The organism is Nocardioides luteus, assembly GCF_000960475.2.
GTDB lineage: Bacteria > Actinomycetota > Actinomycetes > Propionibacteriales > Nocardioidaceae > Nocardioides > Nocardioides luteus_A.
In genome coordinates this window covers 1-55912 of the sequence record NZ_JZDQ02000020.1, presented here as the reverse complement: position 1 = coordinate 55912, position 55912 = coordinate 1, and the positions used below count along the sequence as shown (strand labels likewise).

The window sequence follows — 55912 nt, the reverse complement described above, 5'->3', positions numbered from 1 at the left end:
TCTTCAACGTCGCCGACATGTGCATCAACGTGGCCGCGGTGCTGATCGTGATCCTCTCGTTCAGGGGGATCGGGCTCGACGGATCGGTCGACGGCAGGTCCAAGGGCAAGCCGCAGAACAACGCCGAGGGCGAGGCCAGGTGAACTTCGGCCACGCCGACCAGCGCACGCTGCTCGTTCCCGACGGCCTGGAGGGGGAGCGGGTCGATGCCGCGATGGCGCGGCTCTTCGGCCTCTCCCGCACCCGCGCGGCGGAGCTGATCGCCGAGGGTCTGGTGACCGTCGACGGCTCGGTGGTGGCCAAGAGCGACCGGGTCAGCGCCGGGTCGATGCTCGACGCCACCATCCCGTCGCAGGCCGACCCCCTCGAGATCAAGCCCGAGATCGTCGAGGGCATCAAGATCATCTACGACGACGACGCCTTCGTGGTGATCGACAAGCCGGTCGGCGTGGCCGTGCACCCCTCGCCCGGCTGGCAGGGGCAGACGGTCGTCGGCCACCTCGCCGCGGCCGGCTTCCGGATCTCCACCTCGGGGGCCAAGGAGCGCGAGGGCATCGTCCAGCGTCTCGACGTCGGCACCTCCGGAGTGATGGTGATCGCCAAGTCCGAGCACGCCTACTCCGTCCTCAAGAACGCGTTCCGGCAGCGTACGGTCGACAAGACCTACCACGCCCTGGTCCAGGGACACCCGGACCCGCTCGAGGGCACGATCGACGCGCCGATCGGGCGCAACCCGAAGTACGACTACAAGTTCGCCGTCCGTGCCGACGGGCGTCACTCGGTGACCCACTACGAGACGCTCGAGGCGCATCGGTTCGCCTCGCTGCTCCAGATCCACCTCGAGACCGGGCGCACCCACCAGATCCGCGTCCACATGTCGGCCCTGAAGCACCCGTGCGTCGGCGACCTCACCTACGGCGCCGACCCCGCCCTGGCGCGTCGCGTCGGGATCGAGCGGCAGTGGCTGCACGCGGTGAAGCTCGGTTTCGAACACCCGGAGACCGGTGAGTACGTCACCTTCGAGTCGACCTACCCCGACGACCTCCAGCACGCGCTCGCCTGGATCCGTGAACAGCACTGAATCCGTGACTCCCACCGAGGCGGTGCTCCGCCCCGCGCAGCGGGAGGACATCGACGACATCGTCCGCACCTACATCGAGGCTCGGGCCGCCGCGCCGATGCCGGCGCCGATCTACCCCGAGTCGGACATCCGGGAGTGGCTCGCGGTCAAGGTGCTCGCGCCCCAGAAGGGGTCGCAGGTCTGGGTCGCGGAGGTCGCCGGAGCCGTCTCGGCCTTCGCCGCCTTCACCCCGACCTGGCTCGACGACCTCTTCGTCGATCCCCGCGCACAGGGCACCGGCCTCGGCACCATGCTGCTCGACCTGGTGAAGTCGCTGGCCCCCGACGGCTTCGGCCTGTGGGTCTTCGAGATGAACACACCCGCGCGAGCCTTCTACGCCCGCCACGGGCTGCGTGAGGTCGAGCACACCGACGGCTCCGCCAACCAGGAGAAGACCCCCGACGTACGGATGGCCTGGCCCTAGCCGAGACGACCGGAGCGAGGTCGAGCGGCGAGCTTGCTCGTCCGCTCGCACCGAGCGAGGGAGTGACCGCGCGAAGCGCGGAGGGTTCACTTCTGTCGGCCGAGATGGCAGCTCATGCGGCCGAATCGTCCCTGGTGGCGACCGAGTCGGTGCCGATCCGAGGTGTACGCCGCAGCCATGGGTCGGCGAGGATCATGCCGACCGGTGGACCGACGAGCACGAAGATGCTGCGGAATGCGTCGGGAGGATCGGCCATCTCGACGCCGGGCATCAGTCCGAGAAGAACCGCCGCGAGCATGAGAAGGCTGAAGCCGAGGAGCCGATCCGAGGGGTCGTTGGCGCGTACGACCTGCCACAGAGCTCCGATGGCGATCAAGGCCAGCGCCGCAAGTGATGTGGACTGCGACTCCGAGAGCCACTGCGGGTCGGCTAGATGGAGCCCGAACGTGACCACGATGACCACGACCAGGACCCAGCGGACCCGAGTCGTGTCCGGCTTCGATGTGGAGTCAGAGGGCTGCGGCACGGCGAGAGTGTGGCATGCGGAGGACCGGCGCGGAGGCAGAACGGCCGAGACGTCACCAGCGTCGGCGGAGATGGCACGTCGGTGCCTACTCGGCCGACGTACCTGACGCCTCGGCCTGCAGGTGGGACATCTCGGAGGCGATGAGGGCGATCTCGGCGGGGCCGACGCGGCAGCAGCCGCCGATGTACGTCGCGCCGGCCCGGGCCCAGGAGAGGGCCTCGCCGGGGCGGAAGTGAGGGGTGCCGGTCCAGGCGCCGTCGGCGTAGGTCTCGCCGGTGTTGGGGTAGACGACGGCGGGCTCGCCGGTGGCGACGGCCAGCTGGATGGCGGCGGGGACGTCGGCCGGGTCGCAGCAGTTGACGCCGACGGCGACCACGGAGCGGATGCCGGCGGCCAGCGCCAGGGCGTCGGCCAGTGGCTGGCCGGCGCGGGTGCGGGTGCCGGCGCAGGAGTAGGAGAACCAGACCGGGAGACCGATGTCGTCGAGGAGGTCGACGAGCACCTCGGCCTCCTCGATGTCCGGGATGGTCTCGACAGCGATGAGGTCGGGGTCCTCGGTCTCCAGCAGCGCCAGCCGGGGCGCGTGGAAGTCACGCAGCACGGACGCGGGGACGCCGTAGCGGCCGCGGTACTCCGACCCGTCGGCCAGGTAGGCGCCGTAGGGTCCGATCGAGGCGGCGACCAGGCGTCCGGGGGCCTCCTCGGCCACCTCGCGAGCGACGCGGACGCTGCGGCGCAGCAGCTCGGTGGCGTACGTCTGGGTCATCCCGGCCTCCACGAAACCGGGGACGCTGGCCTGGTAGCTGGCGGTGGTGGCGACGTCGGCGCCGGCGGCGTAGTAGGCGCGGTGGACAGCCGCTATCTCCGCCGGGGACTCGTCGAGGAGCCGGGCCGTCCACAGGGCGCCGGAGACATCGTGACCGCGTGCTTCGAGCGCGTTGGACAGGCCGCCGTCGAGGATCGTCACCATGACCAGACGATATCCCGGCTCCGTGCGGCCTGGGTCCCCATCTTGTCGGTGGCGAAAGGTAGGCTGAAGCCCTTCCCCCAGGTTGTCCGTGCGCACGTCGAACGGGCCCCTGCGCCCACCGTTCCACGTTCGACCTCGAGGAGGGCTTCACGCCAATGGCGGCCGGCTCCAAGGACTCCTTCGTCCACCTGCACGTCCACACCGAATACTCGATGCTGGACGGTGCCTCGCTTCTCGACGGTCTGTTCAAGCGGACCAGCGAGCTCGAGATGCCGGCGATCGCGATGACCGACCACGGCAACATGCACGGTGCCTACGACTTCTGGAAGAAGGCGAAGGCCCACGACGTCAAGCCGATCATCGGCATCGAGGCCTACATCACGCCCAACACCCCGCGCTCGGAGCGCAAGCGGGTGCGGTGGGGCAAGGGCGATGCGGCGCAGGAGGGCGGCGACGACGTCTCGGGTGGTGGCGCCTACACCCACATGACGATGTGGGCCGAGAACACCGAGGGCATGCACAACCTCTTCCGGCTCTCCTCGCGCTCCAGCCTCGAGGGCTACTACTTCAAGCCCCGGATGGACAAGGAGATCCTCGCCGAGCACTCCAAGGGGATCATCGTCTCCACCGGCTGTCCTTCGGGCGCGATCCAGACCCGGCTGCGCCTGGGCCAGTGGGAGGAAGCGCTCAAGGAGGCCGGAGAGCTGCAGGACATCTTCGGGAAGGACAACGTCTTCCTGGAGCTGATGGACCACGGCATCTCCATCGAGAAGCGGGTCCGTGACGACCTGCTCAAGCTGGGCAAGACGATGGGCATCCGCCCGGTCGCCACCAACGACTCCCACTACAACAACCCCGAGGACGCGGCCGCCCACGAGGCGCTGCTGTGCGTCCAGTCCGGCAGCCGGATGACCGAGCCGCCCTACTCCAAGGGCGGCAAGCGGTTCGCGTTCGAGGGCAGCGGCTACTACATCAAGTCCGCCGCCGAGATGCGCGAGCTGTGGGGGAGTCAGGGCCTGATCGAGGCCTGTGACAACACCCTGCTGATCGCCGAGCGCTGCGACGTCGAGTTCACCGAGTCGACCGGTGGCTACATGGCCCGCGCCGACATCCCCGAGGGCGAGACCGAGGAGTCCTGGCTGCGCAAGGAGACCTGGCGCGGCATCGAGCTCCGCTACCCGGGTGAGAAGCTGACCCAGGAGGTCAAGGACCGCGTCGAGTTCGAGATCGACGTCATCTTGCAGAAGGGCTACCCGGGCTACTTCCTCGTGGTCGCCGACTTCATCCAGTGGTCGAAGAACAACGGCATCCGGATCGGCCCGGGCCGTGGTTCGGGTGCGGGCTCGATCGTGGCGTACGCGCTGAAGATCACCGATCTGGACCCGCTCGAGCACGGACTCTTCTTCGAGCGGTTCCTCAACCCCGAGCGTCCCTCGATGCCCGACTTCGACATCGACTTCGACGACCACCGTCGCGGCGAGACGATCAAGTACGTCACGGAGAAGTACGGCGCGGAGAAGGTCGCCCAGATCGCCACCTTCGGGCGGATCAAGGCCAAGCAGGCGATCAAGGACGCCGCCCGCATCCTCGACCACGGCTTCGCGATCGGCGACCGGATCACCAAGGCGCTGCCGCCCGACGTGATGGGCAAGGGCGTGCCGCTCAAGGAGCTCTTCAACCCCGACCACAAGCGCTACGGCGAGGGCGGCGACTTCCGCGCCCTGCACGACACCGATCCCGACGTCCGCAAGATCTACGAGACCGCGCTCGGTCTCGAGGGCCAGATCCGGCAGACCGGCATCCACGCGGCGGGCGTGATCATGGCCTCCGAGCCGATCATCGACATCGTCCCGCTGATGGAGCCCAAGCAGGACGGCCAGGTCGTCACCCAGTTCGAGTACCCGACCTGTGAGTCGCTCGGCCTGGTCAAGATGGACTTCCTGGGCCTCTCCAACCTCCACACCCTCGAGGACGCGCTCGCCAACATCCGGGCCAACCGCGACATCGACCTGGTGCTCGAGGAGGTCCCCTTCGACGACAAGCCGACCTACGAGCTGATGCAGCGCGGCGACACGCTCGGCGTCTTCCAGCTCGATGGTGGTGGCATGCGCGCGCTGCTGCGGTCGATGCTGCCCGACCGCTTCGCCGACATCACCGCGGTCTCCGCGCTCTACCGGCCGGGCCCGATGGGTGCCGACTCCCACAACAAGTACGCCCACCGCAAGAACGGCCGCGAGCCGATCGTGCCGATCCACCCCGAGCTCGAGGAGCCGCTCGCGGAGGTGCTGGGGGAGACGTACGGCCTGATCGTCTATCAGGAGCAGGTGATGTCGATCGCCCAGGTCCTGGCGGGGTTCTCGCTGGGACAGGCGGACAACCTGCGCCGCGCGATGGGCAAGAAGAAGAAGGCCGAGCTCGACAAGCAGTACGCCGGGTTCCAGGCCGGCATGCTCGAGCGCGGCTACTCGCAGAGTGCGATCGACACCATCTGGGAGATCCTGCTCCCGTTCTCCGACTACGCGTTCAACAAGTCGCACTCGGCGGCCTACGGCGTGGTCACCTACTGGACCGCCTATCTCAAGGCCAACTACCCGACCGAATACATGGCGGCGCTCTTGACCTCGGTCAAGAACGACAAGGACAAGATGGCGATCTACCTCAACGAGTGTCGCCGGATGAAGATCGCGGTCCTGCCGCCCGACGTCAACGAGTCCTCCCACGACTTCACCGCGGTCGGCACCGACATCCGCTTCGGCCTCACCGCGGTCCGCAACGTCGGTGCCCAGGTGGTCGACGGGATCGTCGAGGCACGCACCGAGAAGGGCCGTTTCGAGGACTTCAACGACTTCCTCGCCAAGGTGCCCGACCGGGTCTGCAACAAGCGCGTGATCGAGTCGCTGATCAAGGCCGGTGCCTTCGACGACATGAAGCACCTGCGCCGCGCGCTGGTGGCGATCCACGAGACCGCGGTGGACCAGTACGTCGACATCAAGCGCAACGAGGCGATCGGCCAGGACTCGCTCTTCGGCGGCCTCGACGAGGCCGACGGCGGCGACTTCGGGATCTCGGTGACCATCCCCGAGATGGACGAGTGGGACAAGATGACCCTGCTCGGACACGAGCGCGAGATGCTCGGCCTCTACGTCTCCGACCATCCGCTGATGGGGCTCGAGCACGTCCTGGCCAACGGCACCGACTGCACCATCGGTCAGCTGATGACCGACGAGTCCCGGCCGCACAACAGCACCGTGACGGTCTCCGGGCTGGTCACCAACGTCAACCGGCGCATCACCAAGAAGGGCGACGCCTGGGCGACGGTGACGCTGGAGGACCTCGAGGGCTCGGTCGAGGTGCTGCTCTTCCCGTCGTCCTACCAGCTGGCCGCGCCGCATCTGGTCGAGGACTCGATCATCCGGGTCAAGGGCCAGCTCTCCCGCGACAAGGACCAGCCCGAGCTGCGTGGCCAGGAGGTCACCGTCCCCGACCTGACCGGTGGTCCCGGTGCCGCCGGGGGACCGGTGGTGATCTCGCTGCCGTCGACGCGGTGCACGCCGCAGGTGATCGCCTCGCTGCGCGACGTACTGACCACCTACCCCGGCGTAGCCGAGGTCAGGCTACGGTTGATGACACGGGACGCGACCCGGGTCATGAAGCTCGATGACCGGCTGCGGGTGGCACCGACTCCCGAGCTGTTCGCCGACCTCAAACACCTCCTCGGACCAGGATGCCTGACAATCTGATCGTGCCGCCGCCGCCCGCTCTCGACGAGACCGGCCGCCGCCCCGCCCGCCCCGACCTGTCCCGCCCGGTGCTGGTCCAGGCCGCCATCATCGTGGTCGCCTTCGTGGTCGGCGGCCTGGTCGCCGGTCTGGCCGCGGCGACGCTGTGGACCCCGCCGACCGGGATGGTGCTCGACGGCAAGTGGTACCGGGGACTCATCTCGATCGACCCGCCCACCATCGGGCAGAACATCGACCAGGGTGTCTTCGCCGCGACCGGGTGGTTCTCGGTCTGCGCGATCGTGCTCGGTCTGCTGGTCGGGATCGCGGCGGCGGTCTGGCTGATCCGCTCCGAGCTCGTCACCCTCGCGGCGGTGACGGTCGGCGGTGCCATCGGCGGTGGCCTGATGCTGCTCGTCACCTCCCTGCTCTCGCCCGAGGACCCCCAGGGGCTCGCCAAGGGTGCCGCCAACGGCACCGTGATCCAGGACAGCTTCCAGCTCGCCTCGCCGTGGCTGGTCCTGCTCGTCCCGGGTTCGGCGATGCTGGCGCTGATGGTGATCTTCCTGATGTGGGCGCCCCGCGAGGGCGCCGATCACGCGGATGGGACCGAAAGGTAAATTCGACGGACAGTCCGCGGACGTTCGACGTAGATTCGCCAGGTTGGACGGTCGGCATCGGTGCCGGCCGACAGAGCCTGGAAGTGACTGATGTCCGAAACGACCCCCGGCCAGACGCCGTCTGCGCCGGCGACAGAGATCCTCGAGCTCGGCGAGAACTCTGCCGGTAAGAGCAAGAAACCGCTGATCATCGGAGCCGGAGCGCTCCTCGGCGTGGCCGTCCTCGCCGGCGCCGGCACTGTGACCGCGGTGGCGCTGAGCAAGGCCGGCGGCTCGCCGGCGGAGGCGTTCCCCGCATCGACGGCGATCTACACCGAGATCGACCTCACCGAGGCCAAGGACGCGGTGCCCCTCCTGCGCAAGCTGCCCTCGGTCGAGAAGGAGCTCGACCTCGAGGAGGGCCAGGACCCACGCAGGTCGCTCTTCGCGAAGTCCTGTGACGAGCTCGACTTCGGCAAGGACCTCGAGCCGTGGCTCGGCTACAAGGCTGCGGTCGGAGTCGTACCCAACGGGGAGCAGCCCAGGTTCGCCTTCGCGCTCCAGGTCACCGACGAGTCCGATGCCGAGAAGGGCCTGCCGAAGCTTGCCGAGTGCGCCGGGTCGGGGGCCGCCTGGTCCGTCTCCGACGGCTGGGCGCTCGTGGCGGAGACCGACGAGGACCTTGCCGCGATCCAGAAGGCTGCCGAGAAGGGCACGCTTGCCGACGACGCCGGCTTCGCGAAGTGGACCGGCGACGTCGGCGGGACCGGGTTCGTCACGTCGTACGTCTCGGAGGAGCTTCCCGACGTGCTGGCCGCTGTGGTCGCGAGCGGCGCGTTCGACGAGGCCGGCGGTGATCTGGCCGAGAGTCCGATGGCCGGGGCGGCCCCGATGCCCGACGCCACGGAGCTGGCCGACGCGCTGTCCACGGCGTTGAAGGACTTCGAGGGTGCGGCGTTCACCCTCCGCGCGGAGGAGGGCGCCTTCGAGCTCGAGGGCGCTTCGTCGGTGACCGAGGAGGCCAAGGGCGCGGAGGCGGGCACCGTCGCCGGGACCCTGCCGAAGGACACCACCGCGGTGATCGCGATGAACCCTGCCGATGGCTGGCTCTCGACCGGTCTGGCGGGGAGCGGGGTCGACGACCAGTTCACCCAGATGTTCGGCATGGCGCCGGGCGACCTGGAGAAGCTTTTCGGTGACAGCTTCGCGCTCGCGCTCGGCCAGGTCGACCTCAGCGCTCCCGACGGCCTGCAGCTCGGTCTCAAGCTCGACGGAGCCGACTCGGACGGGGTCGACAAGTTCGTCGGCGACCTGACCGCGGGCTTCGGTGCGGGCATGGTGAGTGTCGACAGCGAGGGCGACATGACCACGGTCGCGATGGGCGACTACGGCAAGGACCTCCTCGCCGACGGTGGTCTGGCGGGCACGAAGAAGTTCGAGAACGCGGTGCCGAAGGCCGATGACGCCTCGGCCGTGGTCTACGTCGACTTCGACGGCCTCGACAAGGTGGTCAACGCCGAGGCTCCCGAGGTCGCCGACGACATCGAGGCCCTCGGCCAGCTCGGCTTCAGCGCCTACCTGGACGGCGACGTCTCGCGCGGCCTGGCTCGCCTCACGCTCGACTGAGCTGACGAGTCGGCTCGTCCTGACAGGATCCAGCGCCGAGTCGGCGCGTCATGACGAGCCGACTCGGCGGGGTCATCTGGCGATCGGGGCGGTGGTGGCGTCGGTGATCTCGATCAGGTCCGTCGGGGCGAGCTCGAGGTCGAGGCCGCGGCGGCCGCCGGAGACGTAGACGGTCTCGTACGTCATGGCCGACTCGTCCAGGACCGTCGGGTGCGGACGCTTCTGGCCGACGGGAGAGATGCCGCCGGCGACGTAGCCGGTGGCGCGCTCGGCCGCGGTCACCTCGGCCATCTGCGCCTTCGAGCCGCCCAGCGCCCGGGCCAGCGCCTTGAGGTCGAGCTGGCCGGTGACGGGGACGATGCCGACGACGAGCTTCCCGTCGAGGGAGGCCATCAGCGTCTTGAAGACCCGCTTCGGCTCGACGCCCAGGGCCTCCGCGGCCTCCAGCCCGTAGGACTCGGCGCGCGGGTCGTGCTCGTAGGGGTGGAGGGTGTAGTCGATGCCGGCCTGGGTGAGGGCGACGGTCGCCGGGGTGCCGCCGGTCGCTCTCTTCCCGGCCTGCTTCTTCGCCATCAGTTGGGGGACCACTTCGTGCGGGCGACCTCGGTCGCGGGCAGCGAGGGGATCACGTTCATCGCCTTGAGCTCGGCGCGGAGCAGGTCGGTGGCCATGCCGAGACGTACGCCGGCGTCGGGGGCCTCCAGGAGCGCCTGCCGGTCGGGCATCGGCAGGGGAGTGGTGGCCGAGATCGTCCAGGAGAGGAACTCCGGGTCCTTGGGGAGCGACCCGGTGAACGGGTCGTCGCGGAACTCCAGCAGCGCGGCTCGGTAGGCGGTGAAGGTCGCCCGCGCGGTGTCGACGACAGCGCTCGGGACGGTGACGTGGTCCTCGGGGAGGTCCTCGACGTCGGCGACGGGGAAGTCGCCGGAGCTGACCAGGCTGTCCATCCGGATCCGGTCCACGGCGAGCACCTCGAGGTCGAAGGAGCCGTCGCTGTGGTGCTCCACCTCGGTGATCAGCAGCTTGACGCCGACACGGTAGAGCGACTGGGCGCCGGTCTCACCGACCTCGTAGCCCTCGCGGATCGCGACCGAGCCGAAGTGGCGGTCCTCCTCTTCCTGGCGCAGCAGGTGGTGCACCATCGCGCGGTAGCGGTCCTCGAAGACGCGCAGGGGGAGCGTCACACCGGGAAACAGGACCGCATTGAGCGGGAACATCGGAAGTCGCTCATTCACGGGACCAACCTAGGGGGCTCGCGGGCGCGTGCGCCCGCGAACCCCACGGTATGTCCACCTGTGATCGTTCCGAGAGGGTCAGAAGTCGTACGCCGCCCGGTCGATCTTGGTGTGGTAGCGCTGCCCGGTGGCGGCGCCGAGGAGCGCCCCGACGAGCATCACGACCAGGAGCACCACGCCGGCGATCACGGCGCCCAGGCCGAGCTGGTCGGTGCTCAGGCCGACGTTCGGCAGGTCGATCCGCTGCATGATGTCGTAGCTCGAGCCGAACAGGGCACCGGCGACGGCCGCGACGATCATCACCACGATGGCCACGATCCACACGCCCAGACCCTGACGACGCGCATCGAAGCGGGACATCCGGGCGGCGACGTACCCTCCGGCGTAGTAGCCGATGAACATCACCACGGCGAGTGTGATGGCGGCGGCGATGCCGGCCGAGTCGGCCATCGACTCCAGGTCGGTCCGGGTCAGGTTCTCGTTGACGCCGACCGCGGAGGCGACGGCGCTGATGATGGCTGCGAGCAGGACGGTGACGCCGACCGCGACGAGCCAGCCGAAGAAGCAGGCTCCCCAGTTGATGCCGCCGTAGGTGTCGTGCAGCGCGGCGCGACGCCCGTCCTCGGCGTGGCGGTAGTGCTCGGCGCTGTCCGTGTCGGGGCCTGCGTCGCGGCCCGTATCGGGGTCGGTTCGCAGGTGGCTGACTCCGTCGTTGGCCCGGTGTGCGCGCTCGACGTTGTCGTCGTGGCCGACGACCGCAGGGCCTCCGGGATAGGGATCACGCGTCTCGGCGTGGTTCACGTCGGCCTCGGGGTAGCTCTCGTCGGCATGCTTGTTCTCGCGGTGGAAAAGTCCAGGGCGTGCCATGGCGATCCTCCTTTGGTGGGTCAGTGGTCCGGGTACCCGGATCCGGGCGCCGTATGCGCCTCCGGGCCGCGTCCACGTGGCGTCGGCAGATCGGCTCCGGGGCCCGCCGACTCGTAGACTTGAGGCATGATCCGCCGCATCGACCTGAGGGGTGCCGACAGAGGCACCGTCGACTACCGCGCCGCCGTGCCGCGCGCCGAGTTCGACATCGAGGCGGCCACTCATGCGGTGCAGCCGATCATCGACGCCGTCCGCGAGCGAGGCGCGGAGGCGATCACCGAGTTCTCCGAGAAGTTCGACGGCGTGCGTGTCGACGACATCCGGGTCCCGGCAGCCGCGCTGACCAAGGCCCTCGACGAGCTGGACCCGGCGATCCGGGCCGGGCTCGAGGAGTCGATCGCCCGGCTGCGTACGACCTGTGCCGCCGAGCTCGAGGAGGACGCGGTCACCGACCTGGCGCCCGGTGCCCGGGTGACGCACCGCAAGGTGCCGGTGGGGCGCGTGGGGCTCTACGTGCCCGGTGGTCTGGCGCCGCTGGTCTCCTCGGTCCTGATGAACGTCGTCCCGGCGCAGGTCGCCGGAGTGCCCTCGATCGCGCTCGCCTCGCCGCCTCAGAAGGAGTTCGGCGGGCTGCCGCAGCCCACCATCCTGGCCGCGTGCGCGCTGCTGGGCGTGGACGAGGTCTACGCCGTCGGTGGCGCCCAGGCGATCGCCATGTTCGCCTACGGGGTCGACCCGTGCGAGCGCGTCGACATGGTGACCGGCCCCGGCAACATCTACGTCGTCACCGCGAAGCGCCTGCTCAAGGGCCAGGTCGGGATCGACTCCGAGGCCGGCCCGACCGAGATCGCGATCCTCGCCGACGACACCGCCGAGGCTGCCTACGTCGCCGCCGACCTGATCTCCCAGGCCGAGCACGACCCCCTGGCCGCCTCCGTGCTGGTCACGGACTCCGAGACGCTCGCCGCCGACGTCGAGGCCGAGCTCGAGAAGCAGGTCGCGGTGACCAAGCACGTCGAGCGGATCCGTACGTCGCTGACCGGTGCGCAGTCGGGCATCGTGCTCGTCGACGACATCGACCAGGGCGTCGACGTCGTCAACGCCTACGCCGCCGAGCACCTCGAGATCCACACCGCCGACGCGGCCCGGGTCGCCGGCCGGATCCGCAACGCCGGCGCGATCTTCGTCGGCTCCTACGCCCCGGTCTCGCTCGGCGACTACTGCGCCGGGTCCAACCACGTGCTGCCCACCGGTGGCTGCGCCTGCCACTCCTCGGGTCTCTCGGTGCGCGCCTTCACCAAGTCGATCCACGTCGTCGACTACTCCCGCGAGGGACTGGCGGCGGTCAAGGACCACGTGGTCACGCTCGCCGAGGCCGAGGACCTGCCGGGCCACGGCGCCGCCGTGTCGGTGAGGTTCACCTCATGAGCTGGCCCCCGATCCGGGAAGAGCTCGCCGGGATCGAGCCCTACGGCGCTCCGCAGCTGGACGTCCCGGTCCAGCTCAACGTCAACGAGAACCCCTACCAGCCCTCTGCGGAGACGGTCGCCGACATCGCGGCGAGCGTCGGGGCCGCGGCGCGCAACCTCAACCGCTATCCCGACCGCGAGTTCGTGGCGTTGCGGGAGGGGCTGGCGGCGTACCTCCGCTCCGACGTCCCCAAGGCGGAGATCACGCCGGAGCAGGTGTGGGCGGCCAACGGGTCCAACGAGGTGATGCTGCAGCTGCTGCAGGCATTCGGTGGCCCGGGTCGCACCGCGATCAGCTTCGCGCCGACCTACTCGATGTATCCGGAGTACGCCCGCGACACCAACACCGAGTGGGTCGTCGGACACCGCGAGACCGACTTCGCGATCGACCTGGAGAAGGCCCGGGCGCTGGTCGAGGAGACCCGGCCCCACGTCGTGCTGCTGCCGAGCCCCAACAACCCCACCGGCACCGCGCTGCCGCCGGAGACGGTCACCGCGCTGTGCGAGGCGGTCGGTGAGGCCGGGATCGTCGTGGTCGACGAGGCCTACGGCGAGTTCCGGCGCAGCGGCGTGCCATCGGCGCTCGAGCTGCTCGACCGCCACCGCAACCTGGTGGTCACCCGCACGATGTCGAAGGCGTTCGCCGGAGCCGGGCTGCGGCTCGGCTACCTGGCGGCCGACCCGGCGATCTGTGACGCGATCCGCGTCGTACGCCTGCCCTACCACCTCTCCGCGGTGACCCAGGCGGCAGCGAGCGCGGCCCTGCGGCACGCGCCCGAGCTGTTGGGCTACGTGGCCGAGCTCCGCGAGGAGCGGGACGCGCTGGTCGACTGGCTGCGCGCCGAGGGCCTCGAGGTGGCCGACTCGGACGCCAACTTCGTCCTCTTCGGGCGCTACGCCGACCGGCACGCGGTCTGGCGGGGGCTGCTCGACCGTGGCGTGCTGATCCGCGAGACCGGGCCCGAGGGATGGCTGCGGGTCTCGGTCGGCACCCCGCAGGAGATGGACGCTTTCAAGCACGCTTTGACCGATGTGAACGGAGCACGAGCATGACCGCACGCACCGCGCGGATCGAACGGGAGACCTCGGAGTCGAAGGTCGTCGTCGAGGTGAACCTCGACGGCACCGGACGGGTCGACGTCTCCACCGGCGTCGGGTTCTACGACCACATGCTGACCGCGTTCGGTCGCCACTCGCTGGTCGACCTGACCGTCCACTCCGAGGGCGACGTGCACATCGATGCCCACCACACCGTCGAGGACACCGCGATCGTGCTCGGCCAGGCGCTGCGCGAGGCGCTGGGCGACAAGAAGGGCATCCGCCGCTACGGCGACGCGACCGTCCCGCTGGACGAGGCGCTCGTACGCTGCGTCGTGGACGTCTCCGGGCGGCCCTACTCGGTCCACACCGGTGAGCCGGAGGGCCAGGCTTATGTGCTCCTCGGCGGCTCCGGGGTGCCCTACCTCGGCTCCCTGACCCAGCACGTCTTCGACTCCATCGCCCACCACGCCCACCTGACGATGCACGTCAACGTGCTCGCCGGGCGCGAGCCGCACCACATCGTGGAGACGCAGTTCAAGGCGTTCGCACGGGCCTTCCGCGACGCGATCGCCTACGACCCGCGCGAGACCGGGATCCCGTCGACGAAGGGTGCCCTGTGACTGCGCCTTCGGTCGTCGTGCTCGACTACGGCTCGGGCAACGTACGCTCCGCCGTCCGCGCCGTCGAGCGCGCCGGTGCCACGGTCGAGCTGACCGGTGACCTCGACGCCGCGATGGCGGCCGACGGGCTGCTGGTGCCGGGCGTGGGCGCCTTCGAGGCGTGCATGAAGGGCCTGCGGGCGATCCGCGGCGAGCGGATCATCGCCCGGCGGCTCGCCGGCGGGCGGCCGGTGATGGGCATCTGCGTCGGGATGCAGATCCTCTTCGAGACCGGCATCGAGCACGGCGTCGAGACCGAGGGCTGCGGTGAGTGGCCGGGTGTCGTCGAGCGGATCCAGGCGCCGATCGTGCCTCACATGGGCTGGAACACGCTCGACGTCCCCGACGGCTCGTCGCTGTTCGCCGGTGTCGAGAAGGAGCGGTTCTACTTCGTGCACTCCTACGGCGTGCGCGACTGGACCCTGGTCACCAACGACCGCACCGTCGCCCCGCTGGTCACCTGGGCCGAGCACGGTGGGGACCGGTTCGTCGCGGCCGTCGAGAACGGCCCGCTGAGCGCCACCCAGTTCCACCCGGAGAAGTCCGGCGACGCCGGTGCCGCGGTGCTGCGCAACTGGGTGCAGTCGCTGAAGGCCGCCTGAGGTGGCCCAGGCCGGGGCCCGCGCGAAGGCGCGCGCCGAGCGCGAGCGGCTGGCCGCCCAGGCCGCCGAGGAGCGTGCCGCCCGGGCCGCCAGGTCCGCCGAACGCCGGGCGCGGCGGGAGCGGCTCCTCGGGTGGGTGCCGGCTCGCCGGCCCCGGCAGCTCAGCGCGCTCGCGGAGCGCCGGCGGCGCAACGTACGGATCCTGGTCGTCGTCCTGCTCCTCCTCGACGCACTCGTCTATCTCGTCACCGAGGACATCGGCACGACGGTCTTCGCGGCCATCGGGTCGGTGCTGGCCGCGCCGGTGGTCTACACGCTGCTGTTCCGCAGATAGGCGGTCGGCCGGTGTGCGCGGTCACAGCCCGATCAGGTCGAGGTAGACCTCGCCGAGCCCGCTCGCGCCCAGGATGGATGCCCAGGCGGCCACGAGCATGAAGGGGCCGAACGGCATCGCGGTCTTGCCCCGTGCCCCTCGGCCCAGGATCAGGGCGATGCCCGCGACCGCCCCGAGCAGGAAGGCGCCGAAGGCAGCGGTCAGGAAGGCGCCCCAGGAGAGATAGGCGGTCATGCCGCCGATGACCCCGGCGAGCTTCACGTCACCGAACCCGATCCCGCGGGGTGCGATGAGCGCGATGGTGAGGAAGAACCCGAACAGGACCAGCGCCCCGATCCCCGCTCTGCTCAGGGCGTCGTCGTCGGCCCCGAGGACGAGGAGGGCCGCGAGGAGCGGGTAGGCCGGGAGCACGATCGCGTTCGGCAGCCGCCGGACATCGAGGTCGATGAGCGCGAGTGCCATCGCGACGGCCGCGAAGACGAGGTAGGCCGCGAGGAGGGACGGCCGGTCGGCGAACCGGAGCCCGGCGACCGCGAACAGCGCTCCGGTGCCCGCCTCGACCAGCGGGTAGCGCACGCTGATCGGCTCGCCGCAGTCGTAGCAGCGTCCGCGCAGGAGCAGCCAGCCGAGCACCGGGACGTTGTGCCGGGCCCGGATCGGCGTACCGCACCGCGGGCACGCCGAGCGCGGTCGCACGACCGAGACCCCACGGGGGACCCGGTGGGCGACGACGTTGAGGAACGAGCCGACCGCGAGCCCGTACGCGGCACAGACGGCGGCGACCAGCACCGCGCTCACCCCGCTCATCGGGTGTGGCTCCAGCTCAGGACGCTGACCTGGCGTCTACCCGGCGCGGGAGAACCGCTCGGGTCCCAGAGCTGGACGCGCGTGGTGAGCGCCAGCCTTCCGGGGCTCGGTGCGCAGGTGGGGGAGTCGGGACACACGAACACCTTGAGCTGGACCAGGGTGCCGTTGAACCCCCATCCCGGCGAGTTGTCGGGGAGCTGGATGACGGCGTCCTGGAAGGTCGGGTTCCCCTGGGTGGAGAAGTCCAGCGAGCGGGAGATGACACCGAACCGGAACACCTCGGCCTGCTGCAGGTTGCTGAGGTTGAGCTGGATCCGCGTCGTCGGCGTGTAGGTGGTGCCCTGGACGTAGAAGACGCCGTGGTAGCTGCCGCCGGAGGGGCCGACCCCGATGAGGTTGCAGCCGCCGCCGAGCCTCAGGCAGTTGCCGGCCCCCAGACCGGCGTCGGACTGGGCGCGGAACTGCGGGAGGTAGAGCTCCAGCTCGAGGCGTACGGCATCGAGCTCGACGGTCGCGGCGGCGCCGAGGTTCCTGGCGATGGTGCCGGTGAAGTCGACCTTCGCGCCGGTGTAGCCGTTGCCGTGCACGGCCCGCTGCAGCGCGTTGAACACGGTGGGTTGCTGCGTGCGCAGGTCGACCGTCTGGGTGGTGAGCGTCCCGGGGCGGTCCAGGTTGAACGGGCCCAAGGCAGTGCCGCCGGCCGGGGTGAGGGTGATGGTCGAGGCGGTGCCGGCGTTGTTCTGCGAGGCCTTGTGGCGGACGAGGAGCCGAGCGTCCTTCACGACCGACCCCCTCGGGATCGTCGCCGGTGGGGCGAAGCCGTTCATGGTGACGGTGCGGGAGACCGTGGTGGCCCCACCGTTGGGCCGGAACCAGGTGGCTGAGCCGTTGCCGGCGTCGCGGAGCGCAGGGGCGGTCGCTCCGGTGAAGGTGTTGTCGCTGCCGGCCGGGGTCACGCTCGGCGTACCGCTGGTCGTCAACGGGTCCCCGTCGTCACCGGAGGCCTCGGTGAAGGAGGTCCTCGTGGAGGTGCCGGTCCTGAGCCCGTAGAGAGCGATCGGGGGCCGGTCGCCGTGGTAGCTGCCGCAGATCTCGACGTTCGCGCCGCCGTCGACCCGCAGGCGGCTCTCGCCGCCGAAGAGGAACTGGACTCCTTGCGTGGTCACGTCGTCGATGGGGTTGCGGCAGTTCCCGTCCGCGGGGAAGCGCGGGTTGGTGAGGCTGTCGCCGACGGGGTCGCCCGCGATCAGGGCACCGACGCTGACGTTCCACTCGCTGCCACCGCCGCCGTTGGTGTCGCTGTCGTACATCGGGTCGTTGGTGCCGTTGTGGAAGTCGAAGTAGTAGGTGCCGGGCCTGAACCAGAAGACGCTGTCGCGGCAGGCGTTCCGGTTGGTCAGGTTGTTCAGGGCCGCGGCGTCGTCGTAGTAGCCGGGCTCGAAGGTGACGACCGCGGGGCAGCTGGTCGGTGGGGTCCGCAGCGGCGGTACGCCGGTGCCGGTCACGCTCGGGTCGCTGGGGTATCCGGGGTCGGCCACGGTCCCTGAGGAGCAGTCGACCACGGGCGCGTGGAGGGCCGAGGTGGGTGCGCAGCCGGTGTGGGCCCGGATGGAGGTGCTGCTCACGATGTCGCCGTTGGTCACCGAGATGTCCGAGTTGGACCAGACGCCGCCGTGCACCCGCAGCGAGTTGCCTCCGCTCGCGCTCGAGGTGAGGCCGGTCTCGCCGCCGGTGCCGAGGGTGAGGATGGCGTTGCCGGGCTTGTTCTGATTGGTGATCGGCACCGGTGAGCCCTGGGCCCCGGTGGAGTCCTCCGCGACGCACTCGACCCTCGCGGAGGTCGGCCCGTCGCCGCTGGCGGCCGACGCCGGGTAGAAGTTCGAGAGGTCGAGGGTGCCGACGGCGTCGTTGGCGGGATTGCCGTCGGTGTCGCTGTTCGCGCCGAAGCAGCCGGTGCCGTCGTCGGAGTTGTCGAAAGCCCAGTCGGCCGGCTCGGTGGCGGTTCCGCCCCAGTGGCCGGTGCGCAGGTCGTTGATGGCGACCTGGGCCGCTCCGTCGGCGGCGTAGGTGGAGCCGGCGACCTCGCGCAGCGCCACGGTGGCGCGGAGGGAGCCGTCTCCGCGTACCAGGACGGTGCCGACGACGAGGGCCACGGTCGTGACGATGATCAGTGCGAACACGAGGATCGCTCCGTCGTCGCTGCCGAGTCGCTGTCGGGGCCGCAGGCGCGGGCGTGGGCGGGTCATGTCTGTCTCCGTTCGCCCAGGAGGGTCGCGGCGTAGGTGGGGAGGTCGATGCCGGTGCTGTCGTGGATGGACAGCGCGAGGGTCACGACGACAGGTACGTCGTCACCGGACCCGGTGCAGGAGATGCTGTCGCCGGCGCCGTTTGCACAGGCCAGGACGGGAGCATCGGCGAGGCGGTCGGCGACCTCGACGGTGGCAGGCCGGCTGCCGCACCGTACGCGGTAGAGCCGGCCGCCCTCGGCCGAGGACTGGTAGGCGTAGGTGACCTTCACCGTCGTGCCGGGGTCCGTGGAGGTCAGCGAGTCGTGCTCGCTCCAGGCCAGCGTCGCGGCCGGGGTCGCCCCGGCTGCGTCCCCGGTCAGCGGGCAGGCGGGGAGATCGACGGACTGGGTCAGCGGGAAGCTGTGGGTGGCGGTGTCGTAGGACGAGGAGCGGACGCCGATGCTGGCGACGTCGCGCTGCCAGTAGGCGGAGACGAACTGGACGTCGTGCGACTCCGAGAGGCGGGCCTGGGTGTCGACGGTGTTGCGCAGGTAGCTGAGCACCACACCGGTGAGAGCCGTGACGACGACACCGACGATGGCGACGGTGACGACCAGCTCGATGAGGGTGAACCCGGCCTCGGCGGCGGGGTCGCGGCGCCGGCTCATCCGCACATCGCCATCCTCGGGCCGCACGGTCTGCGCAGCAGCACCGTGAGCCGTTCGGCCGCCCGGCCGTCGGACGCAGAGAGGGTGATCTCGATCTGCTGGACACCGGTGTCGTTGCCCGAGCAGGCGCCGGCGGCGCCGCCGTCGGGCGGCACCCGCTTGGCCAGCGCCTGCTCGGCGGTGTAGCCGGCCGGCACCGTGAACCCGACCGTGGCCGGGCTGTAGGCGTTCGCTCCGGCGCACGGGACGTAGCGGTCGGCAGCAGCGGCGACGTAGTCCTGGATCGACTCGGCGTAGCTGCGCGCGTAGGCGCCCCCGGTGGTCTGCTTGCGATGGATGTCGGAGGAGGTGATGCTCATCTGGAGCCCGGTCACGACCGCGACCCCGGCGATGCCGAGGATCGAGACGGCGACCAGCACCTCCACGAGCGTCTCGCCCCGGTCACTGTGCCATGGCACGTTCACGTCCCGACCTCACATCTCGACCTGGGTGAACACGCCGTACATGGCCGAGACCAGGGCGACGGCGACGAACCCGACCACGAGCCCCATCGTGACGATGACGATCGGCTCGAACAGCGCGGTGAGCTTCGCGATCTTGTAGTCGAGCTCGGTCTCGAAGTAGCCGCCGGTGACCTCGAGCTGGGTGTCGAGGGACCCGGTGTCCTCGCCGACCCGCAGCATCTGCGTCGCGGTCGCGGGAAACAGGCCGGTACGTGCCAGCGGCCCGGCGATCCCCTGCCCTTCGAGCATCTGCTCGGCCACCGCACCGAGACGCTTGACGTAGACGCGGTTGCGCAGCGCGTCGGTGGTGACGGCGAGCGACTCGGTCAGGTTGACGCCGGCGCTGACCATCGAGCCGAGGACCCGGCAGAACCGCTCCACCAGCGCGTACGTGATGGCATCGCCGAGCACCGGGATCCTGAGCAGCAGCGCGTCCCGCGCGTACTTGCCGCGCCTGGTCCGGGTGATGACCACGTAGAGCAGAGACACCGCGCCGAGAACCAGGCACAGCAGCCACCACCAGTGTCCGAGGAAGCCGGTGACGGCGAGCAGGATCCGGGTGGGAAGGGGGAGTGTGGCGTCGAGGTCGACGAAGAACTCCTCGAACTTCGGCAGTACGTAGACGGCGAGCACCACGACGGTCACCACCGACATCGCGGCCACGACGATCGGGTAGGTCAGCGCGGACTTGATCTTGCGGCGGGCCTGCAGGTCGCGCTCGATGTAGCGGGAGAGCCGCGCCAGGACGACGTCGAGCTCACCGGTGGACTCCGCCGAGCGCACGATGCTCCGGTAGAACGGCGGGAAGACCTTGGGGAACTCCTCGAGGCAGTCCGAGAAGCGTTCACCGGAGCGCAGACCGTCCTCGATCCGGTTCATCATCCGTCGCATCGAGGAGTTCTCGCTCTCGGCGCCGATGGTGTGCACCGCCTCCAGGATGGGCAGCCCGGCGCGGAGGAACGCGGCGATCTGGCGGGAGAGGTGCATGACCTCCTCGCGCTTGATCCGGGGCCCGGAGATCTCGTACTGCCACAGGCTCTTCTTCTCGCTCACCCGCAGCTGGTGCAGCTGCTGGTCGTAGAGGGAGACCTCGGCATCGGATCGACTGGCGGCCCGCTGCGTTCCCTTGACCGGGCGGCCGTCGGTCGTGACGCCGACATAGGCGTACTTGGGCATGGTCAGACTCCTGCGACGTAGATCGAGCGCATGACTTCGGCCGCGGTGGTGGTGCCCTCGCGGACGAGCTGGACCGCCTGCTCCTGGAGGGTGCGCATGCCCTGGCTGCGAGCGAGCTTGCGCATCTCCTCGTGCGGTGCCCGGTCGATGAGGAGCTCTCGCACCTCGTCGGTGACGGTGAGGAGCTCGTAGACGCCGATGCGGTCGAGGTAGCCGGTGTGGGCGCACAGGTGGCAGCCGGTGCCGCGCAGGAACCGGTCGGCGGTGGCGTCGGCCTCCGGGTCGCCGAAGCTGCGCAGGAAGGCGAGCTCGTCGGGCGAGGGCTGGTACGGCTCGAGGCAGCTGGTGCAGCTTCGGCGGACCAGGCGCTGGGCGACGACCGCGGTCACCGAGGAGGCGATCAGGAACGTCTCCACGCCCATGTCGACGAGCCGGTAGAGCGCCGAGACCGCCTCGGTCGCGTGCAACGAGGAGAGCACGAGGTGTCCGGTGAGGGCCGACTGGACCGCGATGCGGGCGGTGTCGACGTCTCGGATCTCGCCGACCAGGATGATGTCCGGGTCCTGGCGCAGGATGGACTTCAGGCCGCCGGCGAAGGTGATCCCGGCCTGCTCGTTGATCTGGATCTGATTGATCGAGTCGAAGGTGTACTCGACGGGGTCCTCGATCGTCATGATGTTGCGCTCGGTCGTGTTCACCTCGCCGAGCGAGGCGTACAGCGTGGTGGTCTTGCCGCCACCGGTCGGGCCGGCGCAGATCACCATCCCGAAGGGGGCGTGGATGAGCCGGCGGTAGCGCTCGGCGAGGCCCGCAGGCATGCCGAGCTGCTGCAGCTCGAACAGCGACCGGGACTTGTCGAGGAGCCGCAGGACGATCTTCTCGCCGCCGACGACGGCCGTGGTGGCGACCCGGATGTCGACCTCGCGCCCCTCGACGACCATCGAGATCTGGCCGTCCTGGGGCCGGCGCCGCTCGACGATGTTCATCCCGCCGAGGATCTTGATCCGGCTCACCACCGCGGGACCGATCGACCCGGGCAGGTCCAGGACGTCGGTGAGGGCGCCGTCGATGCGGTAGCGGACCCGGACCCGATCTCCGTACGGCTCGATGTGGATGTCGGAGGCGCGGTCGCGCAGCCCCTGGGTGATCACCATCTGCACGACCCGCACGACCGGTGCGTCCTCGTTGGCCTGGGTGCCGTCCAGGCCGGTCGCCTCACGGCGCAGGGCGTCGCGGGTCTCGAAGGCCTGGATCTGGCTGCCGACCCCCTGGGTCGCCTTGTAGGCGCTCGCCAGAGCAAGGTCGAGGGCACGGTGCGTGGCGACGAGCCCGACGACCGGCCGGCCGACGGCGGCACCGATCCGGGCCAGGTGCTCGGGCGAGGGGTCCACGACGGCGAGGAAGACCCGGTGCGCGTCGGCCGCGAGGGGGACCGCCCGCAGCGTACGGGCCTGGTCGGCGCCGAGCAGCGCGACGGCGTCGGGTTGCGGAGACGTACGCCGGAAGTCGATCGTCTCGGCGCCGTAGTGGTCCGCGATCGCACGGGCCAGGTCCTCGTCGCTGATCTCCCCGGCAGCGATCAGCCGCTCGGCGAGGGTGCCGTCGCCACCTCTGCTGCGGACGGCATCGATCTGGTGGGGAGCGAGTCGGCGCGAGGAGACCAGGAGGGCGGCGAGCCGATCGTCCGCGCCGATCTGGGTGGCGGGTGCGGTCGGCGCCGGCTCGTCGTGGCGCGAGGAACGGATCCTCATCGGGTCACGCTCCTCAGTGAGGTCGCGTAGCGCGGGCGGGTCTCGATGTCCTGCGGGTAGAGGCTGCGCGCGAGCGCCTCCTCCGCCGCCACGGTGCCTTCCTGGACCAGGCGGGAGAGCGACTGCTCGAGGGTGACCATCCCGTCGCGGGCCCCGGTGACGAGGCTGTTGCGCAGCTGGTGGGTCTTGCCCTCCTTGATGAGATTGCGGACCGCGGGGGTGGCGACGAGCATCTCGTACGCTGCGGTCATCCCGCCTCCGATCTTCGGGATCAGCCGCTGGTAGACGACGCAGCTGAGCGCGGCGGCGAGCTGGACGCGGATCTGGGCCTGCTGCTCGGCGGGGAAGACGTCGATCATCCGGCCGATCGACTGGGCGGTGTCGTTGGTGTGCAGGGTCGCGAACACCAGGTGGCCGGTCTCGGCGACGGTGAGCGCGAACCGGATCGACTCCAGGTCGCGCATCTCGCCGACCAGGAGTACGTCGGGGTCCTCGCGGAGCACGCTGCGCAGTGCGTCGGGGAAGGTGGCGGTGTCGGTGCCGACCTCCCGCTGGTTGACCGCGGCGACCTTGTGGTCGTGGACGTACTCGATCGGGTCCTCGACGGTGATGATGTGGCAGCCGCGGCTGGTGTTGATCAGGTCGATGAGCGAGGCGAGGGTGGTCGACTTGCCGGACCCGGTCGGGCCGGTCATCAGGATGAGGCCCTGGTGGCGCAGCGCCAGAGCGCGCAGCGCGGGCGGCAGGCCGAGGGCGTCGGGGGTGGGGATCGCGCGCGGGATCATCCGCAGCGCCACGGTGCTGAGCCCGCGCTGGGTGAACGCGTTGCCGCGGATCCGGGCGTGCTCGCGCCAGGAGAAGGAGAAGTCGTACTCGTGCCGGTCTTTCCAGGCCGTCGCCTGCGCCGGTGTCAGGACCTCGGCCAGGAGCGCGTCGGTGTCCTCGGCGGTCAGTACGTCCGTGCCCGGCGCGGGGGTGAGGATGCCGTCGATCCGCAGCATCGGCGGGAGGCCGACCGAGAGGAGGAGGTCCGTGCCGCCTGCCTGCCAGACGGCGGCGAGCAGCTGGTCGACCCGGCTGCCTGGTTCGAGGGTGGTCTGCATGGGTGCCCCTGGTTTGTTGGAGTGGAGGTCGTGCCGGGGGAGGGCCGCTGGGTCGCGGCCCTCCCGATCAGGTCAGATCACGGGGCGGGGCATCCGGCGGGCGCGGCCGCAGTGAGCACGAGCGTGCCGTCGTTGGCAGGCGCCAGGGCCACGTACTCCGGGGCGGAGTGAAGGAACTGGTTGGCACCGGCGGTGAGATCGGTCATCGCGTTCGGGTAGCCGTTGGTCCTGGCGTAGAACGCCTCGACGGCGGTCTCCACGGTGCGGATCTCGGTCTTGCACGCGGCAACCGCGCCGCGGTCGTTGATGCCGCGGACGGAGAAGACCACGACCCCGGCGAGGACGCCGAGGATGAGGATGACGATCACGAGCTCGATGAGAGTGAATCCACTGTCGTCGCGGCGGGCCTGACGGGCACGGGCGAGGGTGTTCTGAAGCATGGCTGGTTTCCTTCGGATGGAGGCTGTTGGTAGGCCCGAGCGCCGATAGGAATTGGAACCGCGCGGCGCAACCCGAGAATCGGAAGAAATGGGCCGTATACCCAATCAAAGGGATGCACCGATTGCCCACTGTCTCTATCCGCTTTCAACGCCATGAATACCCATGGGGGCATGCGGGAAAGAGGTTTCCCCGATGTCTGGCGGCGGCTTCCGTGTGGTGCTCATCCGCAACTCGTTCCAGGGTGTTTGCCCAGGTGAGATGGAGGTTCCTGATCGAGCGCCCGCTGCACGGCATCGAGGTCTGGGCGACGCGAAGAACCCGGCGCCGCGCCGGCCCGCCCCGGGCGAAGAGCCCCGCCGGCTCGCGCTGCTCTGGCTAGGGTGGGCCGATGGCTGTCATGACAACCTGGACCGATGTGGTTCCGAGAGCTTTCGTCGAGGGTGGCGCGCGGTGATCGACGACTTCGCGAAGGCCCACCTGCACGACAAGCTCCGTGGCGTCCGGGCGGCGCTGGTGTGGAAGGTCGAGGGACTGCCGGAGGACGACATCCGCCGCCCGATGACCCCGACCGGCACCAACCTTCTCGGACTGGTCAAGCACAACGCCCTCTCCGACGCCCGCTACTTCGGCGAGGGCTTCGACCGTACGCCGCCGCTCGACCTGCCACCCTGGGACGCCGATGGGTGGTGGGACTCCACCCACCGGGCCACGGAGCACGAGGGCCGCGCGGACATCCTCGACCTCTACGAGCTCGTCAGCGCGCACGTGGACGCCACGATCGACGCGCTCCCCATCGACGCCCGCGGCTACGTCCCGTGGTGGGACGAGCGGGTCATGCTCTTCAACGTCATGGCCGCCCGCCTCTGCGACGCCACCCGCCACGCCGACATCCTCCGCGAGACGATCGACGGCTCGGTCGGCGTCAACCCCGAGACCGCCGGGGAGGGCCAGTAAGTGCACAGGTGGGCGATCCCCGAGCGTGAGTACGCCCGGCAGGAAGCTCGACGGGGCAGACGTCACGCCTATGAGAGCCTCGACCCGTCCCGGACCGCGCTGCTCGTCGTCGACCTCGTCCCGTTCTTCTTCGAGGCGAACCCGATCTGTGCCGCGATCACGCCGAACGTACGTCTGCTCGCCGATGCCCTGCGCGGCGCCGGCGGCGCCGTCGCGTGGATCGTGCCGGGCGATCCAGGGCCGACGACGTGGGCGCGGGAGTTCCTCGGCGAGGACATCGCGGAGATGTTCCGGCACAGCAGTGGGGACGGACCGATCGCGGGCCGCCTCGGACCGGGGCTGGAGGCACGCGACGGCGACCTGCTCGTCGAGAAGACCGCGACGAGCGCACTCTTTCCGGGCAGCTCGACGTTGCACGACCAGCTTCGGGAGCGTGGCATCGAGAACGTCGTCGTCACCGGCACCCTCACCGAGGTCTGCGTCGCCGGCACGGCGCGCGACGCTGCCACGCTGGGATATCGCACGATCCTGGTCGCCGACGCCACCGCGGGACGCGACGACGACTCCCACAACGCCACGCTGACCACCATCTATCGCACCTTCGGAGACGTACGCAGCACCAAGGACGTTCTCGAACTCGTCTCCACGGGCGTACTGTCATGACATGACCGACTACGAGGTCTCCCGCTCCGGGGTCCTGCCCGGCGACATCGGCCGTGTGCACGCGCTGCTCGACGACTTCCACGAGTGGCCGTCCTGGTCGCCGTGGGAGGAGCTCGACCCGGACATGACGCGCACCTACTCGGGTGCGGACTCCGGGGTCGGCGCCCGCTATGCCTGGTCGGGCAACAAGCGCGCGGGTGCCGGCGCGATGGAGATCATCGAGTCGAGGCCCGACCACATCGAGGTGGCGCTGGAGTTCCTGAAGCCCTTCAAGAGCCACAGCACGGTGATCTTCGACCTGGCCACCGTCGCCGACGGCACCCGGCTGACCTGGACCCACACCGGCTCGGTGAGCGGCGTGATGGGCCTGATGCTCAGGTTCTACTCGATGGAGAAGGCGATCGCGCCCGACATGGAAAAAGGGCTGGCCAACCTGGATCGCGTCGTGCGTGGCGCAGACGCCGGCTGAGAGGTCATCCGCCTCAGTGAGCCTGGGTCAGCGTGCCTGGCTGATCGGGCGGGCCGCAAGCCGACCCAGGACGTCGCTCCAGCCCTGCTCGAGCCCTGCCGCGGAGTCGGAGGAGCAGGTGTGGGTGACCAGCACGCGGGTCGTGTCAGGCGTGAGTGGGGTCATGACCACCTCGACGGTGTCGGTCTCCGGGTCGTCGACCCAGGTCCAGGTGAAGGCGAGCCGGGTCGGTGCGGTCACCTCCACGAAGGCGCCGCGGAACCCGATTCCGGCACCAGGCGAGGCGACGGCGATCTCGCCTCCTGGCACAGGGTCGACGGCGTACGTCGCGTCGGGGAGATGCGGCCACCACCAGGTGCGTAGCAGGTCGGCGTCCGTGAAAGCACGGAACACGGCCGCCGCACGGCCGGGAACGTCATGGAACACCCTCACCTCTGTCATGGGGTCATCATGTCGCCGCCGCGCCTGTCGGGACAGCGAGTTCTGACCGCCCCGGCGGAAACCGATTGTGCGCCGTCTCGCCCCCGCCGTACGTTGCGGGCATGACACCTCGGCGGTTCGGGATCTGCATCGATGCCAACGACCCGGAGCGGGTCGCGGAGTTCTGGGCGGCGGTGCTGGATCGAGAGCCCGAAGCCAGCGGCGAGGAGATCAGGCTGCTGCCGCGTACGGACGACGACCTCCGGATCCGGTTCCTGCCCACGGACGCGCCGAAGACGCTGGCGAACCCGCATCACCTGCATCTGACCAGCGCGCTGCCGCAGGACCAGCAGCGGACCGTGGACCGGCTGATCGGGCTCGGCGCGACCCACCTCGACGTCGGACAGCTGCCGGAGGAGGACCACATCGTGCTCGGCGACCCGGAGGGCAACGAGCTCTGCGTGATCCCGGCAGGCAACAGCTGGCTGGCCGGCACCGGATTCCTCGGCGAGGTCGCGGCCGACGGATCCCGGGAGAACGGGCTGTTCTGGAGCGCTGCGCTCGGCTGGCCGCTGGTCTGGGACCAGGACGGCGAGACCGCGGTTGCGACCCCGTCCGGCAGCGCCAAGGTCGCCTGGGGCGGGCCGCCGCCGGTGCCGCGCGGGCCCCGGGACCGGTTCCGCTTCGACCTGATCGCCCCCGAGGACACCGAGCCGGCCGCCGAGATCCGCCGCCTCGAAGAGCTCGGCGCCACGTTGGTCACCGAGATCGGCAGTGACGGTCGGTGGGCGCGCATGACCGACCCGGACGCGTACGAGTTCGAGGTGCTGGCGCCCCGCTGAGAGCGGACCGTCTCGCACCCGGACCGCGGGGCAGGGGTGGCGGCGTACAGAACATAGGATCGTCCCCATGGGTGACTACCTCGAGCTCCTGCCGGCCGTCGATGTGAAGGGCGGGCAGGCGGTGCAGCTGGTCCAGGGCGTGGACGGGTCGGAGAAGCGGTTCGGCGATCCCTTCGAGGCCGCGCTGAGGTGGCAGGAGACCGGCGCCGAGTGGATCCATCTGGTGGACCTCGACGCCGCGTTCGGCCACGGCAACAACCGCGAGATCCTGGCCGGGATCGTCGGCAAGCTCGACATCAAGGTCGAGATGAGCGGTGGCATCCGCGACGACGAGTCGCTCGAGGCCGCGATGGCGACCGGCTGCCGCCGCGTCAACATCGGCACCGCCGCCCTGGAGAACCCGGAGTGGACCCGCAAGGCGATCGCGACCTACGGCGACCGGGTCGCGGTGGGCCTGGACGTACGCGGCCGCACCCTCGCCGCGCGCGGCTGGACCAAGGACGGCGGCGACCTCTACGAGACCCTCGCCCGGCTCGACTCCGAGGGCTGCGCGCGCTACGTCGTCACCGACGTCAACAAGGACGGCATGCTCCAGGGCCCCAACCTCGACCTGCTCCGCGCGGTCTGCGAGGCCACCGACCGCCCGGTCGTGGCGAGCGGGGGAGTGACCACGATCGACGACATCGAGGCGCTGATGGGCCTGGTGGAGATCGGCGTCGAGGGCGCGATCGCCGGCACGGCGCTCTACACCGGCTCCCTCGACCTCGCCGACGCGCTCGACCTCACCCTCGGCCGGCAGCGCGGAGACCAGTCATGAGTCTTGCCGTACGCGTCATCCCGTGCCTCGACGTCGACGCCGGTCGCGTGGTCAAGGGGATCAACTTCAAGGAGCTGCGCGACGCCGGCGACCCGGTGGAGCTGGCCGCGACCTACGACAAGGAGGGCGCCGACGAGCTCACCTTCCTCGACATCTCCGCCTCCCACGAGGGACGCGCGACGACCCTCGAGATCGTCACCCGCACCGCTGAGCAGGTCTTCATCCCGCTCACCGTCGGCGGCGGGATCCGCAGCGTGGAGGATGTCGACCGGATGCTCCGCGCCGGCGCGGACAAGATCGCGGTCAACACCGCGGCCATCGTCCGCCCCGAGCTGATCGCCGAGATCGCCGACCGGTTCGGCAACCAGGTCCTGGTGCTCTCCGTCGACGCCCGACGCGCGCCGGGGACCGACTCCGGTTTCGAGGTCACCACCCATGGCGGCCGCAAGTCTGCCGGGATCGACGCGATCGAGTGGGCGGCGAAGGCCGTCGAGCTCGGCGCCGGCGAGATCCTCCTCAACGCGATGGACGCCGACGGCACCGAGGACGGCTTCGACATCGACCTGATCAAGGCCGTACGCAGCGAGGTGACCGTCCCGGTCATCGCCTCCGGCGGCGCCGGTAAGGCCGAGCACTTCCCGCCCGCGGTCGAGGCCGGCGCGGATGCCGTCCTCGCGGCCACGATCTTCCACTTCGGCAAGGTCCGGATCGGCGAGGTCAAGCAGGCGCTCTCCGGCGCCGGCGCGCCGGTTCGCTGAGGGGTCCCGCGCGGCAAATTCCCGCCATGGCGGGGAAATGCCCCGCCGCCGACTAGCTCAACAGCGCATCCGGGATCTGGCCGTGGCGTACGCGCTGGGGGTGGTTGCCGACGTCGAGGTAGGCGAGCTCCTCGCCGGTGCGGAAGTCGATGACCGCGACGGCGTCGGCGTCCGACAGCGACGCCCAGCAGGTGTTGCCGAGCCCTTCGGTGGTCCAGTAGGGCTTGCCGTAGTAGTGCCCGGTCGTCTCCTCATCGAGGGTCGCGTAGTCACCCGTCGCACGGTCGACCAGTGCGACGTAGTCGTCCATCGTGCCGGCCGCGCACAGCGTCTTGCCCTGGGCGTCGATCGAGAGCCCGTGGTGGGCGGAGTCGTTGACGTAGAGCTCGCGCGGTAGCTGGGTGCGCTTGGGCAGCGGGATGACGCGCGTGACGGCGCCGGTGCGAGGCTCCTCGATGGAGCCGGTGGAGTAGCCGACCTTGCCGTCGATGTCGGCCGCCTGGGTGTCGAACTCGACGAGACCGTGCAGGAAGGACATCTGGAAGTAGATGAACCGCTCGCCGGGCGCGACCGCCATGGGACGTACGGCCGAGGAGATCGAGGGGTAGCCGGCCTCCTCCAGCTCCTTGCCCATCTCCCAGCGCTGGGAGATCTCGAAGCTGGACTCGTCGACGATCTCGAACCAGCGGTCGCCCTTGATCGCGTCGTGGAGCGGGCCGATCTTGATCGGCGGCAGCAGGTCGGTGCCGGGGATGGTGCCGGCGATCGGGCCGAGGCCGAGCTGGTCGAGCGAGAGCTCCTTCTGGTCGCCGGGCAGGTAGACGCGGCCGATGGAGGCGTGGAAGATCCGGGAGCCGTCGCGGGAGTAGTTGTTCTCGTGGGGAGTCTCGCCCGACTCGAAGGTACGCAGCCGCTCGCCGGTCCGCGGGTCGTCGGCGCCGCCCATCCAGTACTCGTGCACCGAGCGGGACGTCGAGTCCGAGACCAGCAAGCGGGTGCCGTCGGGGGAGAGGCCCATGTGGTCGGTGCGGTGCCCGTCCATCTGCTGTTCGACCACGATGGAGTCCGGCGAGCCGGCGAGCGCCTTCTCGATGTCGATCCAGACCACGTCGGCGAGGCTGGGACGCGAGACCGCCAGCAGTCTGCCGTCCCGGGTCGTGAACATGTCGTCCACGAGCTGGTCGTTGCCCTCACCGGGGCCGTAGCGGACCAGGTAGTAGTAGGCCAGCCTCTCGGGGTCCTGGTGGATCGCGGCGATCTCCTCGTCCTTGTCCGGAACCAGGTCGATGTCCTTACGCAGCACCTCGAGGCTGCGGGCATCGACGATCGACGCCGTCCCGTCCCAGTTGTTGCCCACGACCATCACGTCCCGTAGCTCCCGGCTCGCGCTCATCGCCGGCGCGGCCTGGGTGAGCGAGAGGACGAAGAGCATGGCGACGGTGGCTGCTACCGCACGACGACGCATCGGGTGACCTCCTGGGGGACTCGGTCATCGGGGATAACGTCTGGAGGCGCGTGGAGGTTACGGACGTCACATCGGGAGCCCCCCGGGCGAGATCCCGCACCAGGCCGCCGGCAGCCGCATCCTCGTGCTGCTCGCCAACACCTTTCCGGACCTGACCGCCATCGCGGAGGCCGGGCTCCGTACGGGCATGAGCCGCCGGATCCCGGACGTCCTCGTCCTCCGGGCCGAGGAGAAGGGGCAGTGGGCCGAGCAGCCACCGCTCATCGTCGTCGAGGTTCTCTCACCCTCGACCCGCTCCGAGATCTGTTCCGCAAGCCCGAGGAGTACCGCGTCGCAGGCGCGGAGCAGTACTGGATCGTCGACCGCGAGCTCCGCTCGCTCACCGTGCTCAGCAACGCCGAGACCGGCTGGGACGTCACGCTCGAGCTGAACGACTCCGACCCGGTCGGGTCGGTGGTCGTCGTGGGCTACGGCACGGTCCGGATCGACCTCCACAAGATCCTCTGAGGATCAGAACCCGAGACTGGCGTTCTCCAGCTGCGTGATCCGCTCGGCCGGACCGTCGAAGGTCAGGCCCCGCACCTGGTGACGCCCGAAGCAGAAGAGCAGGAGCTCGCCGACCGGCCCGGTGACGGTGACCGGCTCCTCGCCGGCGCGGAGGGTGGAGGTGTCGGTGCCGTTGCTGACGACCACCGGGGTCCCGGCGGAGCGGACCAGGCCCTTGCCGAGCAGCTTCAGGGTGCGCCAGAGGTCACGCTCGGCAGCGGCGGGCAGCGTACGCGGCTCCCAGCTCGGCTGGGCGCGACGCAGATCCTCGTGGTGGACGAAGAACTCGACGGTGTTGACCGCCTTCTCGATCGGCCCGAGCGCGAACGGGGTGCCCTTCGGGTCGCGCAGGCGGGCGGCCAGAGCCTCCAGCGGCTGGACGGCGTACGCAGCCTCCGCCTTCCTCAGCACCGGCGCGAGCGGCGGCAGGACGATTCCCGCCGCGGCCCACGGGCGACGCTCGCGGACCAGCAGATGCACCAGCAGGTCCTTGACCTGCCACCCCTCGCACAGCGTCGGGGCCGCCGGCCCGAGGGAGACGGCGGTGTCACACAGGGCGATGCGCTCGGCGCGCGCGAAGGAAGGCACGAGCTGCACCCTATCGAGCCGTCCTGGCCGGCAGGGGAACCAAAAAAATTCGTCGCAGCCAGGGTGCTGACCTAGGCTTTACCTCGAGATGAGCGACGATGAACCAACACCCCAGCGGGCCACCACGACCGATGGGTTCAAGGTTCTCGGAGTCGCCATCCGGCGCGAGTGGGGAGTCTTCACCCTCTCGACCCTCGGGTCCGCGCTCTTCGGCGCACTGACCGTCGCCGACGCCTGGGTGCTGGGCTGGTCCACCGACCACGTCCTGGTCCCGGCGCTGCGCGACGGCGAGATCGGCGCCGGCTGGTTGTGGGCAGTGATCGGGCTCTTCGTCGCTGTCGCGATCCTGCGCGCGGTCGGCGTGGTGGCGCGCCGGCTGGGGGCCGGGGTGATGCAGTTCCGGATGCAGGCCCACTCGCGGCGCGCGGTCACCCGGCAGTATCTGGCGCTTCCGCTCGCCTGGCACCACCGGCACCCGACCGGTCAGCTGCTCTCCAACGCCAACTCCGACGTCGAGGCGTCCTGGGCGCCGATCGCGCCGCTGCCGATGGCCGTCGGCACGGTCGCGATGATGGTGATCGCGGTCGGGCAGATGTTCTGGACCGACGTCGTGCTGGCCTCGGTCGCCATCCTCGTCTTCCCGGCGGTCGTCGTCGCCAACCTCGTCTACCAGCGCTTCTCCTCGCCGTTGATGACCCGCGCCCAGCAGCTGCGTGCCGAGCTCTCCGGGATCGCGCACGAGTCCTTCGACGGTGCCCTCGTCGTCAAGACCCTGGGGCGCGAGGCCGAGGAGACCACCCGCTTCCAGGACAAGGCGCGGGAGCTGCGCGACGTCAACATCCACGCCGGCCGGCTCCGCGCGGCCTTCGACCCGGTCCTGGCCGCGCTGCCCAACGTCGGCGTCCTCGCCGTGCTGGCCGTCGGCGTGGGTCGTGTATCCAGCGGTGCCGCGGAGCCCGGTGACGTCGTCCAGATCGGCTTCCTGCTCACCATCGTGGCCTTCCCGATCCGCTCCTTCGGGTGGCTGCTGGGCGAGTTCCCGCGCAGCGTCGTCGGCTACCGGCGGGTGCAGCGGGTGCTGGAGGCCACCGGCCGCCTGGCCTACGGGACCGCGAGGACCAGCCGCGAGGCGACCGGCGCGCGCCTGCGGGTCGACGGCGTCTCCTACGCCTACGCCGACGGTCCCACGCTCCTCGACGGTGTCGACTTCGAGGTCGAGCCGGGCCGTACGGTCGCGATCGTCGGCGAGACCGCCTCGGGCAAGAGCACCCTGACCATGCTGCTGGCCCGGCTGGTCGATCCCGACGACGGCCGGATCACCCTGGACGACACCGACCTGCGCGACCTGGGCGCGGGGGAGTGGGCCCGGGTGGCGGCGCTGGTGCCGCAGACCGCCTTCGTCTTCGACGACTCCGTGCGCGGCAACGTCACCCTCGGCGCCGACGTCACCGACGACGAGGTCTGGTCCGCGCTCAAGGCGGCGCAGGCCGACGGCTTCGTCGCCGCGCTGCCGAACGGCCTCGACACCACCCTCGGCGAGCGCGGGGCGAGCCTCTCCGGCGGGCAACGGCAACGCCTGGCCCTGGCCAGAGCGCTCGTACGCCGCCCACGGCTCCTGATCCTCGACGACGCGACCTCGGCGGTCGACCCCGAGGTCGAGCAGCGCATCCTCGCCGCGCTGCGGAGCGACGCCGGCGACACCAGCCTCGTCGTGGTCGCCTACCGCAAGGCCACGATCGCGCTCGCCGACGAGGTGGTCCACCTCGAGGACGGCCGCATCCGCGACCGCGGCACCCACACCGAGCTGCTCGCCCGCGACGAGTCCTACGCCCGCCTGGTGAACGCCTACGAGACCCCGGAGACCGTCCAGTGACCGCGACTCTCGAGCCCGAGACCCGGGTCGGCAGCGGCGAGGACCTCGGCGCCTTCGAGACCATCCGCCGGGGCATCAAGCACTCCCCGGAGCTGGTCGAGGGCATCCGCGGCACCTTCGCGCTGGCCGTGATCGCCAGCATCGGCCAGGTCGTCGTGCCCGTCGTGGTCCAGCAGACGCTCGACAACGGGTTGAGCGGCCCGGACGGCCCCGACCTCGGCTACGTCGTGCGGGCCGGCCTCGTCGCGGTAGTCGCCATCGCCGTCACGGGCGTCGCGTCGTTCCTGATGACGAGCCGGCTCTTCACCGCCGCCGAGCGGGGCCTGGCCACGCTGCGTACCAAGGCCTTCCGGCACGTCCACGACCTGCCGATGCTCACCCAGTCGACCGAACACCGTGGGGCGCTGGTCTCGCGGGTGACCAGCGACGTCGACCAGGTCAGCCAGTTCATCGTCTTCGGCGGGCTGCTCTTCATCGTCAGCGTCGGGCAGATGCTGATCGCCACCGTCGTGATGGTGGTCTACTCCTGGCAGCTCGCGATCCTGGTGTGGCTCTGCTTCGGTCCGCTCTTCCTCAGCCTGCGGTTCTTCCAGCGCAAGCTGTCCGCGGCCTACACGCTCTCCCGCCGCCAGGTCGCCAAGATGCTCTCCGCGGTCTCCGAGCCGGTCGTCGGGGCGGCCGTGGTCAAGGCGTACGCCGTGGAGGACCGCACCCAGGAGCGCATCGACCGCGAGATCGATGCCACCAGCGCCGCCCAGACCAAGGCACAGGCCTACACCTCGATCTTCTTCAGCCTCGGTGGCCTCTCCGGCGGCCTCGCCAACGCCGGGGTGATCGTCGGCGGCGTGCTGCTCGCCCTGGCCTATCGCGGAACCGGCGGCGAGCTGAGCGTCGGCGAGATCCTGGCGTTCGCGTTCCTGGTGACGCTGTTCGTGGGCCCGGTCCAGATGGGTACGCAGATCCTCACCGACGCGCAGAACGCGATCGCTTCCTGGCGGCGCACGATCGGGATCCTGGACACGCCCGCGGACCTCGTCGACCCGGGGGCTGCCGGGGCGGTCCTGCCCCGCGGCCCGCTCTCGATCGAGTTCGACGACGTCACCTTCGCCTACCCCGGCGGCCGTCCGGTCCTGCACGACATCTCCTTCGAGATCGCGCCCGGCAGCCGGGTCGCCGTGGTCGGGGAGACCGGCTCGGGGAAGTCGACGATCGCCAAGCTGCTCACCCGGGTGATGGACGTGACCTCGGGGAGGGTGAGCCTCGACGGCGTCGACGTACGCGACATCGGCAACGCCTCGCTGCGCACCAGCGTCGTGCTCGTCCCGCAGGAGGGCTTCCTCTTCGACTCCACCCTCGCCGAGAACGTCCGCTACGGACGGCTGGACGCGACCGACGCGGAGATCGAGGAGGCGGCTCGGGTGCTCGGCCTGGGGGACTGGCTCGCCGGCCTCCCCGACGGTGTGCGCACCCGCGTCGGGCAGCGCGGCGAGTCGCTCTCGGCCGGCGAGCGGCAGCTCGTGGCGCTGCTGCGCGCCCAGCTCGCCGATCCCGACCTGCTGGTCCTCGACGAGGCCACCTCGGCCGTCGACCCGCGTCTGGAGATGCGGATCAACCGGGCCCTCGAGCGCCTGATGAGCGGCCGCACCTCGGTCACCATCGCCCATCGCCTCTCCACCGCCGAGGCGGCCGACGAGGTGATCGTCGTCGACGCCGGCCACCTCGCCCAGCGCGGCCCGCACCGCGAGCTGGTCGCGCAGACCGGCTCCACGTACGCACGCCTGCACGCCTCCTGGGTCGCCCAGCAGGGCAGCTGATCAGGCCGCCAGCACCGTGAACGGCCCCCAGGGCAGGTTGCGGACGACCGTGAAGACGAGAGTCAGCGCCAGCCAGGCGTAGAGCGCGGCGCGGGAGCGCGCCCAAGCGGGCGCGGGGCGGCCGCCGACGCGGCCGCGGAGCCAGAAGAACCAGAGCAGCGCGAGCAGCGGAACCCCGAGCAGGAACATCAGCGCGTTGTGGCCGATCGCGCCGCCGACGTCACCGGCGAGCAGCGACATCGTGCCGCGCGTCATCCCGCAGCCGGGGCAGTCGATGCCGGTGAGCGCGTGGATCGGGCACGGCGGAACGTAGGCGACCAGCCCGGGAGAGGTCGCGAAGACGGCCGCGAGGCCCGCCCCGCCGGCCACGACGGCCAGTGGGACGAGCCCCGCGCGCACCCGTGAGGGTGTGGTGATCACATGCTCCCCGACTGGGCGGCCATGCCGACGCCCAGGACGACCGAGGCGATGATGTAGAGGACGATCACGACGACGCCGGTGATGGCCCCGATGAGGCCCCACTTCTTGGCGCCCTCGGCGTCACCCTGGACGGCCTTGACGATCGAGACGATGCCGAAGGGCAGGCAGCAGAAGATCGTGACCAGGATGCCGATCACGAGGGCGCTGGTGTCGGTCTGCTTCGCCGGTGCCGGCTGCGGGGTGGGGTTAGCCATGGTGCGGTGTTCTCCAGTTTGAATAGTCGACCCTGAGGGTCGGCTGACAGGGCCGTACCGAGACCCGGCCCAGATGACCGGGAGAGTGTGCCAGCCCGCGACTTCGGGGGCCTCCGATTAACGTCACGACATGCCGGTTGTGTCCGTACTGTTGCTCAGCGGGATACTGGAGGCGTGACTACTGGACCCATGAGCGAGGGACTGGACCCCGCCATCGCCGACCGCCTCAAGCGCAACCCCGACGGGCTGGTGCCCGCGGTGGCGCAGCAGCATGACACCGGCGAGGTGCTGATGCTCGGCTACATGGACGACGAGGCCCTGGCGCGCACGCTCGCCACGGGCCGGGCGACCTACTGGTCCCGCAGCCGGCAGGAGTACTGGGTCAAGGGGGAGACCTCCGGCCACCGGCAGTACGTCAAGGAGGTCCGCCTCGACTGCGACGGCGACACGATCCTGCTCAAGGTCGACCAGGAGGGCCCCGCCTGTCACACCGGTGACCACACCTGCTTCGACGCCGGCCTGATCTCGTGAGGTCCTTCGGCCCCACCGTCACCGCCGGCCTGGCCGGCGCGGCCCTCGCCGCCTGGGCGGGCTCCAACGAGTGGGTGAAGGTCACCGCGCCGGCGCAGATGCCGGCGGACCTCAACGACTCACCGGCCACCACCGGCCTGGCCCTGGTCGCCCTCGCGGCCTGGGGCGTCGTGCTGGTCACCCGAGGCCTCGTACGCCGCCTGGTGGCCGTCCTCGCCGGCCTGGCCGGGATCGGCGTGGTCATCACCTTCTTCGGTCACGCCGGGATCGACGCGCTCGGCCGGGCGATCGACTCCAAGGTGGTCTGGGGCGAGACGGAACACGCCACCACGCCCTGGCCCTACCTCGCGCTCCTCGGCGCGGTCCTGACCGTGGCGGCAGCCGTCGTGGCCGTACGTCAGGCGCCGTCGTGGCCCGAGATGGGCCGGAAGTACGACGCCCCGGCCGACGCCAAGCCGGCGCAGAAACCCCTCGAGGAACAGTCCACGATCGACGTCTGGAAGTCGTTGGACGAGGGTCGGGACCCGACAGCGGGGGATCAATGAATACACTGCAGCCAAGCACAGAGAACTCGTAGAGGAGTCATCGCATGTCCGCCAGCCACGGCAACACCCCGGCAGCCTGGATCGCAGTCGCGGTCGGCCTCCTCGGCTTCCTGATCGGCAGCGTCGCCATGATGCTCGACCCGATCAGCTGGTTCGTCTTCTGGATCGGCGTGGCCGTCACCGTCGGCGGTGGGCTGCTCTTCATCGTGCTCTCCAAGCTCGGCTTCAACGTCGAGTCACACTGAGCCTGTGAGACAGCAAGGCCCCCGGCGGATCCGCCGGGGGCCTTGCTGATTTCCGAGCCGGGGCTCAGTAGGTGCTGGTGCTGCCGCTGAAGTCGAGCGCACCGGAGAGGTTCAGGATGATGCCGATGATGCCGAGGACCACGGCGACGATGCCGAGGATGAAGCCGGCGGTGGCCATGCCACGACCGCCCTGCGCGCCACCGGAGGCGTCGATCTCGTTCTGGGCGATCTTGCCCAGGATGATCGCCGGGATACCGGTGAAGAAACCACAGCAGACACAACCGAGAATGCCAAGGACAAGTGCCCAGATCGCCTTCTTGTTGTTGCCAGCCGGCTGGCCGGGCTGCCCGGGTGCCGGCGAACCATACGGCGGCGGTGGCGGCGGAGTTCCGTAGCTCATGTGTCTGACCTCCAAAGTCAGGCGAGTTGGGTTGAGATGGGAGAAACGTAACGTTTCCCGCCCGCACTGTGGCGCCAAATCGGGCGTGTCACGGTTCGGGTGAGAGGCTTTGCACGTGGGTCTTACCCGGAAACGAGAGGTTTAAACATGTCGGTGCTCGAAAAGATCATCGACGGCGTACGTCTGGACCTGGCCAAGCGCCAGGAGGCGGTGTCCGAGGCCGACCTGCGGGCCCGGCTGGCCGACGTCGACGCGCCTCGCGACCCGATGCCGCACTTCCGTGCGCCGGGCAGCAGCGTGATCGCCGAGGTGAAGCGGAAGAGCCCCTCCAAGGGCGCTCTGGCCGACATCCCCGACCCGGCCGAGCTGGCCGCGAAGTACGCCGCCGGCGGCGCCGCCGCGATCTCGGTGCTCACCGAGGAGCGCCGTTTCGGAGGCTCGCTCGCCGATCTGGTCGCGGTCCGTGCGGCCGTGGACACCCCGATCCTGCGCAAGGACTTCATCGTCGAGTCCTACCAGCTGCTGGAGGCCCGTGCCGCCGGCGCCGACCTGGCGCTGCTGATCGTGGCCGCGCTGGACGACGACACCCTGCGCCGCCTCTACGACCAGGCGCGTGAGCTCGGGCTGACCGTGCTGGTCGAGACCCACGACGAGGCCGAGGTCGCCCGCGCGGTCGAGCTGGGCGCCGAGCTGATCGGCGTCAACGCGCGCAACCTGAAGACCCTGGAGATCGACCAGGACCTCTTCGGGCGGATCGCCCCCCTCATCCCCGAGGACCGGGTGAAGGTCGCCGAGTCCGGCATCTTCACCACCACCGATGTCAAGCGCCACGTCTCCGAGGGGGCCCGCGCGGTCCTGGTCGGCGAGGCGCTGGTCAAGCACGGCGACCCGCAAGGCACGGTCGCCGAGTTCACCGGAATCCAAGGCTAGGCCGAGAGCAGACACAGCCATGACAACTCACATCCACGAGACGACTTCCTTCGACGCCGACGAGTTCGGCTGGTTCGGTGGCGAGGCCGAGGGGTTCGGCGGCCGCTTCATGCCCGAGGCGCTGATGAAGGCGCTCATCGAGCTCGACGACGCCTGGCAGAAGGCGAAGGCCGACCCGGAGTTCGTGGCCGAGTTCGACGCGATCCTGCGTGACTACGCCAACCTGCCGAGCCCGCTCTACCACGCGACCCGGCTCTCCGAGCAGCTCGGCGTACGGATCCTCCTCAAGCGCGAGGACCTCAACCACACCGGCGCCCACAAGATCCGCAACGTGCTCGGCCAGGCGCTGCTCACCAAGCGGATGGGCAAGACCCGGGTCATCGCCGAGACCGGTGCCGGCCAGCACGGCGTGGCCTCCGCGACCGCGGCCGCCTACTTCGGCCTCGACTGCACCGTCTACATGGGCAAGGTCGACACCGACCGGCAGGCGCTCAACGTGGCCCGGATGCGGCTGCTCGGCGCCGAGGTCGTCCCGGTGCCCTCCGGCAGCGGCACCCTCAAGGACGCGATCAACGAGGCGCTGCGCGACTGGGTCGCCAGCGTCGACCACACCGCCTACCTGTTCGGCACCGCCGCCGGGCCCCACCCGTTCCCGACGCTGGTCCGCGACATCGTCCGCGGCATCGGCGACGAGGCCCGGGCGCAGGCGATCGAGCAGTTCGGCGGCCTCCCGAACGCCGTCGTCGCCGCGGTCGGCGGTGGCTCCAACGCCATCGGTCTCTTCACCGCGTTCCTGGACGACTCCGACGTCGAGATCCACGGCTTCGAGGCCGGGGGAGACGGCTTCGAGACCGGCCGCCACGCGGCCACCATCCAGGCCAACGACCCGGGCGTGCTCCACGGCGCCCGCACCTACGTGCTCCAGGACGAGGACGGCCAGACCATCGAGTCCCACTCGATCTCCGCCGGTCTCGACTACCCCGGGGTGGGCCCGCAGCACGCCTGGCTGGCCAAGTCCGGCCGGGCGAGCTACACGAGCATCACCGACAAGGAGGCGATGGACGCCTTCGCGCTGCTCTCGCGCTCCGAGGGCATCATCCCGGCGATCGAGTCGGCCCACGCGATCGCGGGCGCCATCAAGATCGCCCCGGAGATCAAGGAGCGCCACGGCGAGGGCGCCACGATCCTGATCAACCTGTCCGGTCGTGGCGACAAGGACATGGGCACGGCCATCGACTACTTCAAGCTGGGAGACGAGAAGTGAGCACGTCGGTAGCGTTCGAGAAGGCGAAGGCGGAGAACCGCGCCGCCCTGGTCGGCTACCTGCCGGCGGGCTTCCCGTCGGTCGAGGGCTCGATCGAGGCGCTGACCACGATGGTCGAGGCCGGCTGCGACATCATCGAGATCGGGCTGCCCTACTCCGACCCGGTCATGGACGGCCCCACGATTCAGGACGCCGTGCAGCAGGCGCTCGACGGCGGCGTACGTGTCGACGACGTGGTCCGCGTCGTCGAGGCCGTCGCCTCGACCGGGGTGCCGACGCTGATCATGACCAGCTGGAACCCGATCGAGCGGCGTGGCGTGGACCGCTTCGCCCAGCAGCTGCAGGACGCCGGCGGTGCGGGTCTGATCACGCCCGACATCACCCCCGACTTCGCCCAGGAGTGGATCGAGGCCGCGGACGCCCGCGATCTCGACAAGGTCTTCCTGGTCGCGCCGAGCAGCACCGACGAGCGGATCGCGATGACCACGGCCCAGTGCCGGGGCTTCGTCTACGCCACCGCGGTCATGGGGGTCACCGGCGCCCGCGCCAAGACCTCCGACCTGGCCGCCCCGCTGGTCGCCCGCACCCGCACGACCACCGACCTCCCCATCGGCGTCGGCCTCGGCGTCAGCAACGGTGCCCAGGCCGCCGAGATGGCAGCGTACGCCGACGGTGTCATCGTCGGCTCCGCCTTCGTGCGTACGCTGCTGGACAACCGCTCCGACGAGCAGGCGGCGCTCAAGGCGCTGGCGAGCCTGACCGAGGACCTGGCCGCGGGAGTCCGCGCGCGTTGAGGTTCCTCGCTCTTCCTGTCCTGCTCGTCCTCGTGGGGATCCTCACCGGCTGCGGCGCCGCCGGGACCGGCCAAGCGCCGGCCTCGGCGATGACCGGGCAGGAGCACACCCCCTACCAGCTCTCCGACACCACCCTGACCGACACCGAGGGCCGGCCCTTCTCGCTGGCCGAGGATGTCGACAAGCCGCTGACCCTGGTCTTCTACGGCTACACCAGCTGTCCCGACGAGTGCCCGCTGGTGATGTCGAGCCTGGCCGCTGCCCTGACCCGTCTCGACGCCGCCGACCGGGACAAGGTCGAGGTCGTGTTCGTCACCACCGACCCCGCGCGCGACTCCCAGAAGGTCCTGCGCAAGTACCTGGACCGCTACGGCAAGGACTTCGTCGGTCTCACCGGTGACCTGAAGGACATCGTCACCCTGGCCGAGTCGATGCGGCTCTACATAGGGGAGGCCGACCGGCTACCCAGCGGGGGCTACGATCTCGGGGTCCACGACACCCACGTCTCCGCCGTCTACGGGGGAGAGGCGAGGGTGGTGTGGTCGATGAACACCTCGCCCAAGCAGTTCGCCGACGACATCCACCATCTTCTTGAGGAAGTAAGCGCCGCATGATGCTCCCGATGTCCATCCCCAGCCCGGCCGAAGGTGTGCTCTGGCTGGGACCGATCCCGCTGCGCGGCTACGCCTTCGCGATCATCCTCGGCATCATCGTCGCCGTCTGGGTCTCGGAGAAGCGCTGGCAGGCCCGCGGTGGCCGGGCCGGCGACATCCAGGACATCGCGCTGTGGGCGGTGCCGTTCGGCCTGGTCGGCGGGCGGTTCTACCACGTCATCACCGACTGGCAGCTCTACTTCAGCGAGGGCGCCCACCCGATCGAGGCGCTCTACATCTGGCGTGGCGGGCTCGGGGTGTGGGGTGCGATCGCGCTCGGTGCCGTGGGTGCCATCATCGGGGCGAGGTCCAAGGGCATCAAGATCGTCCCGCTGCTGGACACCATCGCCCCGACCTGCCTGCTCGCGATGGGTATCGGCCGCTGGGGCAACTGGTTCAACCAGGAGCTCTTCGGCCGGCCCACCGACCTGCCCTGGGGTCTGGAGATCGACCCGTCGCGCTACCCCGACGGGCCCAGCCAGTTCCCGGTCGGCACCACGTTCCACCCGACCTTCCTCTACGAGTTCTGCTGGGACATCGTCCTCTTCTTCGTGATCGTCTACCTGCAGAAGAAGCTGCGCCTGGGCGGCGGCCGCGTGGTCGCCCTCTACGTGATGGCCTACTGCCTGGGCCGCGGCCTCATCGAGACCCTGCGCATCGACAACGTGCAGCTGGCGAACGTGCTCGGCCTGCGCTGGAGCGAGTGGATGTCGATCATCCTGTTCGTGCTCGCCGCGGCCTGGTGGGCGTATGCCACCTTCACCGGCCGAGGTAAGGTCGAGGACGAGGTCTACAGCGATCCTGCCAAGGCCCCGGCCAACGACACCGCGATCGACACCGAGATCGAGACCGAGAACGACTCCGCCGGCGATGATGCCGACAACGGGACCGACGACGAGGAATCCTCGACAAAGGCCTGATCAGACGCAGATGTTGGGCGCAAAGCCGCGCCCCGCGGGAGGGTGTCCGCCGATGGACCCTCGTTCGCAACCTACGCGTGACACAGTGGTAACCTAGCCGCACTCGCGCGGGCCAACGCTGTCCCCTGCAGATTGCCAGTTTCATCCCCGCAAGGGCGCGCGCACCTGTCGCAGACATCCCCCGCTCCGGACTCGACTCGAAGCAGAGTCGAAAATCCGGAGTTATTGGGCTGCGTCGGTCGGTGCGTGCCCGAGCCCGGACAGACGGGAGATCCCGGTGCCGTACGAGCACTCGTATCCATCCCCCCAGGGCCTCTACGACCCTCGGTTCGAGAAGGACGCCTGCGGCGTCGCCATGGTTGCCACACTGACCGGCGTCGCCAGCCACGACATCGTGAAGCAGGGCATCCGTGCCCTGGTGAATCTCGACCACCGCGGCGCCGCCGGCGCCGAGACCAACTCTGGCGATGGCGCCGGGATCCTGCTGCAGGTCCCCGACGCGTTCCTGCGTGAGGTCGTCGACTTCGACCTTCCTGCCGAGCGTGCCTACGCCGTCGGCACCGCCTTCATCCCGGGCGACGTAGACCAGGTCGAGCGCACCGTCAAGGTGGTCGAGGACATCGCGACCGAGGAGGGCCTCGAGGTCCTCGGCTGGCGTGACGTACCGGTCAACCCCGAGTCCCTCGGCGCCACCGCGAAGGCGGTCATGCCGACCTTCCGTCAGCTCTTCGTCGCCGGTGCCAAGCAGCGCGTGACGGGCCTGGCCCTGGAGCGGCTCGCCTTCTGCCTGCGCAAGCGCGCGGAGAAGGAGACCGACGTCTACTTCCCGTCGCTGTCCAGCCGCACCATCGTCTACAAGGGCATGCTCACCACGCCCCAGCTGGCCGAGGTGTTCCCCGACCTGGTCGACGAGCGGGTCGCCTCCGCGATCGCCGTCGTCCACAGCCGGTTCTCGACCAACACCTTCCCGAGCTGGCCGCTGAGCCACCCGTTCCGGTTCATCGCCCACAACGGCGAGATCAACACCGTGATGGGCAACCGCAACTGGATGAAGGCGCGCGAGGCGCTGCTCGAGTCCGAGCTGATCCCGGGCGACCTCGAGCGGCTCTTCCCGATCTGCACCGAGGGCGCCTCCGACTCGGCCTCCTTCGACGAGGTCCTCGAGCTGCTCCACCTGGCCGGCCGCAGCCTGCCCCACGCCATGCTGATGATGATCCCGGAGGCGTGGGAGAAGCACGAGGAGATGGACCCGGCCCGCAAGGCCTTCTACGAGTTCCACTCGAGCCTGATGGAGCCCTGGGACGGTCCGGCGAGCGTCGTGTTCACCGACGGCACCCAGATCGGCGCGGTCCTCGACCGCAACGGCCTGCGTCCCTCGCGCTACTGGGTCACCGAGGACGGCCTGGTCGTGCTCGGCTCCGAGGCCGGCGTGCTCGACGACATCGATCCCGCCACCGTGGTCCGCAAGGGCCGCGTCCAGCCGGGCAAGATGTTCCTCGTCGACACCGCGGAGCACCGCATCATCGAGGACGACGAGATCAAGTCCGAGCTCGCCGCCGAGCACCCCTACGACGAGTGGCTCCACGCCGGTCTCGTACGCCTCGAGGACATCCCCGAGCGCGAGCACATCGTCCACACCCACGCGAGCGTGACCCGGCGCCAGCAGGTCTTCGGCTACACCGAGGAGGAGCTCCGCATCCTCCTCGCGCCGATGGCCAACACCGGCGCCGAGCCGATCGGCTCGATGGGCACCGACAGCCCGATCGCGGCGCTGAGCGACAAGCCGCGGATGCTGTTCGACTACTTCGCCCAGCTCTTCGCGCAGGTCACCAACCCGCCGCTGGACGCGATCCGCGAGGAGCTCGTCACCAGCCTCAGCGGCACCATCGGCGCCGAGTCCAACCTGCTCAGCCCGGGCCCGGCCTCGTGTCGCCAGATCGTGCTGCCGTTCCCGGTCATCTCCAACGACGACCTGGCCAAGATCCGTCACATCAACCGTGACGGCGACATGCCCGGCTTCGCGGTCCACGTCGTCCGCGGCCTCTACGAGGTCGACGGCGGCGCGGAGGCTCTCCGCACCCGTCTGGACGAGATCTCCGCCGAGGTCTCCCAGGCGATCGAGGACGGTGCGCGGATCATCGTCCTCTCCGACCGCCACTCCACCCAGGAGATGGCGCCGATCCCGTCGCTGCTGCTCACCGGCGCCGTCCACCACCACCTGGTCCGCGAGCGCACCCGCTCGCAGGTCGGGCTGCTGGTCGAGGCCGGCGACGTACGCGAGGTCCACCACGTCGCCCTGCTGATCGGCTACGGCGCCTCCGCGGTCAACCCCTACCTGGCGGTCGAGTCCGTCGAGGACCTCGCCTACGAGGGCTACTACGTCAAGGCCGACGCCGAGAAGGCGATGGCCAACACGATCAAGGCGCTCGGCAAGGGTGTCCTCAAGGTGATGTCGAAGATCGGCGTCTCCACGGTCGCCTCCTACACCGGCGCGCAGATCTTCGAGGCCGTCGGCCTGTCGAAGGAGGTCGTGGACCGCTACTTCACCGGCACCACCTCCAAGCTCGGCGGCATCGGCCTCGACGTGATCGCCGAGGAGGTCGCCAAGCGTCACGCCACCGCCTACCCGCGTGACGGCGTCGCCAACGCCCACCGCGCGCTGCCCATCGGCGGCGAGTACCAGTGGCGTCGCGAGGGCGAGCCGCACCTGTTCGACCCGGAGACGGTCTTCCGTCTCCAGCACGCCACCCGCAGCGGCCGCTACGACGTGTTCAAGCAGTACACCGACCGCGTCAACGAGCAGTCCGAGCGGCTGATGACCCTGCGCGGGCTCTTCAAGCTCAAGAGCGCCGAGGAGCTGGGCCGCCAGAAGATCTCGATCGACGAGGTCGAGCCCGTCGAGGCGATCGTCAAGCGCTTCTCGACCGGCGCGATGTCGTACGGCTCGATCTCCAAGGAGGCCCACGAGACGCTCGCCATCGCGATGAACATCCTCGGTGGCAAGTCCAACACCGGCGAGGGCGGCGAGGACCCCGAGCGGCTCTACGACCCCGAGCGGCGCTCCTCGATCAAGCAGGTCGCCTCCGGTCGCTTCGGCGTCACGAGCGAATACCTGACCAACGCCGACGACATCCAGATCAAGATGGCCCAGGGCGCCAAGCCCGGTGAGGGCGGCCAGCTGCCCGGCCACAAGGTCTACCCGTGGGTGGCCAAGACGCGTCACTCGACGCCGGGCGTGGGTCTCATCTCCCCGCCGCCGCACCACGACATCTACTCCATCGAGGACCTGGCTCAGCTGATCCACGACCTCAAGAACGCCAACCCGAGCGCTCGCGTCCACGTCAAGCTCGTGGCCGAGGTCGGTGTCGGCACCGTCGCGGCGGGTGTCTCCAAGGCGCACGCCGACGTGGTCCTGATCTCCGGTCACGACGGCGGCACCGGCGCGTCACCGCTGACGAGCCTCAAGCACGCCGGCGGTCCCTGGGAGCTCGGCCTCGCCGAGGCGCAGCAGACGCTGCTCCTCAACGGGCTGCGCGACCGGATCGTGGTGCAGACCGACGGTCAGCTCAAGACCGGCCGTGACGTGGTCATCGCCGCGCTGCTCGGCGCCGAGGAGTTCGGCTTCGCCACCGCGCCGCTGGTCGTCTCCGGCTGCGTGATGATGCGGGTCTGCCACCTCGACACCTGCCCCGTCGGCGTCGCCACCCAGAACCCGGTCCTGCGGGAGCGGTTCACCGGCAAGGCGGAGTACGTCGTCAACTTCATGCGCTACATCGCCGAGGAGGTCCGCGAGCTCCTCGCCGAGCTCGGCTTCCGGAGCATCGACGAGGCCGTCGGCCACGCCGAGGCGCTCGACGCCCGCGACGCGATCGACCACTGGAAGGCCTCCGGGCTCGACCTGTCGCCCATCTTCACCCGCGTGGAGTCGCCCGAGCAGTTCGCCGACCAGGCCCTCTACAACACCAAGGGCCAGGACCACGGGCTGGAGAAGTCGCTCGACGTCAACGAGCTGCTGCCGCTCGCGGCCCCGGCGCTCGAGCGCGGCGAGCCGGTCCGCGCCCAGCTGCCGATCCGCAACGTCAACCGCACCGTCGGCACGATCCTCGGTCACGAGATCACCAAGCGCTACCGCGGTGAGGGCCTGCCCGAGGGCACGATCGACATCACCTTCACCGGCTCCGCCGGCCAGTCCTTCGGCGCATTCATCCCGCGTGGCCTGACGCTGCGCCTGGAGGGCGACGCCAACGACTACGTCGGCAAGGGCCTCTCCGGCGGCCGGGTGGTCATCCGCCCGGAGCGTACGGCCGGGTTCAAGGCCGAGGAGCACATCATCGCCGGCAACACGCTGGCCTACGGCGCCACCAGCGGGCGGATCCACATCCGCGGTGGCGTGGGGGAGCGGGCCGCGGTCCGCAACTCCGGCGCCAGCATCGTCACCGAGGGTGTCGGCGACCACGGCTGCGAGTACATGACCGGTGGTCGTGTGGTCGTGCTCGGCCCGACGGGCCGCAACTTCGCGGCCGGTATGTCCGGCGGCATCGCCTGGGTCCTCGACTTCGAGGCACAGCGGCTCAACGGCGAGCTGGTCGATGCCACCGGTGTGGAGGAGAAGTACGCCGCCGAGCTCGAGCAGCTCGTCCGCGACCACCTCGAGGAGACCGGCTCGGCCGTGGCCGAGGCGCTCCTGGCCGACTGGCCGAACTCATCGACCCGCTTCACGCAGGTCATGCCCAGTGACTACAAGCGCGTGCTCGAAGCCCAGGAGGAGGCCCTCGAGGAGGGTCTCGACGAGGACGAGGCAGCGCAGCGGATTATGGAGGTCCTCCATGGCTGACCCGAAGGGTTTCCTGAAGCACGGTCGCGAGGTCGCGACCCGTCGTCCCGTCGACGAGCGGGTCAAGGACTGGCACGAGGTCTACCCGGGCAAGATCGGCAAGACCCTGCTGCCGATCATCAACACCCAGGCCTCGCGCTGCATGGACTGCGGCATCCCGTTCTGCCACCAGGGCTGCCCGCTCGGCAACATCATCCCCGAGTGGAACGACCTGGTCTGGCGCAACGACTGGGAGGGCGCCTCGGAGCGTCTGCACGCGACCAACAACTTCCCCGAGTTCACCGGTCGCCTCTGCCCGGCTCCGTGCGAGTCCGCCTGCGTGCTGGGCATCAACCAGCCCGCGGTGACCATCAAGAACATCGAGGTCTCCATCATCGACAAGGCCTGGGACGCGGGCCACGTCAAGCCGCAGCCGCCCGAGTGGCTCTCCGGCAAGGCGGTCGCCGTGATCGGCTCCGGCCCCGCGGGCCTGGCCGCCGCCCAACAGCTCACCCGGTCGGGCCACACCGTGGCCGTCTACGAGCGGGCCGACAAGATCGGCGGGCTGCTGCGCTACGGCATCCCCGAGTTCAAGATGGAGAAGTCGCAGGTCGACCAGCGCCTGGCGCAGATGCGCCGCGAGGGCACGGTCTTCCGCCCGGGCGTCAACGTCGGCACCGACATCACCGGCGCCCAGCTGCGCGACCGCTACGACGCCATCGTGCTGGCCAACGGCTCGACCGTCGGCCGCGACCTGCCCGTCCCCGGGCGTGAGCTCGACGGGATCCACCAGGCGATGGAGTACCTGCCGCAGTCCAACCGGGCCTCGATCGGTGAGGCGGTCCCCGACCAGATCCTGGCCGAGGGCAAGCACGTGGTCATCATCGGTGGCGGTGACACCGGCGCCGACTGTCTCGGCACCGCGATCCGCCAGGGCGCGGAGTCCATCACCCAGCTGGAGATCATGCCGCGCCCGCCGGAGGAGCGCCCCGACAGCCAGCCGTGGCCGACCTACCCGATGACCTACCGGGTCGCCTCGGCGCACGAGGAGGGTGGCGAGCGGGTCTACGCGGTCTCCACCAAGGAGTTCCTCGGCACCGAGGACGGCCGCGTACGCGCCCTCAAGCTCGTCGAGGTCGAGTTCATCGACGGCAAGCTGACCGAGAAGGAGGGGACCGAGAAGGAGATCCCCGCCGACCTCGTGCTGCTGGCGATGGGCTTCACCGGTCCGGAGAAGGACGGCCTCCTCACCCAGCTGGGTGTCGAGTACGACGCGCGCGGCAACGTCGCCCGCGACGACTCCTTCGCCACCTCCGTCCCCGGCGTGTACGTCGCCGGTGACGCGGGCCGCGGACAGTCGCTGATCGTGTGGGCGATCGCCGAGGGCCGCGCTGCCGCGGCCGCGGTCGACACCTACCTGACCGGCTCGACCAACCTGCCCGCGCCGATCCGTCCGACGGACCGGCAGCTGATGGTCTGAGGCCGAGAGGCCGAGGCACAACGGCGTGCCGACCACTGGCCCGGCACCTCCCTTCGGAGGTGTCGGGCCAGTCGGGTCTCAGCCCTCGGATCGGAGGATCCGACAGAGTTCGTACACACTTGTGGCGACGAGTTTGTGGCACACGTGCATTGCCCGGGCCCGCGGTGAGCGGCTAGCCGCCGGCGACCTCGCGCCGGGCCCAGCGTAGAGGGACGACATCCGACGTCGACCAGGGCGAAAATCGTGGATGAACGGCCTGATCAGGACGTGGTCCGGGTGCTGGTTTGAACGATCCAGAGGGGTAGTCTGGGCTCCCGTGAGAAGAGCGAAGATCGTCTGCACCCTGGGACCCGCCGTCGGGACGGAGCGTCGCATCCGCGAGCTCGTCTACGCAGGCATGGACGTGGCCCGGATGAACATGAGCCATGGGTCCCACGACGACCACTCCAGCAACTACGCGCTGGTGCGGGAGGCGGCTGCGGCGAGCGGGCACAGCGTCGGCATCTTCGCCGACCTGCAGGGCCCGAAGATCCGCCTCGAGCGCTTCGCGGAGGGATCGACCACGCTCCACCGAGGTCAGGCCTGGACCATCACCACCCGGGACGTGACCGGCACCGACAAGATCTGCGGGACGACCTACAAGGGCCTGCCCGGCGACGTGAAGGTCGGCGACCCGATCCTGATCGACGACGGCAAGCTGCGCCTGCGGGTCACCGCGGTCGACGACACCGACGTCCACACCGAGGTGCTGGTCGGTGGGCCGGTCTCCAACAACAAGGGCATCAACCTGCCCGGCGTCGCCGTCTCCGTGCCGGCCCTGTCCGAGAAGGACGAGGAGGACCTCCGGTTCGCCCTCAAGCTGGGCGTCGACATGGTCGCCCTCAGCTTCGTGCGCAACGCGAAGGACTACGAGGACGTCCGCAAGATCATGGACGAGGAGGGGCGCGTCGTCCCGGTCATCGCCAAGATCGAGAAGCCGCAGGCGATCGACAACCTCGACGAGGTCATCGCCGCGTTCGACATGTTCATGGTCGCCCGTGGTGACCTCGGCGTGGAGTGCCCGCTCGAGGAGGTGCCGTTCCTGCAGAAGCGGATCATCGAGCTGGCCCGCCTCAACGCCAAGCCGGTCATCGTCGCCACCCAGATGCTCGACTCGATGATCTCCAACCCGGCGCCCACCCGCGCCGAGGCCAACGACGTCGCCAACGCCGTCCTCGACGGCGCCGACGCGGTGATGCTCTCCGCCGAGACGAGCGTGGGGGAGTATCCGATCCACACCGTCGAGACCATGGCGCGCATCATCGCCGCCACCGAGCGCCACGCCCTCTCCCGGGACGGCTCCGCCGCCGCCGAGCTCAGCCGCATCGACTGGGACCCGCACACCCGCTCCGGCGTCATCGCCAAGGCCGCCGCCGAGGTCGCCGACCGGGTCGGCGCGAAATACCTGGTCGCCTTCACCACCTCCGGCGACTCCGCCCGCCGCCTCTCCCGGCTGCGCGGCGCGATCCCGTTGCTCGCCTTCACCCCCTCCGATGCCGTACGCAGCCAGCTCGCGCTCAGCTGGGGCACCGAGACCTTCCGCACCGACGAGGTCGAGCACACCGACGAGATGGTCCGCCAGGTCGACGAGAACCTGCTCAAGCTCGGCCGGGTCGAGGAGGGCGAGCTCGTCGTCATCATCGCCGGCTCGCCTCCCGGCATCCCCGGCTCCACCAACGCCCTGCGCATCCACCGCATCGGCGACGCGATCAACGAGGTCGCGCCGGCCTACGAGCGCAAGGGCTAGGTCTTCGGACCGATCAGTGCGTCGAGCGCCGCGACCGCCTCGCGGCGCGAGACGCTGATCGTCTTCCAGGAGGACTGGCGCCAGGGGATCCCGACCAGGTCGAGCGCCCAGGTGCAGAGGTCGCGGATGTCGTCGGAGTGGTTGACGAACTGCCAGCGCCCGTACTCGTAGCGCTTCTTCTTTCCGGCGACGATCCGAGTCGCCCAGTTCGCCACTCGGCAACCGTCCGAATGGAACAGCCCGCGGAGGAACGGGCCGGGGTGGGCTGACACGATGTCCTGCTGCCACGGCTCCAGCACGATCTTGCGCTCGTGCTTGCGACCGGGACCGTGCTGCGGGAAGAGGCAGGGCAAGTGCTGCCAGTTCAACTGAACGTCCACGCAGCCGGGCTTCCTGACGATGAATACGTTGCTGCCTGGCCTGATCCGGCCGAGCAGGTCGACTACATCGTCGATGACCCGAGGATGGGCCAGGTCGCACGAGATCCGGATGAAGTAGTAGCGCGCGGCTCTCGCGATGTGGCCGTCGCCGAGGTAGAAGCCGAGAAGAGCCGCGTACGCCTCCTGGTCGATCGGCAGTGCGTCGCACCGCGGGCAGGCGCCGGGTCGGTTGCGCGGCTCGCAGTCCCTCCACTCACGGATGGTGGATCTTGCGACACCTGTCGCGCGTGCCACAGCCGACAGCGAGTCGCCCTGCCGGAGGAGCGCGAGCGCATCGGCGCGAACACGAGCTGTGTACACGGTCGTAGTCTGCCTGCGACCACCGACATCACGATGGAACGTGCGAACGAATCTGGTGCCCCGAGTCGGATTCGAACCGACACTATACGGTGTTTGAGACCGCCCTCTCTGCCGTTGGAGTACCGGGGCTCTCCGGCCCGCGAGCGGGCCTGGCATTCGCCAAACTTACCGGACCGTGGGCGGAATCACTGCACCGGGACGTGCCCGTGATGGCCTAGTCTGTGCTCGTGACGGAGAGCAACCCCAGCAGCACCCCGGAGACCCAGGCGCGGCGTACGGTCGTCATCGCCGAGGACGAAGTCCTGATCAGGATGGACCTCAAGGAGATGCTCACCGAGGAGGGTTACGAGGTCGTCGGTGAGGCCGGCGACGGCAAGGCTGCCATCGAGCTGGCCACCGAGCACAGACCCGACCTGGTGATCCTCGACGTGAAGATGCCGGTGCTCGACGGGATCGCGGCGGCGGAGGCGATCGCGCGCGACCGGATCGCCCCGGTGGTCATGCTGACCGCGTTCTCCCAGCGCGACCTGGTGGAACGGGCCCGGGACGCGGGGGCGATGGCCTACCTCGTCAAGCCGTTCAACATCACCGATCTGGTGCCCGCGATCGAGCTGGCGGTGAGCCGCTTCCAGGAGCTCGCCCAGCTCGAGAAGGAGGTCGCCGGTCTGACCGACCGGCTGGAGACCCGCAAGGCGGTCGACCGGGCCAAGGGCATCCTGCAGGAGGGGCTGACGCTGAGCGAGCCCGAGGCGTTCCGGTGGATCCAGAAGACCGCGATGGACCTGCGGCTCTCGATGCGCCAGGTCGCCGAGGGCGTCATCGAGCACGGCGTCAGCGGGCCACGTACCTGAATCCGTGTAAACGGCACGTCACAGAACGGTTGCGGTCTCAGATGAGGGCCAACCTGTGGCTTGTTCGTGGGTGACGTCGGCCTAGACTGCCCGCGCGGATCCGGCCGACCAGCGACGTCAGCTGGTGCGAGGATCCGTCTTTAGGACACACAGGCAGGAGTACCCACGTGCGCAAGCGGCTCTACAGAGTCCTCGTCGCGCTCATCGGTGCGCTGATGGTGCTGTTGGTGGGGAGCCCGGTCGCCGCACAGGCGACCGAGACCCCACCGCCGGACGCCACCGCGATCCAGGTGACGCTTCAGGACGAGGCCAACAAGGATGCCCAAGGCAATCCGAAACCGATCCCGGGAGTGACCCTCGAGGTCAGCAAGGACGGCAAGAAGGCCGGTGAGGGCGTCACCGACGACAAGGGCGTGGCGACCATCGTCGTCGAGGAGCTCGGGAAGTACACCGTGACCCTCGACGAGAAGACGCTCCCCGAAGGGACCGTCCTCGATGAGGACACCAAGGACAAGGTCACCGTCACCGTACGTTTCCAGGGCCCGAACAACCGAGCGATCTTCCCGATCGGGGTCACCGCCGGCGAGCAGTCGAGCTTCGTCAAGGACTTCGCCCAGAACCTGCGAGCGGGGATCGTGTTCGCCCTGGTCCTGTGTCTGGCCGGCCTCGGCTTCTCGCTCATCTTCGGCACGACCGGCCTGTCCAACTTCGCCCATGGTGAGATGCTCACCTTCGGCGCCGTGATGGCCCTGAGCTTCGACCAGATCTTCAAGACCGGCGGCCTCGCCTCGGTCTCGGTGATCCTGGCCGGCATCGTCGCGGTCGTCCTCGGTGGCCTGGGTGGCTACGTCCAGGACAAGGTGCTGTGGGGTCCGCTGCGCCGCCGCGGAACCGGCCTGATCGCGATGATGATCATCTCGATCGGCCTGGCGATCTTCCTGCGCTACCTGTTCCAGTACTTCTACGGCTCCTCGACCCACTCGCTGTCGCAGTACAACGGCCAGCAGCGCGAGCAGCACTGGTACTACCTCGGCCTCTCGCTCGCCGACCGCGAGGCGATCATCGTCGCCATCGCGATCGTCACCATCACCGCGGTGTGCGTGTGGATGGCCAAGAGCCGGATGGGCAAGGCGATGCGTGCGGTCTCGGACAACCCGGCACTGGCCGCGTCCTCGGGACTGCGGGTCGACGGCGTCATCACCAACGCGTGGGTGATCGGTGGCGCGCTGACCGCGCTGTCCGGTGTGCTCTACGCGATGCAGCTGCAGGTCAACAGCTTCATGGGCATGCGGATCCTGCTGGTCATCCTCGCCGCGGTCACCCTGGGTGGTCTCGGCACGATCTGGGGTGCCCTGGTGGGCTCGATGGTGATCGGGCTCGTCTACGAGCTCGGGCCGCTGTTCGGCGTACCCACCTCGATCAAGGAGATCGGCCCGCTGCTGATCATGATCGTGATCCTGCTGGTGCGACCCCAGGGCATCCTGGGTCGTAAAGAGCGGCTCGGGTAGGAGAGACAATGGACATTCTCGACATTCTCCGGGCGGCGCTGCAGCAGGCGCTGGGCCCGCAGGCGATCGTCTTCGCCCTGGCTGCGATCGGCCTCAACATCCACTTCGGCTACACCGGGCTGCTCAACTTCGGGCAGGCCGGGTTCGTCGCGGTGGGTGCGTACGGCCTGGCCGTCTCCGTGGTCACCTTCGGTGCGCCGTTCTGGCTCGGCATCGTGATGTCGCTGGTGGCGCCGCTGGTGCTCGCCGTGATCCTGGGTGTGCCGACGCTGCGTCTGCGTGCGGACTATCTGGCGATCGTCACGATCGCCGCGGCCGAGGTGCTGCGGTTCGTCTTCGGCTCGGTGGAGATGAAGGAGACCTTCGGTGGCTCCAACGGTCTCAACGGCTACGCCAGGCCGTTCCAGCAGGCCAACCCCTACAGCAGCGGCATCGACCTGGGCATCATCTCGTTCGGTCGCAACGACCTGTGGTCGCTGACCGTCGGCTGGATCCTGGTCGCGCTCTGCTGCCTGCTCGTGTGGGCACTGATGCGCAGCCCGTGGGGCCGTGTGCTCCGCTCGATCCGTGAGGACGAGGACGCGGTCCGCTCGCTGGGCAAGAACGTCTTCGCGTACAAGATGCAGGCGCTGGCGCTCGGTGGCGTCATCGGTGGTCTGGGCGGCATGTTCCTGGCGCTCAAGCAGGCCTCCGTGGTTCCGAGCGACTACTCCACGCTGATGACCTTCTACGCCTTCGCCGCGCTGCTCCTCGGTGGTGCCGCCCGGGTGCTGGGCCCCGTCGTCGGATCGGTCCTGTTCTGGTTCCTGATCGCGGGGCTGGGCTCGTTCTTCAGCCAGTCTGCCGGTAAGGGCGGATGGATCCCGACGGTGATCATGACCGACACCCAGGCCAGTGTGATCCGCTACATCGTGCTGGGTCTGGCCATCATGCTGCTGATGATCTTCCGTCCCCAGGGGATCTTCGGCGACCGTAGGGAGATCGCGATCGATGGACGCTGACATGACTGACCAGACGAACGCAGAGAACAACGCAGAGAAGAACGCCGACATGAGCAAGACCGGGCCCGCGGGCCTGGTCGGGGTGAGCACGGAGCCGGGCAGCAAGAAGCCCGACCCGATCGTCGTCGCCGACAACATCACGCGTACGTTCGGCGGGCTCACCGCCGTCGACGTCGACCACGTCGAGATCCAGCGTGGTGCGATCACCGCGCTGATCGGCCCCAACGGGGCCGGGAAGACGACGTTCTTCAACCTGCTGACCGGCTTCGACCAGCCCAACTCCGGCTCCTGGAGCCTGGAGGGGAAGTCGCTCAAGGGCGTCGCCCCCTACAAGGTCGCCCGCCTCGGGATGGTGCGCACCTTCCAGCTCACCAAGGTGCTGGCCAAGCTCACCGTGATCGAGAACATGCGGCTGGGCGCCACCGGGCAGAAGGGTGAGCGGTTCTGGACCGCCCCGTTCAAGTTCCTGTGGGGCAACCAGGAGGACGAGGTCACCAAGAAGGCCGACGAGCTGCTCGCCCGGTTCCTGCTCGACAAGAAGCGTGAGGACTTCGCCGGGTCGCTCTCCGGCGGCCAGCGCAAGCTGCTCGAGATGGCCCGTGCGCTCATGGTCGACCCGGAGCTGGTCATGCTCGACGAGCCGATGGCGGGTGTGAACCCGGCCCTGAAGCAGTCGCTGCTGGGCCACGTGAAGTCGCTGCGCGACGAGGGCCGCACGGTCCTCTTCGTCGAGCACGACATGGACATGGTCCGCGACATCTCCGACTGGGTGATCGTGATGGCCCAGGGGAAGATCGTCGCTGAGGGCACCCCGGACTCGGTCATGGCCGACCAGCGTGTCATCGACGCCTATCTCGGGGCCCACCACGACACCGACCTGAGCGAGCTCGACGAAGAGGCGCTCGAGGCCGAGGTCGTGGCCGAGATCGAAGAGGAGGAGGCGAAGTGACGTCCACCGATGCGGAGAAGTTCCGCGAGAAGCACCTGAGCGAGGCCGAGGGTGCGGTGCTCCGTGCCGACGGGCTCATCGCCGGCTACCTCCCCGGGGTCAACATCCTCAACGACACCGACCTCTACTGCCAGCCCGGCGAGCTGGTCGGCATCATCGGTCCCAACGGAGCCGGCAAGTCGACGCTCCTCAAGGCGCTGTTCGGCCTGGTGAAGATCCATGAGGGCTCGGTCAAGCTGAAGGGTGAGGACATCACCGGCAAGCGTGCCGACGAGCTGGTCAGCCGGGGGATCGGGTTCGTCCCGCAAACGAACAACGTCTTCCCGAGCCTGACCATCGAGGAGAACCTCGAGATGGGCTGCTACCAGTCCCCGAAGAAGTTCGCCGAGCGGTTCGACTTCGTCACCGGGATCTTCCCGGCCCTCGGCGAGCGGCGCAAGCAGCGTGCCGGCGGGCTCTCCGGCGGTGAGCGCCAGATGGTCGCGATGGGCCGGGCGCTGATGATGGAGCCGTCGGTACTGCTGCTCGACGAGCCCTCCGCGGGGCTCTCGCCGGTCATGCAGGACGAGGTCTTCGTCCAGACCCGCAAGATCAACAAGGCCGGCGTCTCGGTCGTGATGGTCGAGCAGAACGCCCGCCGCTGCCTGCAGATCTGCGACCGCGGCTACGTCCTCGACCAGGGCCGCAACGCCTACACGGGCGCCGGCCGCGAGCTGGCCGACGACCCGAAGGTGATCGAGCTCTACCTCGG

The 55912-nt window shown here is 69.7% G+C and carries 56 protein-coding genes, 1 tRNA gene and 1 pseudogene (1 of these 58 cut by a window edge); 37 read left to right on the top strand and 21 right to left on the bottom strand.

Features of this window, described 5'->3' with window-relative positions:
- The 3 genes in view from lspA to UG56_RS15195 are tightly spaced (each overlapping or abutting the next) and all read left to right on the top strand, a layout consistent with a single transcriptional unit that may run on beyond the window.
- A protein-coding gene (gene lspA / locus UG56_RS15205; protein WP_045550048.1) for a signal peptidase II crosses the window boundary here: on the top strand, nucleotides 1-143 show its final stretch. The gene continues 445 nt to the left of window position 1, outside the view; 143 of the gene's 588 nt are visible here — the last part of the coding sequence; the start codon falls outside the window, past its left edge; the stop codon is at nucleotides 141-143.
- Nucleotides 140-1081: an RluA family pseudouridine synthase gene (locus tag UG56_RS15200; protein ID WP_045550049.1), complete on the top strand. Its 942-nt coding sequence runs from the start codon at nucleotides 140-142 to the stop codon at nucleotides 1079-1081. Before lspA ends, UG56_RS15200 begins: the two co-directional genes overlap by 4 nt.
- Nucleotides 1068-1544, top strand: a complete 477-nt coding sequence (locus tag UG56_RS15195) for a GNAT family N-acetyltransferase (RefSeq protein ID WP_071327104.1) — start codon at nucleotides 1068-1070, stop codon at nucleotides 1542-1544. The genes UG56_RS15200 and UG56_RS15195 overlap by 14 nt, the downstream gene beginning before the upstream one ends.
- A 112-nt stretch (nucleotides 1545-1656) precedes the next feature.
- Here UG56_RS15195 and UG56_RS27960 read toward each other — a convergent pair whose 3' ends face one another.
- A complete protein-coding gene (locus UG56_RS27960; protein WP_143055051.1) occupies nucleotides 1657-2070 on the bottom strand; it encodes a hypothetical protein in 414 nt (137 codons plus the stop codon).
- Between the two features lie 85 nt (nucleotides 2071-2155).
- Nucleotides 2156-3040 carry a homocysteine S-methyltransferase gene (gene mmuM, locus UG56_RS15185; RefSeq protein WP_045550051.1) on the bottom strand — a complete coding sequence of 295 codons (885 nt, stop codon included), beginning with the start codon at nucleotides 3038-3040 and terminating at the stop codon, nucleotides 2156-2158.
- Between the two features lie 155 nt (nucleotides 3041-3195).
- Between mmuM and dnaE the strand changes: the two genes are divergently transcribed.
- The 3 genes from dnaE (at nucleotide 3196) to UG56_RS15170 (ending at nucleotide 8984) form a co-directional block, all read left to right on the top strand.
- Complete coding sequence (gene dnaE, locus UG56_RS15180) at nucleotides 3196-6780, top strand: DNA polymerase III subunit alpha (protein ID WP_045550052.1); 3585 nt, start codon at nucleotides 3196-3198, stop codon at nucleotides 6778-6780.
- Entirely contained in the window at nucleotides 6765-7379 is a 615-nt protein-coding gene (locus UG56_RS15175) for a hypothetical protein (protein WP_143055050.1), read from the top strand. Before dnaE ends, UG56_RS15175 begins: the two co-directional genes overlap by 16 nt.
- A gap of 90 nt (nucleotides 7380-7469) precedes the next feature.
- Entirely contained in the window at nucleotides 7470-8984 is a 1515-nt protein-coding gene (locus UG56_RS15170) for a hypothetical protein (protein ID WP_045550054.1), read from the top strand.
- 72 nt (nucleotides 8985-9056) lie between these two features.
- On the opposite strand, the gene ybaK is transcribed toward UG56_RS15170, so the two are convergent.
- The 3 genes from ybaK to UG56_RS15155 form a co-directional block, all read right to left on the bottom strand.
- Nucleotides 9057-9557, bottom strand: a complete 501-nt coding sequence (ybaK, locus tag UG56_RS15165) for a Cys-tRNA(Pro) deacylase (protein ID WP_045550055.1) — start codon at nucleotides 9555-9557, stop codon at nucleotides 9057-9059.
- Complete coding sequence (locus UG56_RS15160) at nucleotides 9557-10219, bottom strand: LON peptidase substrate-binding domain-containing protein (protein ID WP_045550056.1); 663 nt, start codon at nucleotides 10217-10219, stop codon at nucleotides 9557-9559. Before UG56_RS15160 ends, ybaK begins: the two co-directional genes overlap by 1 nt.
- 78 nt (nucleotides 10220-10297) lie before the next feature.
- Entirely contained in the window at nucleotides 10298-11086 is a 789-nt protein-coding gene (locus UG56_RS15155) for a hypothetical protein (RefSeq protein WP_052693829.1), read from the bottom strand.
- Nucleotides 11087-11212: 126 nt separating this feature from the next.
- Between UG56_RS15155 and hisD the strand changes: the two genes are divergently transcribed.
- Genes hisD through UG56_RS15130 form a run of 5 tightly spaced genes read left to right on the top strand, consistent with a single transcriptional unit; the run spans nucleotide 11213 to nucleotide 15191 of the window.
- The gene (gene hisD / locus UG56_RS15150; RefSeq protein ID WP_045550057.1) at nucleotides 11213-12514 is read left to right on the top strand and encodes a histidinol dehydrogenase; all 1302 of its coding nucleotides are present in this window, start codon (nucleotides 11213-11215) and stop codon (nucleotides 12512-12514) included.
- Nucleotides 12511-13608: a histidinol-phosphate transaminase gene (locus tag UG56_RS15145; RefSeq protein ID WP_045550058.1), complete on the top strand. Its 1098-nt coding sequence runs from the start codon at nucleotides 12511-12513 to the stop codon at nucleotides 13606-13608. Before hisD ends, UG56_RS15145 begins: the two co-directional genes overlap by 4 nt.
- On the top strand, nucleotides 13605-14216 hold the full coding sequence (gene hisB, locus UG56_RS15140) for an imidazoleglycerol-phosphate dehydratase HisB (RefSeq protein ID WP_045550059.1): 612 nt from the start codon (nucleotides 13605-13607) through the stop codon (nucleotides 14214-14216). Before UG56_RS15145 ends, hisB begins: the two co-directional genes overlap by 4 nt.
- Nucleotides 14213-14857 (top strand): imidazole glycerol phosphate synthase subunit HisH, encoded by a 645-nt coding sequence (hisH, locus tag UG56_RS15135; RefSeq protein WP_071327103.1) that lies wholly within the window; start codon nucleotides 14213-14215, stop codon nucleotides 14855-14857. Before hisB ends, hisH begins: the two co-directional genes overlap by 4 nt.
- A gap of 1 nt (nucleotide 14858) precedes the next feature.
- Complete coding sequence (locus UG56_RS15130) at nucleotides 14859-15191, top strand: hypothetical protein (RefSeq protein ID WP_071327102.1); 333 nt, start codon at nucleotides 14859-14861, stop codon at nucleotides 15189-15191.
- Between the two features lie 21 nt (nucleotides 15192-15212).
- Here the strand turns inward: UG56_RS15130 and UG56_RS15125 are convergent, their stop codons facing one another.
- From UG56_RS15125 to UG56_RS15090, 8 genes are all read right to left on the bottom strand, one after another.
- Nucleotides 15213-15998, bottom strand: a complete 786-nt coding sequence (locus tag UG56_RS15125) for a prepilin peptidase (RefSeq protein ID WP_045549986.1) — start codon at nucleotides 15996-15998, stop codon at nucleotides 15213-15215.
- Entirely contained in the window at nucleotides 15995-18244 is a 2250-nt protein-coding gene (locus UG56_RS15120; RefSeq protein ID WP_045549985.1) for a hypothetical protein, read from the bottom strand. Before UG56_RS15120 ends, UG56_RS15125 begins: the two co-directional genes overlap by 4 nt.
- Nucleotides 18241-18894 carry a prepilin-type N-terminal cleavage/methylation domain-containing protein gene (locus tag UG56_RS15115; protein ID WP_256206655.1) on the bottom strand — a complete coding sequence of 218 codons (654 nt, stop codon included), beginning with the start codon at nucleotides 18892-18894 and terminating at the stop codon, nucleotides 18241-18243. The genes UG56_RS15120 and UG56_RS15115 overlap by 4 nt, the downstream gene beginning before the upstream one ends.
- Nucleotides 18891-19358, bottom strand: a complete 468-nt coding sequence (locus UG56_RS15110) for a type IV pilus modification PilV family protein (RefSeq protein ID WP_045549983.1) — start codon at nucleotides 19356-19358, stop codon at nucleotides 18891-18893. The genes UG56_RS15115 and UG56_RS15110 overlap by 4 nt, the downstream gene beginning before the upstream one ends.
- A 9-nt stretch (nucleotides 19359-19367) precedes the next feature.
- On the bottom strand, nucleotides 19368-20573 hold the full coding sequence (locus UG56_RS15105; protein WP_045549982.1) for a type II secretion system F family protein: 1206 nt from the start codon (nucleotides 20571-20573) through the stop codon (nucleotides 19368-19370).
- Between the two features lie 2 nt (nucleotides 20574-20575).
- Nucleotides 20576-22324: a GspE/PulE family protein gene (locus UG56_RS15100; RefSeq protein WP_084101092.1), complete on the bottom strand. Its 1749-nt coding sequence runs from the start codon at nucleotides 22322-22324 to the stop codon at nucleotides 20576-20578.
- Entirely contained in the window at nucleotides 22321-23427 is a 1107-nt protein-coding gene (locus UG56_RS15095) for a type IV pilus twitching motility protein PilT (RefSeq protein WP_045549981.1), read from the bottom strand. Before UG56_RS15095 ends, UG56_RS15100 begins: the two co-directional genes overlap by 4 nt.
- Nucleotides 23428-23504: 77 nt before the next feature.
- Nucleotides 23505-23867: a type II secretion system protein gene (locus UG56_RS15090; protein WP_045549980.1), complete on the bottom strand. Its 363-nt coding sequence runs from the start codon at nucleotides 23865-23867 to the stop codon at nucleotides 23505-23507.
- A gap of 451 nt (nucleotides 23868-24318) precedes the next feature.
- Between UG56_RS15090 and UG56_RS28845 the strand changes: the two genes are divergently transcribed.
- From UG56_RS28845 to UG56_RS15075, 3 genes are read left to right on the top strand one after another with little or no spacing between them, the layout of a single operon-like run.
- On the top strand, nucleotides 24319-24822 hold the full coding sequence (locus tag UG56_RS28845; RefSeq protein WP_045549979.1) for a DinB family protein: 504 nt from the start codon (nucleotides 24319-24321) through the stop codon (nucleotides 24820-24822).
- On the top strand, nucleotides 24823-25485 hold the full coding sequence (locus UG56_RS15080) for an isochorismatase family cysteine hydrolase (protein WP_045549978.1): 663 nt from the start codon (nucleotides 24823-24825) through the stop codon (nucleotides 25483-25485).
- A 1-nt stretch (nucleotide 25486) separates the two neighbouring features.
- Nucleotides 25487-25954, top strand: coding sequence for an SRPBCC family protein (locus UG56_RS15075; protein ID WP_045549977.1), 468 nt, complete (start codon nucleotides 25487-25489; stop codon nucleotides 25952-25954).
- Between the two features lie 27 nt (nucleotides 25955-25981).
- Here UG56_RS15075 and UG56_RS15070 read toward each other — a convergent pair whose 3' ends face one another.
- Nucleotides 25982-26395, bottom strand: a complete 414-nt coding sequence (locus tag UG56_RS15070; RefSeq protein WP_045549976.1) for an SRPBCC family protein — start codon at nucleotides 26393-26395, stop codon at nucleotides 25982-25984.
- Nucleotides 26396-26496: 101 nt separating this feature from the next.
- Between UG56_RS15070 and UG56_RS15065 the strand changes: the two genes are divergently transcribed.
- From UG56_RS15065 to hisF, 3 genes are all read left to right on the top strand, one after another.
- Nucleotides 26497-27216 carry a VOC family protein gene (locus UG56_RS15065; RefSeq protein ID WP_045549975.1) on the top strand — a complete coding sequence of 240 codons (720 nt, stop codon included), beginning with the start codon at nucleotides 26497-26499 and terminating at the stop codon, nucleotides 27214-27216.
- A gap of 67 nt (nucleotides 27217-27283) precedes the next feature.
- On the top strand, nucleotides 27284-28033 hold the full coding sequence (priA, locus tag UG56_RS15060; protein WP_045549974.1) for a bifunctional 1-(5-phosphoribosyl)-5-((5-phosphoribosylamino)methylideneamino)imidazole-4-carboxamide isomerase/phosphoribosylanthranilate isomerase PriA: 750 nt from the start codon (nucleotides 27284-27286) through the stop codon (nucleotides 28031-28033).
- Nucleotides 28030-28791 carry an imidazole glycerol phosphate synthase subunit HisF gene (hisF, locus tag UG56_RS15055; RefSeq protein WP_045549973.1) on the top strand — a complete coding sequence of 254 codons (762 nt, stop codon included), beginning with the start codon at nucleotides 28030-28032 and terminating at the stop codon, nucleotides 28789-28791. The genes priA and hisF overlap by 4 nt, the downstream gene beginning before the upstream one ends.
- A gap of 52 nt (nucleotides 28792-28843) precedes the next feature.
- Here hisF and UG56_RS15050 read toward each other — a convergent pair whose 3' ends face one another.
- Nucleotides 28844-30256, bottom strand: coding sequence for a YncE family protein (locus tag UG56_RS15050; RefSeq protein WP_045549972.1), 1413 nt, complete (start codon nucleotides 30254-30256; stop codon nucleotides 28844-28846).
- 124 nt (nucleotides 30257-30380) lie between these two features.
- Between UG56_RS15050 and UG56_RS29125 the strand changes: the two are divergent.
- Nucleotides 30381-30494: pseudogene (locus UG56_RS29125) on the top strand (hypothetical protein); the annotation flags it as partial.
- Nucleotides 30495-30496: 2 nt separating this feature from the next.
- Nucleotides 30497-30763 carry a Uma2 family endonuclease gene (locus tag UG56_RS28840; RefSeq protein ID WP_045549970.1) on the top strand — a complete coding sequence of 89 codons (267 nt, stop codon included), beginning with the start codon at nucleotides 30497-30499 and terminating at the stop codon, nucleotides 30761-30763.
- 3 nt (nucleotides 30764-30766) lie between these two features.
- On the opposite strand, the gene UG56_RS15035 is transcribed toward UG56_RS28840, so the two are convergent.
- Nucleotides 30767-31390 carry a TIGR03085 family metal-binding protein gene (locus UG56_RS15035; RefSeq protein WP_045549987.1) on the bottom strand — a complete coding sequence of 208 codons (624 nt, stop codon included), beginning with the start codon at nucleotides 31388-31390 and terminating at the stop codon, nucleotides 30767-30769.
- Nucleotides 31391-31478: 88 nt separating this feature from the next.
- On the opposite strand from UG56_RS15035, the gene UG56_RS15030 reads away from it, so the two are divergent.
- Complete coding sequence (locus tag UG56_RS15030; protein WP_045549969.1) at nucleotides 31479-33263, top strand: ABC transporter ATP-binding protein; 1785 nt, start codon at nucleotides 31479-31481, stop codon at nucleotides 33261-33263.
- Nucleotides 33260-35077, top strand: a complete 1818-nt coding sequence (locus UG56_RS15025; protein ID WP_071327101.1) for an ABC transporter ATP-binding protein — start codon at nucleotides 33260-33262, stop codon at nucleotides 35075-35077. Before UG56_RS15030 ends, UG56_RS15025 begins: the two co-directional genes overlap by 4 nt.
- On the opposite strand, the gene UG56_RS15020 is transcribed toward UG56_RS15025, so the two are convergent.
- Complete coding sequence (locus UG56_RS15020; protein WP_143055049.1) at nucleotides 35078-35497, bottom strand: DUF2752 domain-containing protein; 420 nt, start codon at nucleotides 35495-35497, stop codon at nucleotides 35078-35080.
- Entirely contained in the window at nucleotides 35494-35751 is a 258-nt protein-coding gene (locus UG56_RS15015; RefSeq protein WP_045549100.1) for a CD225/dispanin family protein, read from the bottom strand. The genes UG56_RS15020 and UG56_RS15015 overlap by 4 nt, the downstream gene beginning before the upstream one ends.
- A gap of 189 nt (nucleotides 35752-35940) precedes the next feature.
- Between UG56_RS15015 and hisI the strand changes: the two genes are divergently transcribed.
- The 3 genes from hisI to UG56_RS15000 are packed head-to-tail and all read left to right on the top strand — an operon-like array spanning nucleotide 35941 to nucleotide 37072.
- A complete protein-coding gene (gene hisI, locus UG56_RS15010) occupies nucleotides 35941-36282 on the top strand; it encodes a phosphoribosyl-AMP cyclohydrolase (RefSeq protein WP_045549099.1) in 342 nt (113 codons plus the stop codon).
- Entirely contained in the window at nucleotides 36279-36827 is a 549-nt protein-coding gene (locus UG56_RS15005; protein WP_052693585.1) for a Trp biosynthesis-associated membrane protein, read from the top strand. Before hisI ends, UG56_RS15005 begins: the two co-directional genes overlap by 4 nt.
- 44 nt (nucleotides 36828-36871) lie before the next feature.
- Complete coding sequence (locus UG56_RS15000) at nucleotides 36872-37072, top strand: HGxxPAAW family protein (protein ID WP_045549097.1); 201 nt, start codon at nucleotides 36872-36874, stop codon at nucleotides 37070-37072.
- A gap of 64 nt (nucleotides 37073-37136) precedes the next feature.
- On the opposite strand, the gene UG56_RS14995 is transcribed toward UG56_RS15000, so the two are convergent.
- On the bottom strand, nucleotides 37137-37472 hold the full coding sequence (locus UG56_RS14995) for a DUF4190 domain-containing protein (RefSeq protein WP_045549096.1): 336 nt from the start codon (nucleotides 37470-37472) through the stop codon (nucleotides 37137-37139).
- Nucleotides 37473-37619: 147 nt separating this feature from the next.
- Here UG56_RS14995 and trpC point away from each other — a divergent pair, with 147 nt between their 5' ends.
- From trpC to pyk, 8 genes are all read left to right on the top strand, one after another.
- The gene (gene trpC / locus UG56_RS14990; protein WP_045549095.1) at nucleotides 37620-38402 is read left to right on the top strand and encodes an indole-3-glycerol phosphate synthase TrpC; all 783 of its coding nucleotides are present in this window, start codon (nucleotides 37620-37622) and stop codon (nucleotides 38400-38402) included.
- Between the two features lie 19 nt (nucleotides 38403-38421).
- Nucleotides 38422-39666, top strand: coding sequence for a tryptophan synthase subunit beta (trpB, locus tag UG56_RS14985; protein ID WP_045549094.1), 1245 nt, complete (start codon nucleotides 38422-38424; stop codon nucleotides 39664-39666).
- A complete protein-coding gene (gene trpA / locus UG56_RS14980; protein WP_045549093.1) occupies nucleotides 39663-40460 on the top strand; it encodes a tryptophan synthase subunit alpha in 798 nt (265 codons plus the stop codon). Before trpB ends, trpA begins: the two co-directional genes overlap by 4 nt.
- Nucleotides 40457-41074 carry an SCO family protein gene (locus UG56_RS14975; protein ID WP_045549092.1) on the top strand — a complete coding sequence of 206 codons (618 nt, stop codon included), beginning with the start codon at nucleotides 40457-40459 and terminating at the stop codon, nucleotides 41072-41074. Before trpA ends, UG56_RS14975 begins: the two co-directional genes overlap by 4 nt.
- 8 nt (nucleotides 41075-41082) lie before the next feature.
- Entirely contained in the window at nucleotides 41083-42033 is a 951-nt protein-coding gene (lgt, locus tag UG56_RS14970) for a prolipoprotein diacylglyceryl transferase (RefSeq protein WP_256206648.1), read from the top strand.
- Nucleotides 42034-42310: 277 nt separating this feature from the next.
- The gene (gene gltB, locus UG56_RS14965) at nucleotides 42311-46867 is read left to right on the top strand and encodes a glutamate synthase large subunit (RefSeq protein ID WP_045549091.1); all 4557 of its coding nucleotides are present in this window, start codon (nucleotides 42311-42313) and stop codon (nucleotides 46865-46867) included.
- On the top strand, nucleotides 46860-48326 hold the full coding sequence (locus tag UG56_RS14960) for a glutamate synthase subunit beta (protein ID WP_045549090.1): 1467 nt from the start codon (nucleotides 46860-46862) through the stop codon (nucleotides 48324-48326). Before gltB ends, UG56_RS14960 begins: the two co-directional genes overlap by 8 nt.
- A 316-nt stretch (nucleotides 48327-48642) precedes the next feature.
- The gene (pyk, locus tag UG56_RS14955; RefSeq protein ID WP_045549089.1) at nucleotides 48643-50112 is read left to right on the top strand and encodes a pyruvate kinase; all 1470 of its coding nucleotides are present in this window, start codon (nucleotides 48643-48645) and stop codon (nucleotides 50110-50112) included.
- Here the strand turns inward: pyk and UG56_RS14950 are convergent.
- Together UG56_RS14950 and UG56_RS14945 are read right to left on the bottom strand one after the other, a co-directional pair.
- Nucleotides 50109-50852 carry a helix-turn-helix domain-containing protein gene (locus UG56_RS14950; RefSeq protein WP_045549088.1) on the bottom strand — a complete coding sequence of 248 codons (744 nt, stop codon included), beginning with the start codon at nucleotides 50850-50852 and terminating at the stop codon, nucleotides 50109-50111. The two genes, pyk and UG56_RS14950, sit on opposite strands and share 4 nt — an antisense overlap.
- Before the next feature lie 53 nt (nucleotides 50853-50905).
- A tRNA-Leu gene (locus tag UG56_RS14945) sits at nucleotides 50906-50981 on the bottom strand.
- Between the two features lie 182 nt (nucleotides 50982-51163).
- On the opposite strand from UG56_RS14945, the gene UG56_RS14940 reads away from it, so the two are divergent.
- The 5 genes from UG56_RS14940 to UG56_RS14920 all read left to right on the top strand — a co-directional run.
- Nucleotides 51164-51703 (top strand): response regulator, encoded by a 540-nt coding sequence (locus UG56_RS14940; protein ID WP_206443621.1) that lies wholly within the window; start codon nucleotides 51164-51166, stop codon nucleotides 51701-51703.
- A 167-nt stretch (nucleotides 51704-51870) separates the two neighbouring features.
- On the top strand, nucleotides 51871-53211 hold the full coding sequence (locus UG56_RS14935; RefSeq protein ID WP_052693583.1) for an ABC transporter permease subunit: 1341 nt from the start codon (nucleotides 51871-51873) through the stop codon (nucleotides 53209-53211).
- 8 nt (nucleotides 53212-53219) lie between these two features.
- Nucleotides 53220-54212 (top strand): branched-chain amino acid ABC transporter permease, encoded by a 993-nt coding sequence (locus UG56_RS14930; protein WP_045549086.1) that lies wholly within the window; start codon nucleotides 53220-53222, stop codon nucleotides 54210-54212.
- 1 nt (nucleotide 54213) lies between these two features.
- Nucleotides 54214-55161, top strand: coding sequence for an ABC transporter ATP-binding protein (locus UG56_RS14925; RefSeq protein ID WP_256206647.1), 948 nt, complete (start codon nucleotides 54214-54216; stop codon nucleotides 55159-55161).
- Nucleotides 55158-55912 (top strand): ABC transporter ATP-binding protein (locus tag UG56_RS14920; protein WP_071327100.1); only part of this gene is annotated, 755 nt, incomplete at its 3' end. The genes UG56_RS14925 and UG56_RS14920, both read left to right, overlap by 4 nt.

What these genes read in the sequence shown, in the direction of transcription:
- mmuM (WP_045550051.1), bottom strand. Translation starts at nt 3,040, where the DNA reads ATGGTGACGATCCTCGACGGCGGCCTGTCCAACGCGCTCGAAGCACGC.
- dnaE (WP_045550052.1), top strand. Translation starts at nt 3,196, where the DNA reads ATGGCGGCCGGCTCCAAGGACTCCTTCGTCCACCTGCACGTCCACACC.
- UG56_RS15175 (WP_143055050.1), top strand. Translation starts at nt 6,765, where the DNA reads ATGCCTGACAATCTGATCGTGCCGCCGCCGCCCGCTCTCGACGAGACC.
- UG56_RS15170 (WP_045550054.1), top strand. Translation starts at nt 7,470, where the DNA reads ATGTCCGAAACGACCCCCGGCCAGACGCCGTCTGCGCCGGCGACAGAG.
- ybaK (WP_045550055.1), bottom strand. Translation starts at nt 9,557, where the DNA reads ATGGCGAAGAAGCAGGCCGGGAAGAGAGCGACCGGCGGCACCCCGGCG.
- UG56_RS15155 (WP_052693829.1), bottom strand. Translation starts at nt 11,086, where the DNA reads ATGGCACGCCCTGGACTTTTCCACCGCGAGAACAAGCATGCCGACGAG.
- hisD (WP_045550057.1), top strand. Translation starts at nt 11,213, where the DNA reads ATGATCCGCCGCATCGACCTGAGGGGTGCCGACAGAGGCACCGTCGAC.
- UG56_RS15145 (WP_045550058.1), top strand. Translation starts at nt 12,511, where the DNA reads ATGAGCTGGCCCCCGATCCGGGAAGAGCTCGCCGGGATCGAGCCCTAC.
- hisB (WP_045550059.1), top strand. Translation starts at nt 13,605, where the DNA reads ATGACCGCACGCACCGCGCGGATCGAACGGGAGACCTCGGAGTCGAAG.
- UG56_RS15125 (WP_045549986.1), bottom strand. Translation starts at nt 15,998, where the DNA reads ATGAGCGGGGTGAGCGCGGTGCTGGTCGCCGCCGTCTGTGCCGCGTAC.
- UG56_RS15120 (WP_045549985.1), bottom strand. Translation starts at nt 18,244, where the DNA reads ATGACCCGCCCACGCCCGCGCCTGCGGCCCCGACAGCGACTCGGCAGC.
- UG56_RS15115 (WP_256206655.1), bottom strand. Translation starts at nt 18,894, where the DNA reads ATGAGCCGGCGCCGCGACCCCGCCGCCGAGGCCGGGTTCACCCTCATC.
- UG56_RS15105 (WP_045549982.1), bottom strand. Translation starts at nt 20,573, where the DNA reads ATGCCCAAGTACGCCTATGTCGGCGTCACGACCGACGGCCGCCCGGTC.
- UG56_RS15100 (WP_084101092.1), bottom strand. Translation starts at nt 22,324, where the DNA reads ATGAGGATCCGTTCCTCGCGCCACGACGAGCCGGCGCCGACCGCACCC.
- UG56_RS15095 (WP_045549981.1), bottom strand. Translation starts at nt 23,427, where the DNA reads ATGCAGACCACCCTCGAACCAGGCAGCCGGGTCGACCAGCTGCTCGCC.
- UG56_RS15090 (WP_045549980.1), bottom strand. Translation starts at nt 23,867, where the DNA reads ATGCTTCAGAACACCCTCGCCCGTGCCCGTCAGGCCCGCCGCGACGAC.
- UG56_RS15075 (WP_045549977.1), top strand. Translation starts at nt 25,487, where the DNA reads ATGACCGACTACGAGGTCTCCCGCTCCGGGGTCCTGCCCGGCGACATC.
- UG56_RS15070 (WP_045549976.1), bottom strand. Translation starts at nt 26,395, where the DNA reads ATGACAGAGGTGAGGGTGTTCCATGACGTTCCCGGCCGTGCGGCGGCC.
- UG56_RS15065 (WP_045549975.1), top strand. Translation starts at nt 26,497, where the DNA reads ATGACACCTCGGCGGTTCGGGATCTGCATCGATGCCAACGACCCGGAG.
- priA (WP_045549974.1), top strand. Translation starts at nt 27,284, where the DNA reads ATGGGTGACTACCTCGAGCTCCTGCCGGCCGTCGATGTGAAGGGCGGG.
- hisF (WP_045549973.1), top strand. Translation starts at nt 28,030, where the DNA reads ATGAGTCTTGCCGTACGCGTCATCCCGTGCCTCGACGTCGACGCCGGT.
- UG56_RS15050 (WP_045549972.1), bottom strand. Translation starts at nt 30,256, where the DNA reads ATGCGTCGTCGTGCGGTAGCAGCCACCGTCGCCATGCTCTTCGTCCTC.
- UG56_RS15030 (WP_045549969.1), top strand. Translation starts at nt 31,479, where the DNA reads ATGAGCGACGATGAACCAACACCCCAGCGGGCCACCACGACCGATGGG.
- UG56_RS15015 (WP_045549100.1), bottom strand. Translation starts at nt 35,751, where the DNA reads ATGGCTAACCCCACCCCGCAGCCGGCACCGGCGAAGCAGACCGACACC.
- hisI (WP_045549099.1), top strand. Translation starts at nt 35,941, where the DNA reads ATGAGCGAGGGACTGGACCCCGCCATCGCCGACCGCCTCAAGCGCAAC.
- UG56_RS15000 (WP_045549097.1), top strand. Translation starts at nt 36,872, where the DNA reads ATGTCCGCCAGCCACGGCAACACCCCGGCAGCCTGGATCGCAGTCGCG.
- UG56_RS14995 (WP_045549096.1), bottom strand. Translation starts at nt 37,472, where the DNA reads ATGAGCTACGGAACTCCGCCGCCACCGCCGCCGTATGGTTCGCCGGCA.
- trpC (WP_045549095.1), top strand. Translation starts at nt 37,620, where the DNA reads ATGTCGGTGCTCGAAAAGATCATCGACGGCGTACGTCTGGACCTGGCC.
- trpB (WP_045549094.1), top strand. Translation starts at nt 38,422, where the DNA reads ATGACAACTCACATCCACGAGACGACTTCCTTCGACGCCGACGAGTTC.
- lgt (WP_256206648.1), top strand. Translation starts at nt 41,083, where the DNA reads ATGTCCATCCCCAGCCCGGCCGAAGGTGTGCTCTGGCTGGGACCGATC.
- UG56_RS14960 (WP_045549090.1), top strand. Translation starts at nt 46,860, where the DNA reads ATGGCTGACCCGAAGGGTTTCCTGAAGCACGGTCGCGAGGTCGCGACC.
- UG56_RS14940 (WP_206443621.1), top strand. Translation starts at nt 51,164, where the DNA reads ATGGACCTCAAGGAGATGCTCACCGAGGAGGGTTACGAGGTCGTCGGT.
- UG56_RS14930 (WP_045549086.1), top strand. Translation starts at nt 53,220, where the DNA reads ATGGACATTCTCGACATTCTCCGGGCGGCGCTGCAGCAGGCGCTGGGC.
- UG56_RS14925 (WP_256206647.1), top strand. Translation starts at nt 54,214, where the DNA reads ATGACTGACCAGACGAACGCAGAGAACAACGCAGAGAAGAACGCCGAC.